50 protein-coding genes (2 of these 50 only partly in view) are annotated in these 57502 nt (G+C 70.8%); 17 read left to right on the forward strand and 33 right to left on the reverse strand.

Annotation, left to right across the window (positions count from 1 at the left end):
• The 3 genes from OG841_RS06145 to OG841_RS06155 all read right to left on the reverse strand — a co-directional run.
• Positions 1-755 carry the beginning of a putative bifunctional diguanylate cyclase/phosphodiesterase gene (locus OG841_RS06145; RefSeq protein ID WP_328642395.1) on the reverse strand. Its footprint begins 1381 nt before the window's first position, so the window shows 755 of its 2136 coding nt (coding positions 1-755); it begins with the start codon at positions 753-755; its stop codon lies off the left edge, out of view.
• Complete coding sequence (locus tag OG841_RS06150; protein ID WP_328642394.1) at positions 752-1573, reverse strand: SAM-dependent methyltransferase; 822 nt, start codon at positions 1571-1573, stop codon at positions 752-754. The genes OG841_RS06145 and OG841_RS06150 overlap by 4 nt, the downstream gene beginning before the upstream one ends.
• A gap of 284 nt (positions 1574-1857) precedes the next feature.
• A complete protein-coding gene (locus OG841_RS06155) occupies positions 1858-2823 on the reverse strand; it encodes an SCO0930 family lipoprotein (protein WP_328642393.1) in 966 nt (321 codons plus the stop codon).
• 777 nt (positions 2824-3600) lie between these two features.
• On the opposite strand from OG841_RS06155, the gene OG841_RS06160 reads away from it, so the two are divergent.
• The 3 genes from OG841_RS06160 (at position 3601) to OG841_RS06170 (ending at position 5258) form a co-directional block, all read left to right on the forward strand.
• Positions 3601-3732, forward strand: coding sequence for a hypothetical protein (locus tag OG841_RS06160; RefSeq protein ID WP_266511426.1), 132 nt, complete (start codon positions 3601-3603; stop codon positions 3730-3732).
• Between the two features lie 21 nt (positions 3733-3753).
• A complete protein-coding gene (locus tag OG841_RS06165) occupies positions 3754-4518 on the forward strand; it encodes a bestrophin-like domain (protein WP_328642392.1) in 765 nt (254 codons plus the stop codon).
• A gap of 206 nt (positions 4519-4724) precedes the next feature.
• Positions 4725-5258, forward strand: a complete 534-nt coding sequence (locus OG841_RS06170; RefSeq protein ID WP_328642391.1) for a hypothetical protein — start codon at positions 4725-4727, stop codon at positions 5256-5258.
• Between the two features lie 103 nt (positions 5259-5361).
• Here OG841_RS06170 and OG841_RS06175 read toward each other — a convergent pair whose 3' ends face one another.
• Entirely contained in the window at positions 5362-5853 is a 492-nt protein-coding gene (locus tag OG841_RS06175; RefSeq protein WP_328642390.1) for a hypothetical protein, read from the reverse strand.
• A 333-nt stretch (positions 5854-6186) separates the two neighbouring features.
• Between OG841_RS06175 and OG841_RS06180 the strand changes: the two genes are divergently transcribed.
• Positions 6187-6864 carry a class F sortase gene (locus OG841_RS06180; RefSeq protein WP_371563925.1) on the forward strand — a complete coding sequence of 226 codons (678 nt, stop codon included), beginning with the start codon at positions 6187-6189 and terminating at the stop codon, positions 6862-6864.
• Between the two features lie 30 nt (positions 6865-6894).
• Here the strand turns inward: OG841_RS06180 and OG841_RS06185 are convergent, their stop codons facing one another.
• On the reverse strand, positions 6895-7761 hold the full coding sequence (locus OG841_RS06185; protein WP_328642388.1) for a polysaccharide deacetylase family protein: 867 nt from the start codon (positions 7759-7761) through the stop codon (positions 6895-6897).
• 318 nt (positions 7762-8079) lie between these two features.
• Between OG841_RS06185 and OG841_RS06190 the strand changes: the two genes are divergently transcribed.
• Positions 8080-8541, forward strand: coding sequence for a universal stress protein (locus OG841_RS06190; protein WP_057617986.1), 462 nt, complete (start codon positions 8080-8082; stop codon positions 8539-8541).
• Positions 8542-8717: 176 nt separating this feature from the next.
• Here OG841_RS06190 and OG841_RS06195 read toward each other — a convergent pair whose 3' ends face one another.
• Positions 8718-9320 (reverse strand): DUF4328 domain-containing protein, encoded by a 603-nt coding sequence (locus OG841_RS06195; RefSeq protein ID WP_371563927.1) that lies wholly within the window; start codon positions 9318-9320, stop codon positions 8718-8720.
• 176 nt (positions 9321-9496) lie between these two features.
• Entirely contained in the window at positions 9497-10312 is an 816-nt protein-coding gene (locus tag OG841_RS06200; protein WP_328642386.1) for an alpha/beta fold hydrolase, read from the reverse strand.
• A 72-nt stretch (positions 10313-10384) separates the two neighbouring features.
• Between OG841_RS06200 and OG841_RS06205 the strand changes: the two genes are divergently transcribed.
• Positions 10385-10858, forward strand: a complete 474-nt coding sequence (locus OG841_RS06205) for a MarR family winged helix-turn-helix transcriptional regulator (protein WP_328642385.1) — start codon at positions 10385-10387, stop codon at positions 10856-10858.
• 1 nt (position 10859) lies between these two features.
• Here the strand turns inward: OG841_RS06205 and OG841_RS06210 are convergent, their stop codons facing one another.
• A complete protein-coding gene (locus OG841_RS06210) occupies positions 10860-12014 on the reverse strand; it encodes a CapA family protein (protein WP_328642384.1) in 1155 nt (384 codons plus the stop codon).
• Positions 12015-12235: 221 nt separating this feature from the next.
• Between OG841_RS06210 and OG841_RS06215 the strand changes: the two genes are divergently transcribed.
• From OG841_RS06215 to OG841_RS06225, 3 genes are all read left to right on the forward strand, one after another.
• Positions 12236-12781, forward strand: coding sequence for a sigma-70 family RNA polymerase sigma factor (locus OG841_RS06215; RefSeq protein WP_328642383.1), 546 nt, complete (start codon positions 12236-12238; stop codon positions 12779-12781).
• Positions 12782-12916: 135 nt separating this feature from the next.
• Positions 12917-13432 (forward strand): hypothetical protein, encoded by a 516-nt coding sequence (locus tag OG841_RS06220; protein ID WP_328642382.1) that lies wholly within the window; start codon positions 12917-12919, stop codon positions 13430-13432.
• 151 nt (positions 13433-13583) lie between these two features.
• Positions 13584-14237: a zf-HC2 domain-containing protein gene (locus tag OG841_RS06225; RefSeq protein WP_328642381.1), complete on the forward strand. Its 654-nt coding sequence runs from the start codon at positions 13584-13586 to the stop codon at positions 14235-14237.
• A gap of 10 nt (positions 14238-14247) precedes the next feature.
• On the opposite strand, the gene OG841_RS06230 is transcribed toward OG841_RS06225, so the two are convergent.
• The 3 genes from OG841_RS06230 to OG841_RS06240 all read right to left on the reverse strand — a co-directional run bounded on the left by OG841_RS06230 (position 14248) and on the right by OG841_RS06240 (position 18442).
• Complete coding sequence (locus OG841_RS06230; RefSeq protein WP_371563931.1) at positions 14248-15111, reverse strand: Fpg/Nei family DNA glycosylase; 864 nt, start codon at positions 15109-15111, stop codon at positions 14248-14250.
• 32 nt (positions 15112-15143) lie between these two features.
• Positions 15144-17231: a SpoIIE family protein phosphatase gene (locus OG841_RS06235; RefSeq protein WP_371563933.1), complete on the reverse strand. Its 2088-nt coding sequence runs from the start codon at positions 17229-17231 to the stop codon at positions 15144-15146.
• Positions 17232-17293: 62 nt separating this feature from the next.
• Positions 17294-18442, reverse strand: a complete 1149-nt coding sequence (locus tag OG841_RS06240; protein ID WP_371563935.1) for a DUF6777 domain-containing protein — start codon at positions 18440-18442, stop codon at positions 17294-17296.
• Between the two features lie 132 nt (positions 18443-18574).
• On the opposite strand from OG841_RS06240, the gene OG841_RS06245 reads away from it, so the two are divergent.
• On the forward strand, positions 18575-19993 hold the full coding sequence (locus OG841_RS06245) for a lipase maturation factor family protein (RefSeq protein ID WP_328642377.1): 1419 nt from the start codon (positions 18575-18577) through the stop codon (positions 19991-19993).
• Between the two features lie 181 nt (positions 19994-20174).
• On the opposite strand, the gene OG841_RS06250 is transcribed toward OG841_RS06245, so the two are convergent.
• From OG841_RS06250 to OG841_RS06285, 8 genes are read right to left on the reverse strand one after another with little or no spacing between them, the layout of a single operon-like run.
• The gene (locus OG841_RS06250) at positions 20175-21017 is read right to left on the reverse strand and encodes an amidohydrolase family protein (protein WP_371563937.1); all 843 of its coding nucleotides are present in this window, start codon (positions 21015-21017) and stop codon (positions 20175-20177) included.
• Complete coding sequence (locus tag OG841_RS06255) at positions 21014-21328, reverse strand: L-rhamnose mutarotase (protein WP_266393069.1); 315 nt, start codon at positions 21326-21328, stop codon at positions 21014-21016. Before OG841_RS06255 ends, OG841_RS06250 begins: the two co-directional genes overlap by 4 nt.
• Entirely contained in the window at positions 21325-22293 is a 969-nt protein-coding gene (locus OG841_RS06260) for an aldo/keto reductase (protein WP_328642375.1), read from the reverse strand. Before OG841_RS06260 ends, OG841_RS06255 begins: the two co-directional genes overlap by 4 nt.
• The gene (locus OG841_RS06265; protein WP_328642374.1) at positions 22290-23045 is read right to left on the reverse strand and encodes an SDR family NAD(P)-dependent oxidoreductase; all 756 of its coding nucleotides are present in this window, start codon (positions 23043-23045) and stop codon (positions 22290-22292) included. The genes OG841_RS06260 and OG841_RS06265 overlap by 4 nt, the downstream gene beginning before the upstream one ends.
• Positions 23042-24391, reverse strand: coding sequence for an L-fuconate dehydratase (locus OG841_RS06270; RefSeq protein ID WP_328642373.1), 1350 nt, complete (start codon positions 24389-24391; stop codon positions 23042-23044). Before OG841_RS06270 ends, OG841_RS06265 begins: the two co-directional genes overlap by 4 nt.
• Before the next feature lie 38 nt (positions 24392-24429).
• Positions 24430-25455: an ABC transporter permease gene (locus OG841_RS06275; protein WP_326661383.1), complete on the reverse strand. Its 1026-nt coding sequence runs from the start codon at positions 25453-25455 to the stop codon at positions 24430-24432.
• Positions 25448-26941: a sugar ABC transporter ATP-binding protein gene (locus tag OG841_RS06280; RefSeq protein ID WP_328642372.1), complete on the reverse strand. Its 1494-nt coding sequence runs from the start codon at positions 26939-26941 to the stop codon at positions 25448-25450. Before OG841_RS06280 ends, OG841_RS06275 begins: the two co-directional genes overlap by 8 nt.
• The gene (locus OG841_RS06285) at positions 26938-28011 is read right to left on the reverse strand and encodes a sugar ABC transporter substrate-binding protein (protein WP_328642371.1); all 1074 of its coding nucleotides are present in this window, start codon (positions 28009-28011) and stop codon (positions 26938-26940) included. The genes OG841_RS06280 and OG841_RS06285 overlap by 4 nt, the downstream gene beginning before the upstream one ends.
• Before the next feature lie 191 nt (positions 28012-28202).
• On the opposite strand from OG841_RS06285, the gene OG841_RS06290 reads away from it, so the two are divergent.
• A complete protein-coding gene (locus OG841_RS06290; protein ID WP_266556508.1) occupies positions 28203-28904 on the forward strand; it encodes a FadR/GntR family transcriptional regulator in 702 nt (233 codons plus the stop codon).
• A 56-nt stretch (positions 28905-28960) separates the two neighbouring features.
• Here OG841_RS06290 and OG841_RS06295 read toward each other — a convergent pair whose 3' ends face one another.
• The 6 genes from OG841_RS06295 to OG841_RS06320 all read right to left on the reverse strand — a co-directional run bounded on the left by OG841_RS06295 (position 28961) and on the right by OG841_RS06320 (position 38652).
• The gene (locus OG841_RS06295; RefSeq protein WP_371563942.1) at positions 28961-31975 is read right to left on the reverse strand and encodes an alpha-mannosidase; all 3015 of its coding nucleotides are present in this window, start codon (positions 31973-31975) and stop codon (positions 28961-28963) included.
• A gap of 27 nt (positions 31976-32002) precedes the next feature.
• Positions 32003-33994 (reverse strand): endo-beta-N-acetylglucosaminidase, encoded by a 1992-nt coding sequence (locus OG841_RS06300; RefSeq protein WP_328642369.1) that lies wholly within the window; start codon positions 33992-33994, stop codon positions 32003-32005.
• A 361-nt stretch (positions 33995-34355) separates the two neighbouring features.
• Entirely contained in the window at positions 34356-35612 is a 1257-nt protein-coding gene (locus OG841_RS06305; RefSeq protein ID WP_328642368.1) for a glycoside hydrolase 5 family protein, read from the reverse strand.
• A gap of 30 nt (positions 35613-35642) precedes the next feature.
• Positions 35643-36473, reverse strand: coding sequence for a carbohydrate ABC transporter permease (locus tag OG841_RS06310; RefSeq protein WP_328642367.1), 831 nt, complete (start codon positions 36471-36473; stop codon positions 35643-35645).
• Complete coding sequence (locus OG841_RS06315; RefSeq protein WP_365118702.1) at positions 36470-37363, reverse strand: carbohydrate ABC transporter permease; 894 nt, start codon at positions 37361-37363, stop codon at positions 36470-36472. Before OG841_RS06315 ends, OG841_RS06310 begins: the two co-directional genes overlap by 4 nt.
• Positions 37364-37365: 2 nt before the next feature.
• Positions 37366-38652, reverse strand: coding sequence for an ABC transporter substrate-binding protein (locus tag OG841_RS06320; RefSeq protein WP_371563946.1), 1287 nt, complete (start codon positions 38650-38652; stop codon positions 37366-37368).
• Positions 38653-38872: 220 nt separating this feature from the next.
• On the opposite strand from OG841_RS06320, the gene OG841_RS06325 reads away from it, so the two are divergent.
• From OG841_RS06325 to OG841_RS06335, 3 genes are read left to right on the forward strand one after another with little or no spacing between them, the layout of a single operon-like run.
• Complete coding sequence (locus OG841_RS06325) at positions 38873-39895, forward strand: LacI family DNA-binding transcriptional regulator (protein WP_371570587.1); 1023 nt, start codon at positions 38873-38875, stop codon at positions 39893-39895.
• On the forward strand, positions 39892-40284 hold the full coding sequence (locus OG841_RS06330) for a CU044_2847 family protein (RefSeq protein WP_328642364.1): 393 nt from the start codon (positions 39892-39894) through the stop codon (positions 40282-40284). The genes OG841_RS06325 and OG841_RS06330 overlap by 4 nt, the downstream gene beginning before the upstream one ends.
• A 2-nt stretch (positions 40285-40286) precedes the next feature.
• Positions 40287-45056, forward strand: coding sequence for a trypsin-like peptidase domain-containing protein (locus OG841_RS06335; protein WP_371563949.1), 4770 nt, complete (start codon positions 40287-40289; stop codon positions 45054-45056).
• Positions 45057-45311: 255 nt separating this feature from the next.
• Here OG841_RS06335 and OG841_RS06340 read toward each other — a convergent pair whose 3' ends face one another.
• Complete coding sequence (locus OG841_RS06340) at positions 45312-46844, reverse strand: alpha-L-fucosidase (RefSeq protein ID WP_328642362.1); 1533 nt, start codon at positions 46842-46844, stop codon at positions 45312-45314.
• A 10-nt stretch (positions 46845-46854) separates the two neighbouring features.
• A complete protein-coding gene (locus tag OG841_RS06345) occupies positions 46855-48675 on the reverse strand; it encodes a family 20 glycosylhydrolase (protein WP_328642361.1) in 1821 nt (606 codons plus the stop codon).
• Positions 48676-48923: 248 nt separating this feature from the next.
• Here OG841_RS06345 and OG841_RS06350 point away from each other — a divergent pair, with 248 nt between their 5' ends.
• Positions 48924-50267: an amidase gene (locus tag OG841_RS06350; protein WP_328642360.1), complete on the forward strand. Its 1344-nt coding sequence runs from the start codon at positions 48924-48926 to the stop codon at positions 50265-50267.
• A gap of 9 nt (positions 50268-50276) precedes the next feature.
• Here the strand turns inward: OG841_RS06350 and OG841_RS06355 are convergent, their stop codons facing one another.
• Together OG841_RS06355 and OG841_RS06360 are read right to left on the reverse strand one after the other, a co-directional pair.
• Positions 50277-50759: a GNAT family N-acetyltransferase gene (locus OG841_RS06355; protein WP_365118706.1), complete on the reverse strand. Its 483-nt coding sequence runs from the start codon at positions 50757-50759 to the stop codon at positions 50277-50279.
• 51 nt (positions 50760-50810) lie between these two features.
• The gene (locus tag OG841_RS06360) at positions 50811-50984 is read right to left on the reverse strand and encodes a hypothetical protein (protein WP_107105044.1); all 174 of its coding nucleotides are present in this window, start codon (positions 50982-50984) and stop codon (positions 50811-50813) included.
• A gap of 479 nt (positions 50985-51463) precedes the next feature.
• Between OG841_RS06360 and OG841_RS06365 the strand changes: the two genes are divergently transcribed.
• Together OG841_RS06365 and OG841_RS06370 are read left to right on the forward strand one after the other, a co-directional pair.
• Complete coding sequence (locus tag OG841_RS06365) at positions 51464-51859, forward strand: hypothetical protein (RefSeq protein ID WP_328642358.1); 396 nt, start codon at positions 51464-51466, stop codon at positions 51857-51859.
• 25 nt (positions 51860-51884) lie between these two features.
• The gene (locus OG841_RS06370; RefSeq protein WP_371563954.1) at positions 51885-52670 is read left to right on the forward strand and encodes an SDR family oxidoreductase; all 786 of its coding nucleotides are present in this window, start codon (positions 51885-51887) and stop codon (positions 52668-52670) included.
• A 5-nt stretch (positions 52671-52675) separates the two neighbouring features.
• On the opposite strand, the gene OG841_RS06375 is transcribed toward OG841_RS06370, so the two are convergent.
• The 4 genes from OG841_RS06375 to OG841_RS06390 all read right to left on the reverse strand — a co-directional run.
• Positions 52676-52906, reverse strand: a complete 231-nt coding sequence (locus OG841_RS06375) for a hypothetical protein (protein ID WP_328642356.1) — start codon at positions 52904-52906, stop codon at positions 52676-52678.
• Positions 52907-53001: 95 nt separating this feature from the next.
• Entirely contained in the window at positions 53002-54519 is a 1518-nt protein-coding gene (locus OG841_RS06380) for an SDR family NAD(P)-dependent oxidoreductase (protein WP_328642355.1), read from the reverse strand.
• Positions 54520-54623: 104 nt separating this feature from the next.
• Positions 54624-55952: a wax ester/triacylglycerol synthase family O-acyltransferase gene (locus tag OG841_RS06385; protein ID WP_328642354.1), complete on the reverse strand. Its 1329-nt coding sequence runs from the start codon at positions 55950-55952 to the stop codon at positions 54624-54626.
• A gap of 147 nt (positions 55953-56099) precedes the next feature.
• Positions 56100-57502, reverse strand: partial view of a PA14 domain-containing protein gene (locus OG841_RS06390; RefSeq protein ID WP_371563957.1) — the 3' portion only. Its footprint extends 1228 nt past the window's final position; only the last 1403 of its 2631 coding nucleotides appear in the window; its start codon lies beyond the right edge, outside the window — the gene reads right to left on this strand; the stop codon is at positions 56100-56102.

Genomic DNA, 57502 nt, shown 5'->3' on the forward strand with positions numbered 1-57502 from the left:
TCGGCGTCGCGCAGCAGGGAGACCGTCAGGTTGGTCCACAGGGCCGTTCCGTCCGGGCGGTAGAAGGCCTTTTCGAGGTGGTAGTGCTCGCGCTCGCCGCGGACGAGTTCGTCGTAGAGCGTCCAGGTCTGGGGGGCGTCCTCGGGGTGGGTCCACTCCTGGACCCGGCGGCCGCGCATCGTCTGGTCGGTGATGCCGAACATGCGCAGCAGCGCGCCGTTGACCTGGAGGACGTTGCCGTCCAGGTCGGCGATGCCGATCCCTATGGCCGCGCCCTCGAACACCGCGCGGAACCGGGCCTCGGTCGCGTGCAGCGCCTGTGCCACCACGCCCTGCGCCTCGAGGGCGGCCTGTGCGATGGCCTCCTGCTCGGCCAGCGTCCGCTCCCGCAGCGCGTGCGCGAACCCGGCGGCCATGGCGTGCTGGAGTCGCGCGGAGCGCGACCGCAGGTCCTCGCGGTCGCCGTCGCCGCCGCAGTAGAGCACCAGATAGGCGTCGACGCAGTCCAGGGAGCGGGTCAGCGCCTCCGGATCCGTGCAGTGCGCGTCGACGAGGGCGGCGCCGACGGCCCGGCCCTCGTCGGTGTCGACGACCCTGGCCGCGAGCGCCTCGCTCAACCGGCGGGCCAGCGGCAGCAGTTGTTCCTCGAACTCCGGCCGGGTCGCGGACGTCGACGTCACCGGGAAGACGGCCCGGCTCCAGATCGTCGCGAACCGGCGCAGTCTGTCCTCCGGCCCGTCCGGCTCGGCGATCACGCCGTACGTCCCACGCCGGCGAACCCGGAGAAGGCCCACGGATCCTCGTCGTCGGGGTTCCAGGTCGCCGACTCGGGCCGCCACCGCGGCGGCGACACCAGTCCCGGTTCCACCATGTCGTACCCCTCGAAGAACCGCGCGATCTCCTCGCGCGAGCGCATGATCAGCGGGTTGCGAATGTCCTTGTACACGTCCACCGCACCCTCGGTCCGCTCCTGCGGAAGCGGCATTCCCTCGTACGACGCGTGCGTGAGCACCAGCAGGCTGCCCGGCGCGAGTGCGTCGCGCAGCTCCGCCACCGCTGCGTAGGGGTCGTCCGTGTCTTCCACGAAGTGCAGTATGGCAACGAGAAGCAGTGCCACCGGCCGGTTCAGGTCGATCAGGCGCTGAACCTCGGGACTGGCGAGGATCTCCCGGGGCTTGCGAAGGTCGGCGGCGACGACTCCCGCGTCCGCGTTGCCCTCCAGAACGGCCTGGCTGTGCGCGACGGCCACCGGGTCGTGGTCGACGTAGACGACACGGGCGCCGGGGCGGGCGCTCTGGGCGACCTCGTGGACATTGCCGAAGGTCGGGATGCCGGAGCCGATGTCCAGGAACTGGGTGATGCCCTCGCCGGCGGCGAACCGCACCGCCCGCCGCAGGAAGGCCCGGTTCGCCTGCATGGTCTTCGGCAGCCCCGGTGCGAACTCCATGACCCTGCGGGCCGCCTCCCGGTCGGCCTCGAAGTTGTGCGAACCGCCCAGGTAGAAGTCGTAGATACGCGAGACACTCGGCACCGAGATGTCGATGCTCCGGGGAGCCCAGGCGGGACGCTCCATGTATCTCTCCAAGGCGTAGACGATCCGGTGTTCGAGCTGAGGCTACTGATCGACCGCCAAGGGAGCGAGTGGAAACGGAAATTGACCGTCCGTTCCCGGTCACTGCCTGCGGCACGTGCCGCTCGGGAACTCCGCGGATCCCCTACGAAAAGTAGGCGCCGCACTCCGGAGAGTTCCGGAGCGGGCGCCGACTCGCGGGGAGTTGGGGGGAATGACGGCTAAACCGGCCCGCCCCCTCCGTGCGGCGCGGAGGGGGCGGGCCGGTGGTTCGGGCGAGACCGCCGTCACTTGTCGGAGACGCCGACCATCTCTCCGTTGGGGCGGACGGCGTACCAGGTGCCGCCGACGCCCTGGCCGTTGGTGTCGCCGGGCGCCTTGTCGGCCGCGAAGGTGTAGATGGGCGAGCAGTTGACCGTCTGCTGCTTGACGCCGTCGGAGCGGGTGAAGCTCATCAGGCCCTTCTTCTGGACGCCCTTGGTGTCGTTCGACGACACGGGCGCCACGGCCGGCCACTTCTCCAGGCACGCACCGGTGCAGTTGGAGACCGGCTTGGGCCAGGCCTTGTCCTTGGCGAAGCGGTAGACCGTCATGCCGTTCTTGTCGACGACGATCTCGCCCAGGTTGGGGTCGTTGCGCGTGGACAGTCCGGGCAGGCTGGCGACCGACGCCTTCTTGCCCGTGGGCGCCAGCGCGTACCACTTGCCGCCCACGCCCTGACCGGTCAGATCGCCGGCCTTGGTGTCCTTCGCATAGCGGTAGGCCGGCCAGCCGGCGATGGTCAGCTGCTTGCTGCCGTCGGCCCGGGTCACCTCACCGAGCAGCGCCTTGTCGATACCGGCGCCGGCCGAGGCGTCGTTCGCGGGTACCGGCGGCCAGGCGGTCGCGCAGTCGCCGTTGCAGTTCGACTTCGGCGGCTCGGCGGTGTCCTCGTCGAAGCGGTAGAGGCTGAGACCGGCGCTGTCGGTCAGCACGTCCCCGAGTTCGGCGTTCGCGGAGACCTCGAGCTTGCCGGCCGAGGCCGACTGGGCTCCCAGGTTCCCCTGGCCACCGCCCACGGTCGAGCTGGGGCTCGGGCTGGTACCGGTTCCGATGCCGGAGCCGACACCGCCGTAGCCGCCCGCCGCCGCCGTGGCGCCGACGTTCTGGCTGCCCACCGACGACGTGCCGCCTTCCTGACCGCACGCCGTCGTCAGCACCAGCACCGCCGCGGCGCTTGCCACGAGTGAGGCGTTCCGCCAGGAGGTCTTCATCGTCAACTCCCCATAATTCAAAAGGGTGTTGCAGCGCCCTGCTGCGCCGCCGCACGACCATGGGTACGCACCGGAGCAGGGGTTGTGTTCAACCGTCCCGCATATTTCTTTTCGGAAGCTGTGACCACACCCGCCCCAGACCGCACAGATGTACCCCCCACCGGACGGGCGAGCGCCCGGAATTCAAACATCGGGCGGTCTTTTGTCCCTCCTTCGGACCAATCTCTTCGCGCCCGCGCGTGAGAGGGCGCGGCAGGCCTCATGATCTCCGTCGTGCATCGACCCGAATCACCCCAATCCGCCTCCGCCATACGGGTGTTGGCCCTGCTGACGTTGACGTGGGCGCTCATCGGTCCCACCGCCGGGGTGGCCGAGGCGGATGCCTGCGCGTACGCCTCTGTCGGCCCCAACGGCGCGGAGGCAGTGGCGGTCGCCGGAAGCCCCAACTGGCCCACGTTCCCGCCGTGCCCGAAGCCCGAGCCTCCACCTCCGCCCACTCCCACTCCCCCACCCCCCGAGCCTCCGTGTACGCCGACACCCACTCCCGACCCCACGCCGACACCGACGCAGAAGCCACCGAAGCCGAAGCCGACGCCCACCCCCGAGCCACCGCCTCCCCCGCCCCCACCGCCCCCACCGCCCGCACCGGCACCGCAACCGGCCGCACCGCGAGCGCGACCCACACCGCCCCCCGCACCCACCCCGACACCGGCTCCCACCCCGGCCCCGACGCGGAAGCCACCGCCCAGGCCGGCCCCGGGCCCCTCCGCGACCCCGGTGACCTACCCGGCCTACCACCACGCGAAGGCGCCCGACCGGCCCACGCACAGCACGACCTCACCCGTGATCTACGTCCTGCTCATCACCGCGCCCGCGGTGGTCGCCGTGGCCGCCCTGCGGCCCCGCTAGTGCCGATCCTGGAGGCATCCCTTGCCGGAATGGCTTGTTCTCATCCTCGCGATGCTGGCCGCATGCGCCGTGGTGGTGGCCATCACGCTCATCCGCCACAAGGCGGCACCCGTGGACGAGGATCCCAGCGAGACCCCGGACGTCATCGAGTACATGACGATGTGGATCGGAGTGGTGTACGCCATCGTCCTGGGTCTGGCCATCGCGGGCGTCTGGGAGGCCCGCAGCTCGGCCCAGGACCACGTCCAGGCGGAGGCCCAGGCGCTGCACGAGATCTCGGAGCGGGTCCAGGTCTATCCGGCCGACACCCGTGACCGCATTCGGGACGATGTCAACGCCTATGTCGGACACGTCGTCACCACCGAGTGGAAGGAGATGGCCGACCACCGCCGCATGACCGGACGCGGCACCGAACTTCTCGACCGGCTGCGCACGGACGTCACCTCCTACCAGCCGAGGTCCGACTTCGAGGCCCAGGCCTACCAGCCGCTCGTCGACCAGGTGGCGGCCGTGGACCAGGCCCGCAACGCCCGCGCGGACTCGGTCGAGCCCACCATGCCCGGGGTGGTCTGGTTCGGTCTGCTGGGCGGCGGCGTCGTCACCATCGGCATGGTCTTCGCGCTGCAGATCCGGCGTACGACACGCGAGCTGATCCTGGCCGGGCTGTTCTCCGCGCTGATCGCCTTCCTGCTCTTCCTGATCTGGGACTTCGACGCCCCCTACAGCCGTGGCATCACGGCGTCGGCGGAGCCGTTCTTCGCCCTCTTCCCGGACATCAAGGGCTGACGGCGTCCCGCCGCGGGCACGGCCGGGGGATGTCCGGCGTCCGACACACCGTCGGCGTCCCCTGACCGGCCCACACGCATGCCCCATTCGGAGCGACAGCGATCGCGCGGACGTACACCTATTCCTAGCGTTTCGGTCATCGAGGTGCATTTTCGACCAAGGCGGAAAAGGTCCGCAGCTGCTCCTCGGGGACCGGAGGAACCACCATGCGCGCGATACGCGTCGCTTCGGCCGCACTGCTGGGCGCGACCGCCCTGACCTTCTCCGCACCGGCCGCCGTGGCGAAGGACACCGACGTCACGCCCTTCGGCTTCAGCGTCCTGCCCTCGACCATCGCCGCGGGCGGACAGGTGGCGCTCCTGCTGGAACGGAACCACGGCGGCTGCAGAGGCTCCGCGACCGTCACATCGGCGGTCCTCGACACCGTCATCATCCCGCCGCACAAGAGCTATGCGACGGCCATCGTCGACTGGGACGCCAGACCCGGTTCGGTGTACCGGGTGACGTTCACCTGCGACGGCGTGAGCGGGTCCACGCGTGTGACCATCGCCGGCGGCCGCCCGGACGGCCCCACGCCGGTGCCGCTCCACCCCGACCGGGGCGTGCGCGCCGGCGAGGGCGGCAGCAGCATCGCCGGGTTCGACCTCAAGGAGCTCGGCATGGGCGCCGCGCTGATCACGGGGTCGATCGGGGCGGCGTACTACTTCTCCCGTCGTCGCAGCGGCGAGGACGACGCGTGACGGCTCCGCCGGGCGCGCAGACCTTCGCCCCGGTGGTTCCTCTCGGAATCCGGGGCGAAGGCCTGTGCCACGTGGGGTCGGAGGTCTCCGAAGGGGGCGGAGATCAGATGTGCTTCTCGGACCGCCGGCGCATCCAGAACACCCCGCCGCCGATGACGGCCAGGGCCACGAGACCGCCGCCGATGGCCATGTCCGTCGGGGTGGCCCCGGCGGAGCTGCTGCCACCGAGGCCGCCGCGGACTCCGCCGATGACGGTGAAGGCCGTCGGGTTGATCACGGTGCCGTTGCCGCAGACGACGCTGATGCTGTGCGATCCCGTGGACGCGTTCCGGTTGACCGTGGCGCGTCCCGTCGCCAGGTTGTTGGCTCCCGTCCTCAGCCTGATCGTCCGGAACGCGTCCGAGCTCGCGGTGGCGTTGCCGGTGCAGTTGTTGACGGTGATGGTCAGTTGTCCGCCCCGGGCGATGACGTTGGGAAGGGCGACGACGTTGCTGGGGCTCAGGTTCATGCCGTCCCGCGCGACGGCCGCCGGGGCGGCGAGTTGGAGCACGGCGACCGCGGCGCCGGCGGCCGCCAGGGCACGAGTAGTACGCATGTGAATCCTCCGCGGGAGACGCCCCGGGAACGGTCCCCGGTGGATCGGCGAGAAAACGCCTCCCAGAAAGACCCTCAGATGCCGTGCGCAAGCCCGCATTTCGGCACTGGTCCGAACTGGTGAGAGGACACGCCGAACGAAAAGCGCACAATCGGATATCTCCGCAGGTCACGGACCGTCAGAAAATTCCTGCTCACGGCAACTCGGATGGCGCACCAACCGCGTCAGGGGGCCACCCGTTCGCCGTCGCCCCGTCGCCGGTTTCGCGCGCGGGACTTAGCGTTCTCGTATGCGCGAATGACGTGGCGACGGCCGCGTCGAGAGGGGAAGTCAATGTCTGCGTCCGAGCTGGCCGGGCTGGCCGAAGAGGAGGAGCAGCGGAAGAAGCGCGCTCCCTGGGGCGTGATAGCGCTTGTTCTGCTGACCGGTCTCGCGCTCATTCGGAACGGTTCGGGGGAGTTCGACGTCGGCCCGCCGCAGCCCGCGTCGGCGGCCGCGGCGGACAGCCGGGTGCACGGCACCGCCTTCGGCAACGCCCCCGCCCCCGCTCCCCTGCCGTACGCCGCGCCCGACCGGGTCTCCATCCCGGCGATCCGGGTCGACGCGCCGATGGTGCCGGTCGGCCTGGACCCGGACGGCTGGGTCGGCGCGCCGCCGCCGGAGGACCCGAATCTGGCCGGCTGGTTCACCGGCGCGGTCTCCCCCGGCGAGAAGGGCACCGCGGTCGTCGTCGGCCATGTCGACAACAAACAGGGCCCCGCCGTGTTCTACGGACTCGGGGCCCTGAAGAAGGGAAATCGCGTCGAGATCAGGCGCAAGGACGGAAAGACGGCCGTCTTCGAGATCTACGGCATCGAGGTCTTCGAGAAGAGCAATTTCCCCGGAGACCGTGTCTACGGCTCCAAGGGAACCCCCGAATTGCGGGTCATCACCTGCGGGGGTGGATTTTCCAAGAACAACGGCTACGACGGAAACGTCGTCGCCTTCGCCCGCCTGGTCGAGGTCCGCTGAGCGTTCCCCGACCAGGCGGGCGCGTTCCGGCTATACGTACTGCCGTCGCGGGACGGTGATGTGATAGCCGGAATCGATGAGCTGCGGCAGATAGTCGCGCAGCGCCCGGACACTCTGGGAGCGGTCGCCCCCGGCGTCGTGCGAGAGCACCACGACGCCGGGGGCGGCGTTGTTCTCCACCGTGCCGACGATGCGGCGGGTGCCCGGGGTGGTCCAGTCGAGGGTGTCGACGGTCCAGGCGAGGGGTTCCATGCCGAGTTCGGCGCCGAGTTGGAAGGCGGCGCGGTTCCAGGCGCCGTAGGGAGCACGGAACCATTCGGGCCGCTCGCCGTAGGCGTCCTCGATGACGTCTGAGGTGCGTTCCATCTCGGAGCGGATGCGGGAGCGGGTGAGCCGGGTGAGCAGGGGGTGGGACCAGGTGTGGTTGCCGACGATGTGTCCCTCGTCGGACATCCGGGCCAGCAGGTCCTGGTTGTCGACCGCCATCTCCCCGCACACGAAGAACATGGCCCGTACGTCGTACTCGGCCAGCGTGTCCAGGATGTGCGGGGTGTAGCGGGGGTCGGGTCCGTCGTCGAAGGTCAGCACCATGGTCCTGCCGCGTCCGGAGACCTTCAGCAACGGCTCGTGGCGCACCAGCGTCTTCCGGCGGGTGGCGTGCGGCGGGCCGTACCCGGTCAGGGGCTGGAGGCGGTAGGCCGAGGACTTGACCGCGCGGTGGGCCGGTGGGCCGGCGGCGGGGAGCGCCGGCCCGACCGGCTTCTCGCCGGTGACCGCCGCGAGCACTCCGGCCGTGCCGGCGGCCCCGACCGCGGCGGCGCCGGCCAGCAGGGCCCGACGCCGGGTGAGCACCGCCGCCGTCGACGACAGCCGTGTGAGCAACTGATCCTTCGTCATGACTCATCAGTCGCCCGGCGGAGCTCCGACGCACCTCAGCAACACCGGTGTGGCGGCACGAATGCACCCACCCGGCCCAGTGAGGACGTGCCCGGGCGGCATGGCGGAGCGTCAGGCCGACGTCGTACAAGGGCAATCGGCTTCGGCCCCGGCCTCGTCCCCTCCGTCGAGGCCGGGTGCCGAGGGCTGCGGCGGGCTTCGGTGGCGGCCCGCTCGCGGCCCGCCCCTCGGGTGCCCCTTTGCGGCAAAACTTGCGCACCCATGTCGACGGGTCCCCGAATGCCGTCCGGACCTGCGGCTTCCGATAGCCTCACAGCCGTGACGGAACAGCATGCGCACCAGTTCGAGCGGGGCACGGACGGGCCCAAGGTCATCGTCGTCGGCGTGGACGGCTCCGACTCCTCGCTCCGCGCCGCGGCATACGCCGGCGGTCTGGCCCGGCGGCAGCACGCACTGCTCGCCGTCGTGTACGTCCAGCCGGTGATCGCCTCGGGTGCCGCGCTCGGCGCGCCGGTCGCCGAGACGACCGACGAGATCGCCGAGGACCTGGTCGCCCAGATCCGGCACGCGACCGAGCAGAACAAGGGGATATTCGATGTGCGCTGGGAGTTCCACACCTTCCGCGGCGACCCCTACAGCGGGCTGACCAAGGCGGCGGACGAGCTCAAGGCCGACGCGGTCGTCGTCGGAGCCTCGGAGCAGGCCGGCCACCGGATCGTCGGTTCCGTCGCGGTGCGGCTGGTCAAGGCCGGGCGCTGGCCGGTGACCGTGGTGCCGTGAACCCGCTCGGGGTCAGGAGAGCGCCACCTCGCGCAGCCGGTTCCGTACTTTCAGCCGGCCTTCCGCCGCCTCACGGGCCGAGGTCACGCGAACTGCATGATGTCGTCGGCTTCGTAGCGGCCGGATACAGAGGCCGCCGGCACCCGGAGACCTCGGTCTCGGAACCAGGCCATGCCTCACGCCTGGGCGACAGGTGCGAACGGAACGGTGGCGCCGAGCGCCGCGCTCTGCAACGCCGTGACGCGCTCGATGACGAGCCCCAGCAGCACGGCCGCCGCGATCATGAGCCCCTCCGCCACGATGAGGAAGGCCGTCGACCCCGGGGCCACCCGGCCCGCCGCTAGCAGCACCAGCGCGTGCGTGATCCAGGCGATCCACCACAGGTTCACCAGTGTCGTGTCTCGCTTCGGCTCCCATGACGCGGAGCTCGCGCGCCCGATGTCGAGGACGAACCGGCGCGGGACGAAGAAGTTGACCACCGGTATGAACCACGCGCCGACCGTCCAGCCCCGACTCGGGAGCGAGGCCTGGGGGGACAGCTCCTGGGCGTTGCGCCGGGACCGGGCGAGCCACACGAGGAACAGCACGGTCGCAGGAGCCGACACATAGAGGAAGATCATCGAGATGAGGCCCGACCTGTGCAGGGACGCATCGGTGGGGTGCAGGTAGTGATCCCGGACTGCCGCCGCGCGGAACACGTCCGCCACGGCGGCCGCCGCTATCGCCACCTGCGCTGAGCGGGCAAGGATCCAGGGAGCCTTACGGGCGGTACTCGTCATCGACTTCGGCCTGTCTCGGAGGCGTGTGCGGCCGCAGCGGACGCTGAGGCGGAGTGATCATAGGGTCTGATCGCCGCACACATGTACGCCTTTCGGGTCCGCAGTCGGAGGAGTGCGGTTTCCCTCACGCCGAACACCTCCGGGCCGCGGACACCCCGGCCGGCGAAAGTGCGAGGTCAGAGCGAGCGCAGGAAGTCCAGCACGATCGCGTTGAACTCCTCGGGCTTCTCCAGGCTGGGGAGATGCGAGGCGCCCTCCACCAGCACCGAGCGGCCGTTCGGGACGGTGCCGGCGAAGCGTTCCGCGTCGGCGATCAGGTCCGGCACGTCGAGCGTGCCGTTGACCATGAGCACCGGGACGTCGATCTTCGGAACCCGGGCCCAGGTGTCGGTCATGGGTACGTGCCAGTCCCGTTCGCCCGGTGTGTGCTTGGTGACGGTGTGGACGGCCATGTCGCGCAGGTGCTCCAGGATGCGCGGGTCGAGCTCGTCGGGCGAGCGGAACGGACCACTCACGGCCCTGAGGAAGATCTTCAGCCAACCCTCGATGTCGCCCGAGTGCAGGGCCCGGTGGGAGTCGGCCACGATCTTCCTGGTTGCCTCGTGGGTGTACTGGAAGTCGCTGACCGAGGCCCCGCTGACGACGATCCCCCGGACCAGTTCCGGATACTCGATCGCCGTGTCACCAGCAATGGCTCCGCCCATCGAGGCACCGACCAGGACCGCGGGGCCCACGTCGAGATGGCGCAGCAGCTCGGCGAGGTCGTCGGCCCAGCGGAAGGACTTGGTGGCGTTGGCGGTCCAGCCGTGTCCGCGGGCGTCCACGGCGATGACGCGGTACTCGGCGGCGAAGGCCGGTATCTGGGCGTCGAAGAGGCGGTGGTCGACGTAGCCGGCGTGCAGCAGGACCACGGGGTCCCCGGTTCCGGTGTCGAGATAGGCGATGTCCCCGTCGGTGGACGCGAAGTAGCTCAGTTCCGAAGCAACTGTCATGACAACCAAGGTGTCATCTTTCCGCGACTTTGACAACTCGGTTGTCATGATGGACCGGTGCATGATGAGCGGGTGAACGACATCGACGAACCACTGCCCCCCGACGATCTCGGCCACCGCGTCTCCGAGGTGTTCGACCTGATCGGCGCCCTGTACCGACGCGGCCTGCGCAAGCTCGAACAGGGTCAGCAGATCGAGGGGGTCTCCGTCGGCGTACGTTCCGTGCTGGTCCTGCTGCGCAGGTACGGCGCCATGACGGTGCCTCAGATGGCCCGGCTCATGGCGCTGACCCGGCAGTTCGTGCAGCGCATGGTCAACGACGCGGTGGGCGCGGGCTGGGCGGAGGTCACACCGAACCCCGCGCACCAGCGCTCCTCACTGATCCGGATCACGGCCGAGGGCGAGGCCGTCATCGACGCGATCCTCGCCCGCGAGCACGCCCTGAACCGGCAGGTCGGCGGCGATCTGACGGACGCCGAACTGCGGGCCTGCGCACGCGTCCTGAAGGAGATGCTGCGGACCTTCGACCATGTGGACGTGGACTGACCTACTCCCCCATCACCAGCCCGTCCTTCGCCGCGCCTCGGCTCAGCACCACCTCCCGGATCCGGTCGCGGACGCCCTCGAGATCGGCGCCCTGCGCGATCGCCTGGTTGAGGTTCACCGCCCGGCCGGCGTCCACGTCGAACATCTGCGGCAGGAACTCCGCCTTCGCGACCCGCCAGCGCCCGCCCGGCCGGGCGGGCGGGGCGAACGTGAAACGGCCGAGGGTCGACTGGTTGCCGCGCGGGTCCTGCGCGCCCTCGTTGTTGAACATCTCGCCCGCGATCTGGTCGCCCATGCCGTAGACGACCCAGGTGCCGTTGACCTTCTCGTACGCCTGCGGGACATGGGCGTGGGTGCCGAGGATCAGGTCGACGTCGGGACGGCCGCCGGTGCGGGCGGCGGTCAGATCGCGCGCCAGGGCCACCTGCTGCTCATCGGGCTCGTCCTGCCATTCGGTGCCCCAGTGCAGCGATACGACGACCACGTCGGCGCCCGCCTTCCGGGCGCCCCGGGCGTCCGCCAGGATCTTCTTCTCGTCCATCAGGTTGACCGCCCAGGGCTGCCCCTGGGGCAGCGGGAAGCCGTTGGTGTCATAGGTGTACGCGAGGTGGGCGACCTTCGCCGACCCGGCACGCAGGACGGTGACCGTGCGTGCCTCGGCCTCGGTACGGGCCGACCCGGCGTGCCGCACACCCGCGCGGTCCAGGGCGTCGAGGGTGCGGCGGATGCCCTCGGAACCGTCGTCGAGGCTGTGGTTGGAGGCGGTGGAGCAGCCGTCGTAGCCGGTGACGGCAAGGCCCTGGGCCACCTCGGGCGGCGACTTGAAGGTCGGGTATCCGGTGTAGTCGCCGTTCGCACCGTAGACGGTCTCCATGTGACACAGCGCCAGATCGGCGCGGGAGACGACGGATCGGATTCCGGCCAGCATCGGACGGAAGTCGTAGCGGCCCCCGCCCGCGTCGAAGCGGGCCCGGTCGATGATCGAACTGTGCGGCAGGACGTCACCGGAGGCGACGAGCGTGAAGCCGCGCGGTGCGGCGGCGGCCGGGGCCGGGGCCGGGCGCCCGGGTGTCTCGTGGTCGTGCGCCTGGCAGGCGGCACCCCCGGCGAGAAGTGCCGTGAGGGCCAGGGCAACCTGCCGTCTGCGTGCAATCATCAGCTCACCCCACTGTGGTCATATTTGCTGACGAATAGGTATGAGCTTGTCCGCGTCCGCAAACGGCCTGGCCGCCTTCTTGACCCGTCCGGGGTGGACGGGACGTGGAAGGGACGCGGAACGGACCGTTCACCGAACCGTTCGTCGACGCGATCGACCGTCCGCCGCAGATCCTTGTGCGTGCCCTGTCCCCCGGCCCCGCGCTGAGGTGCCATACGGCCATGACGGCCGGAACCACCCTCACGAACGGGACGACCGCCGAGCACGAGCTCGCCGCACTGCAGCGGGAGCACGGCCGGCCCCTCTTCGCGCTCCTGCTCCGGCTCAGTGACGGCGACCGGCAACGCGCCGAGGACCTGGTGCAGGAGACCCTCGTGCGCGCCTGGCAGCACCCCGAGGCGCTGCGCGCGGACGCCTTCGAGTCCGTACGGCCATGGCTGCTGACCGTGGGACGCCGGCTCGCGATCGACGCGCGACGGGCCCGGCAGGCACGCCCCGCCGAGGTCGGCGACGCGGTGTTGGAGAACGCCCGGGTGTGCGCCGATCACGCCGAACAGGCGGCCGCCGCCCTCGACGTACGCGAGGCTGTGAAGACACTCACTCCGGAGCACCGTGAAGTCCTGGTGCTGGTGTACTTCCAGGGGGCGAGTGTGGCGGAAGCCGCCGAAATCCTCGGAATTCCGCCCGGTACGGTGAAGTCCCGCGCGTACTACGCGCTGCGGGCCCTGCGCCGGGTGCTTCCGGGATACGCGGCCGACCTGCGGTGAAACCAATGGGAAAGTCAAACCTCCGTAAAGCGCCTTGCTGAGGAGCCGATTGAGTAATCGGCTGTCCTCATCCGTGTTCCGGACTGGGGTCCCGGCGACGGGCGACGCGCACGCACCGGAGGAAGGCAGGAAGGGATGCTGCACAGAGGTCAAGAGAGCACGGACGGCACCGGCGGGGGCGAACTCCTCGTCCCCATGGCCTGGTTGTACGCGGAGTACATCGCCGACGAGCTGCTGCGTTCCGGCGATCTGATGCCGCCGACGTCCTTCGAGTTCCGCGCCGGGCGGGACGCGCTGGCGCTGACCGTCTTCCTCGCCGACACCGAGGGAGAACTCTCCGGCATCCAGGTCGTCTCCCAGCTGGAGAACTGGCTGTCACTGACGGCGTACGACCAGCCGTGGCAGGACTGGGTGTGCGAGCGGATGGCCGCGCTGACCGCCGCGGCGGTGGCCACCGGCGAGCCCGCGCCGGACCTCGAACTCGCGGCGGCGGCCTGGCGCTGGCTGGAGGAGACGGAGCTGCTCGCGCCCGATCTGAACGCCGTGCCGGGCGGCGGGGCGGGCCTCGGTGAGGACGAGGGCCCGAAGGTGTGGACACCGGCGTGGCAACTCGGTCTTCCCCTCGGTCACCTCGCCATCCACCTGTTCTAGATTCCTTTCGATTCGGACCAATCCGCGGGGCCGACCGCTCCGAATCCCTTGGTCACGATTCTGTGCATGCCTTGAGTGATTCGGCGGGCTGGTGCGTACCGGTGGGAGCAACCAGTAACCCCACCCACACTCAACGGCACGAGGTTTCCGCATGAGGTCCTTGGAGAGGCATCGCGACGTCGGCGCGTACGCGCTCGGCGTGCTGGATGAGGCGGAGGCCTTCCGCTTCGAGGATCACCTCATGGAGTGCCCCAAGTGCGCGGCACACGTGACCGAGTTCGGTCCTGTGACCCGTCAGATGATGCTCTACCGCCGGGCGACTCCGCGCGTCGTGCACCCGATGGCCCAGCCCGGCCCCCAGCTCCTCAACCGCCTCCTCGGCGAGGTCGCGACGCGGCACCGGGCGCGCCGCAGGCGGCTGTTGTACGCCGTCGCCGCCTCGGTGGTCCTGGCGGTGGGCGGTTCCAGCCTCGCCCTGACGGCGGGCGGCGACCCGGGCGGCACCACCAGTGTCGAGGCCACCGACGGCCGGTCCGGGGTGTGGGCCCAGGTCACCACCGAGGACGAGGACTGGGGCACCCAGGTGGAGCTCAAGGTCAAGGACGAGTCCGGCCCCCGCGCCTGCCACCTCGTCGCGATCAGCCGCGACGGCAAGGAGGAGACCGTCACCGGCTGGAACGCCACCGGGCACACCACCGACGACAACACCATGATGGGCAGCTCCACCTTCCACGCCGACCAGATCGACCACTACGAGGTCAGGACGTCGGGCGGGGAGCATCTGGTGACGCTGGATCCCGGCTGAGCACGTCCGATCACTTGAGCAGCCTCGACAACCTCCGGTCCGCCAAGGGTTTGCCGCCCGTCTGGCAGGTGGGGCAGTACTGGAGCGAGGAGTCGCTGAAGGAGACCTCCCGGATGGTGTCGCCGCAGACCGGGCAGGGCTGACCGGTGCGGCCGTGGACGCGGAGGCCGGACTTCTTCTCCGACTTCAGGCGGCCCGCCGCCACCCCTCTTGAGCGTTCCACCGCTTCGGTGAGGGTCGTGCGCAGGGCCCGGTAGAGCGCTTCCGTCTCCTCGGGAGTCAGGGAGGCGGCCAGTTTGAAGGGGGACATTCTCGCCGCGTGCAGGATCTCGTCGCTGTAGGCGTTGCCCACACCGGCGATGAGCGTCTGGTCGCGCAGGGCGCCCTTCAGCTGTCGGCGTTCGTCCTTCAGCAGAGCCGCGAAGCTCGCCTCGTCGAAGTCCTCGGCCAGCGGGTCCGGGCCCAGGCGGGCGATGCCGGGGACCTCCTGAGGGTCGGCCACCACGTACACCGCCAGGCGCTTCTGCGTGCCCGCCTCCGTGAGGTCGAAGCCCGCGCCGGTCTCCAGGGCCACGCGCAGGGCGAGGGGACCCTTGCCGGGACGGGGCGGCCCGTCGGGGAGGCGGTCCTTCCAGTGCAGCCAGCCCGCGCGGGCCAGGTGGGTGACGAAGCGCGGGCCACCGTCCGTCTCCAGGTCGAGGAACTTGCCGTGGCGGTGCACGGCGACCACCTCGCGGCCCTCGACGGCGGTGAGCGGAGGGTCGTACGTCTTCAGGACGCTGATGGCCACCGGCAGGACGCGCACGATCTCGTGGCCGACCAGGTTCTCGGTCAGGAAGTCCTTGAGCGCTTCCACCTCGGGGAGTTCGGGCATACGTCCAGAGTGCCACCGGGGGCCGTTGTGGGTCAGGTCCGCTCCCGTACGACGAACTCGCACCACACGCACTTCCCGCCGCCCCGCGCCTCCACGCCCCAGACATCGCTCAGCAGGTCGACCAGGAGCAGGCCTCGGCCCGAGACCCCCGACTCGCCCGCCTCCCGGCGGCGCGGCAGGGCGCTGGAGGAGTCCTCGACCTCGACGCGCATCCGCCGGTCGGAGGCGGTCAGGACCCTCAGGGTGACGATCGCGGCGCCCTCGGTGTGCATCAGGGCGTTGGTGATCAGCTCGTCGGCGACCAGTTCGATCTCGTCGGAGCGCTCCCGCGCGCCCCAGGCGGCGACCGCGGCCCGGATCATGTGCCGGGCCTCGGTGAGGGCCTCGGGGTCCCCGGACGCCACGTGCTGCTGGAGGCGGCCGCCTGACTCCGGGGTGTCCTGGCCGCGGCGGAACAGCAGGAGCAGCGCCACGTCGTCGTCGCCGGCGCGTTCCTCGGCCACGTCGATGAGCAGGTCGGCCAGCTCCCACACGTCGGTGGGGCCGCCCGTGATGAGGGTCGTGAGGGTCTGCATGCCGTCGTCGAGGTCGGCGCCGGGCTCTTCGACCAGCCCGTCCGTGCACAGCAGCAGGGTGTCCCCGGGGTCGAGTTCGAGGGTGCCGACGGGATAGTCGAGCTGCCCGAACTCGGCGGACAGCCCGAGCGGCAGCCCTCCTGCCACGGTCACCCGGCGGCAGCTGCCCCCGGCCTGCCGGACCAGCGGGTCGATGTGACCCGCCCGGACCACCTGGACGACTCCGGTGGACAGATCGGCCTCCGCGTACAGGCAGGTCGCGAAGCGGTCGGTGTCGAGCTCGTGGAGGAACACGGAGGCACGGGCCATCACCGTGGCCGGGGGGTGTCCCTCGGCCGCGTAGGCCCTGAGGACGATTCTCAGCTGGCCCATGACGGCGGCGGCGTGCGTGTCATGGCCCTGGACGTCTCCGATGACGGCGCCGACGCGGCCTCCGGGCAGCGGGATCAGGTCGTACCAGTCGCCGCCGATGTCCCGGGCCAGCGAGCCCTCGGCGCTGGCTGCCCGGTAGCGGACGGCGACATCGACGCCGGGGACGCTCGGAATGGTGCGCGGGAGCATCGCCTGCTGGAGCCCGGTGGCGAGGTCCTTCTCCTGTTCGTACAGCATGGCCCGCTGGAGGCTCTGGGCGATGCTGCTGCAGAGGGCGATCAGGACGTTGCGGTCCTCGGGGGTGAAGCCGTACCGGTCGCTGTACAGCAGACCCATCGCACCGATCGGACGGGCCTCGGCGATCAGCGGGAGGTAGGCGGCGGAGGTGATGTTGAGGCCGGTGATGTGCGGCCACAGGATCGGGTAGCGATCGGCGAACTCCTCCGGCGACTCGATGAAGCGCGGCGTGAGCGTGCGCACGGCCTCGCTCATCGGGTACGGCTCGTCGATCCGGGTGATGTCGGTGCCGGGCACGAAGCTGCCCGCGGGGCCCTCGGCGATCAGCCGGATCCGGCCGGCCTCGACCAGGCCCATGACCAAACTGGTCGCGCCGAGATGGGTGAGGCCCTGGGTGTCCTTGAGAACGTCGATGACGTCCTGGACGGTCCGGGCGTGGGCGAGAGCGGCCGTGGTGAGCTGGACGACGTTGGTCTGCTGGCGCCTGGCCTCGTCCTCGACGGCCTGCTCCCGGCGGTTCTCCAGCTCGCCCATTTCCTGGGTGGCGTCGCGGACGATGCCGATGATCCGGCGCGGGCGTCCCGTCCCGTCCCGTCGGATGTAGCCCTGGGTGTGGGTCCAGCGCAGGCTGCCGTCGCGGCAGCGCAGACGGAAGTAGGTGCCGTAGTTCTCGCTGCCGTCCTTGATGGCCTGGGCGACGAGCGCGTCGAGCCGGTGCGCCTCGGCCCTCGGCACCCGGACGGCGAGGCTCATCGGGCTTCCGTCGTACTCGTCGGGGCGCAGGTCGAAGACCTCGTGGGCCTGGGCGTCCATGTGGAACAGACCGGTGTCCAGGTCCCAGTCGAAGCTGCCCATGCGGTTGAGCGCCAGGATCGGATCCGGGTGGGCGGGCCAGTCGTCCGGGAGTGACAGGGCGCTCGCTCCCCGATCAACCATGGGCCCACCTTGCCAGGATTTGTCCGATTCTTCGACCCGTAGGCGCGTGTGCTCCGGAGCCGTCAGACACCGAGGACGGCGGCGGGGCCGGTGAAGACGGCGTCCGTGCCGGCCGGCTCCGACGGATCGTCGGGGATCAGCCCGCCACCGTCGGGGAGATCGGGGGTGTCCGGGACGGTCTCGGGGCCGATTCCGGTCTCGGGGTCCGGGTCCACGGGGACGGTCGTGCGGGTGCCGTCCGGTGGGAGCGCGGGGAGGCCGGGCCCGGTCGTGGGCGGCGGAGTGGCCGTGGGGCAGTTCTCGTCGTACGACTCCTCGGTCACGACGACGCCAGGTGTGCCGGTGGGGGTGGCGCAGCCGCTCCCGGCGCTCGGCGAGGCCTCCGGGGGCGCCGTCTCGTCCGGACGCTGTCCGAGAGGTGTCGCGGGAGCCGACAAGGGAGTCGGGGACTCCGGCTGCGGCAGTGGTACGACATGGTCGTGGCGGCAGTCGTAGTCGATCAGCCGCTCGATCCAGGTGTGGTCGACGAGGTCGATGATCGTGATGTAGGTGATGAACTGCTCGCTGGGGGCCACCACCACCACCCGGGCGGCCCGGTATCCGGGCCACGGCTGCCCGCCCACGACCGCGCGGCCCCGCATCGCCACCGGCGGCGTCAAGGGGTTGCCGCAGGCGCAGCGGACCCGTGGGACGCCACGGTCATCGACGAGGACGGCGGTGCCCGCCTGGAGGACGGACGGGTAACCGCTCGCCCGGCCCGCGCCGTAGCGGTGGTTGGTGACGAGGGTGTCGGCCCGCAGCACGACCGGGGCGAGCCCGCGCAGGAAGTCCGGCACCGCGTCCGGAGAGACGCCCACGACCTGGGCGAACGCGCGCTCCCTGGACCGGTCCGCGGTCAGGTCGTCGAGCTGCCGCGCCACGTCGCAGCTGCCGACGCGCTCGATGCCGCCGTAGAGACCCGGCATCCCGCCGGAGACGGTCCGCGGGGCGGTCGAGGCCCGCTGGGGCGTTCGGGTGAGGGGAGAGGACACGGTCGCCGAGGTCGCCGTGGAGCGGGTGAAGGGGCTCGGGCCCCGAGCCGCCGCCGACTGAAGAAACACTTCGCCCTTCGCCTCGGCGTTGTTCGCGTCGCCGCCTCCGGCGCATCCGGCGACGAGGAGTGCCGCCGCGAGCGCGCAGGCCGTGACGAGGGCTTGGGTGGGTGTCCGCACCACATTCTCCCGTCCACGCCGACATTTCGTCACTATTGTCTGCTTCGCTCACTTTGGTTACGCAAGCGGAGGGAAGGTACACGGGGAGTCACGCAGGGTTCGGCGGGACAATGGAGGCGGGAGAAGACGGCTGTGGACTGGTTCACCGCACCCGACTACTGGCTGAGCCGGCTGGTCTTCCAGCGGGCTCTGGCCGGGCTGTACTTCGTCGCGTTCCTGGCGGCGGCCCTGCAGTTCCGGGCACTGCTCGGGGAGCGCGGGATGCTGCCCATCCCGCGTTTCGTCGCCCGCGTGCCCTTCCGGAGGGCGCCGAGTCTCTTCCACCTCCACTACTCGGACCGGTTCTTCGCTCTCTGCGCGGGGACGGGCTGCGCGGTGGCGGTCGCGCTGGCGGCGGGTCTCGACTCCCGGCTGCCGCTGTGGGGCGGGATGCTGCTGTGGCTGGTGCCGTGGCTGCTGTATCTGTCGATCGTCAATGTGGGCCAGACCTGGTACGGCTTCGGCTGGGAGTCCCTGCTGCTGGAGGTGGGCTTCCTCGCGGTGTTCCTCGGCAACGACGAAGTGGCCCCGCCGGTCCTGGTGCTGTTCCTCCTGCGCTGGATCCTGTTCCGGGTCGAGTTCGGCGCGGGGCTCATCAAGATGCGCGGCGACGCCTGCTGGCGCAGACTCACCTGCCTCGACCACCACCACGAGACACAGCCGATGCCGGGGCCGCTGAGCTGGTTCTTCCACCATCTGCCCCGGCCGCTGCACCGGGTGGAGGTGGCCGCGAACCACCTCACCCAGCTCGTGGTCCCCTTCCTCCTGTTCACCCCGCAGCCGATCGCCACGGCGGCCGCGTCCCTGATGATCGCGACCCAGCTGTGGCTGGTGCTCTCGGGCAACTTCGCCTGGCTGAACTGGATCACGATCGTGCTGGCGGTGCCGGCGCTGGACCTCTCGGGCGAGGCGCCGGACCTGCCCGCCACTCCGCTCTGGTACGAGATGGTGGTCCTCGCCGTCGCCGCGCTGCTCCTGGGCCTGAGCTACCAGCCGGTCCGCAACATGATCTCCCGGAGCCAGATCATGAACCGCTCCTTCGACCCGCTCCATCTGGTCAACACCTACGGCGCGTTCGGCAGCGTCAGCCGGATCCGCTACGAGGTGGTGGTCGAGGGTACGGCGGACGACGTACCGCGCAGGGACTCCGAGTGGAAGGAGTACGAGTTCAAGGGCAAGCCGGGCGACCCACGGCGCTGGCCGCGCCAGTTCGCGCCCTACCATCTGCGCCTGGACTGGATGATGTGGTTCGCCGCGCTGTCCCCGGCCTACGCCCAGGCGTGGTTCGGCACCATGGTCGAACGGCTCCTGGAGAACGACCCCGCCACGCTGAGGCTGTTGCGCCGCTCACCGTTCCCGCCGCACGAGCCGCCCCGCCATGTCCGCGCCCGCCTCTTCCGGTACCGGTACACGACGTGGCGGGAGCTGCGGGAAACGGGGGCGTGCTGGGAGCGGACGTATGTGCGGGAGTTTCTGCCGCCTACGCGGCTGGCGGAGGTTGCGAGTCACTAGACGGTGCGGCGGGAGTGGATCGTCGCTGAAGACGCCGTCGGGCATGCCACCGGATACCGGCACACGGCGGCGGTGCTGGGCGGCTGCCCTGAAGACCGCGTGCGCGTGGCCACCGCCCGCCCACACGGGCGCCCCGAAGGACAGGGCGCAGAACGGCCGGGACGTCCCGGCATCTCCTTGGTTACGTCCCGGGGGCGTCGAGTCCGTAGACGCGCGTGGCCGTGGCGCCGAAGACCTGGGGGTGGGCGGACGGGGGCGTCAACCGACGTGCCGTGTCGAGCACGTGCCCGTATGTCGCTCCCAGTGTGCACACCGGCCAGTCCGAGCCGAACATGAGACGCTCCGGGCCGAAGGCGTCCAGGACCGTGTCGGCGTACGGGCGCAGGTCGTCGATCGTCCAGGAGTCGAGGTCCGCCTCGGTGACCATGCCGGAGAGTTTGCAGACAGTGTTGGGCAGGGCGGCCAGGGCACGGACGTCGGCCGCCCAGGGTTCCAGGGCGCCGGAGGCGATGGGCGGTTTACCCAAGTGATCGAGGACGAAGGTGAGTTGGGGCAGCGACTCGGCCGCCTTGGCGCAGGCGGGCAGTTGGTGGGGCAGGACGACCAGGTCGTACACCAGGCCCGCTTCGGCCACCGCGGTCAGGCCTCGGCGTACGTCCGGCCGCAGCAGCCACTCGGGGTCCGGCTCGCTCTGGACCTGGTGGCGGATGCCCTTGAGGCAGGTCCCGCCGGGGCATTCGCGCAGACGCGCCAACTCGTCGGCGGCGTCGGGACGGGTCAGGTCGGTCCAGCCGACGACACCCGCGATCACGTCGTGGCGGGCCGCGAGGGCCAGGAACTCCGGGGTCTCCTCGGGCACCGTGATCGTCTGGACGAGGACCGTACGTTCGACGCCCGCCGCGCGGGCCTCGGGGGCGAGGTCCTCGATGGTGAAGTTCCGTCGCAGCGGACTGTCGGAGGTGATCCAGTCCTGGTCCCGCACCGACAGGTCCCACACATGGTGGTGCGCGTCCACCACCGTCACGGCAGCTCCCACACGACGGGCAGGCCTGCGTCGGCGCCCTCGTCGGAGTAGTCGTGCGCCACGTCGAGGAGTTCGGCCATGCGGGCCTGCCAGGTGACGTTCACCGGGAGCTTCTCCAGCTCGGCGAGGAGGCGGCCGTAGTCCTCGCACTCCAGGACGTGGAAGAGGTCGGTACCGCTGCGCCAGATCGTCCAGGAGTGGGCCCCGGCGGCGCGGATCGCGTCGGTGAGTTCGACGGGGACCTCGCGGTGCGCGGCCTCGTACTCGTCGATGCGGTCCGCGCGGACCTTGGTGTGCAGGGCGACTCTCATGACGGCTCCTCGGTGGTCAGGAGACCGGTGTCGCGCAGCTCCTGCCAGAAGGCAGCGGGCACCGGGGTCGCGAACTGGTCGGCGGCATCGTGGACTTCGGCCGCCGATCGGGCGCCCACCAGGACGCTCGCGACGGCCGGGTGGGCGGCGCAGAAGGCGAGGGCGGCGGCACGCAGGCTGATGCCGTGCCGCTCGGCGGCCTCCCGCATGCGCAGGGCCCGGTCCAGCACGTCGCCGGAGGCCTGCGCGTAGTTGTACGTCGCTCCCGGCCGCGGATCGGCCAGCAGCCCGGAGTTGAAGGCGCCGCCGATCACCACGGAGACGCCCCGTGCCACGGCGGCGGGGAGCAGCTCGGTGAGCGCGCTCTGGTCGAGCAGGGTGTAACGGCCGGCGCACAGCACCACGTCGACGTCGGTCTCCCGGACGAAGCGGGTCAGCATCTCGGCCTGGTTCATGCCGGCGCCGATCGCCCCGACGACGCCCTCGGAGCGGAGCTTCTCCAGGGCCGGGTAGCCCTCGCGGAAGGCCTCTTCGGCGTGGTCGTCGGGATCGTGGAGGTAGACGACGTCCACGTGGTCGAGGCCGAGCCGTTCGAGGCTCGACTCGAGGGTGCGTCGTACGCCGTCGGCGCTGAAGTCCCAGACCCGGCGGTGGGTGGCGGGGACCGCGAAGCCGTCGGCGAGGTCGTCGCCGCCGTCCCCGGACGGCTCCAGGCGGCGGCCCGCCTTCGTGGAGAGCGTGTACTCCGCGCGCGGATGCTCGCGCAGTACCTCCCCCAGCCGGCGTTCCGACAGTCCCAGACCGTAGTGCGGGGCGGTGTCGAAGTAGCGGATGCCGCGCTGCCAGGCGACGGTGACCGCCTCGTGCGCCTGTTCGTCGCCGACCTCGGTGAACAGGTTGCCGATGACGGCGGCGCCGAAGCCCAGGCCACTGACCCGCACACCGCTCGCGCCGAGGGTGTTCACTGGCCCACCGGCCTCAGGCGCAGGCCCTGCATGCCCCCGTCGACGGCGAGAGAGGTGCCGGTGGTGGCGCCGGAGAGCGGGCTCGCCAAGTAGGCGATGGCGCCCGCGACCTCGTCCGCCGACACGAGCCGGCCGGTGGGCTGGCGGGCCTCCAGGGCGACCCGTTCGGCGGCCGGGTCGGGGGCCTTGGCGAGCAGCCGCCCGATCCACGGAGTGTCCGCCGTGCCGGGGTTGACGCAGTTCACGCGGATGCCCTCGCGGACGTGGTCGGCGGCCATGGCGAGGGTCAGGGAGTACACCGCCCCCTTGGTCGCGCTGTACAGCGCCCGTTGCGGGAGGCCCGCGGTGGCCGCGATGGAGGAGGTGTTCACGATCGCCGCGTGCGCGGACGTGCGCAGGTGGGGCAGGGCGGCGCGGGCGACGCGGACCATGCCGACGACGTTGACGTCGAGGACGCGGTGCCATTCGTCGTCGTCGTTGTCCGCCACGGTGCCCTGGGCGCCGATGCCCGCGTTGTTGACCACGACGTCGAGTCCGCCGAGGTCGGCCACGGCGGCGGCCACGGCCTCGCGGACGGAGGCGTCGTCGGTGACGTCGGCACGGTAGGCGAGCAGCGGCTTCTCGACCGAGGACGGGTCCAGGTCGAGGACCGCGACCTGGGCGCCGCGCGCGACGAGGAGTTCCGCGGTGGCCCGGCCGATGCCGGAGGCGCCGCCGGTCACCAGGGCCTTGATGCCCTCGAAGTCACTCATGCCGCCTGCCCCTTCTTCCGCGTGTCGTTGGCGAGGTCTTCTGCCCAGAAGGCGCCGCCGGGGAACGTGTACCGCGCGATGGACTCGGGGCGCATGGCGGCCGAGAAGCCCGGCGCGACGGGTGCCGTGTAGTGGCCTTCCCGGATCACCACGGGATCGAGGAAGTGGTCGTGCAGATGGTCGACGTACTCGATGACCCGGTCCTCGGTGGTGCCGGTGACGGCCACGTAGTCGAACATCGACAGGTGCTGGACGAGTTCACACAGGCCGACCCCGCCCGCGTGCGGGCAGACCGGCACGCCGAACTTGGCGGCAAGCAGCAGGATGGCGAGGTTCTCGTTGACGCCGCCGACGCGGGCCGCGTCGATCTGGACGACGTCGAGAGCGCCGGCCTGGAGCAGCTGCTTGAAGACGACCCGGTTCTGGACGTGCTCTCCGGTGGCGACCTTGACCGGGGCGACGGCCCTGCGGATCGCCGCGTGGCCGAGGATGTCGTCGGGGCTGGTGGGCTCCTCGATCCAGTACGGGTCGAACTCGGCGAGCGCCTTGGTCCAGCGGATCGCCTCGTCGACGTTCCAGCGCTGGTTGGCGTCGATCGCCATGCGGATGTCGGCGCCGACGACCTGACGGGCGACACGGCAGCGCCGTACGTCGTCCTCCAGATCCGCGCCGACCTTGAGCTTGATCTGCCGGAAGCCGTCGGCGACGGCCTCGGCCGCGAGCCGGGTGAGCTTCTCGTCGTCGTAGCCGAGCCAGCCGGCGGAGGTGGTGTACGCGGGGTAGCCGGTGGCCAGGAGCCCGGCGACCCGTTCGTCGGCTCCCTCCCGCCCCCGCCGCAGGATCTCCAGGGCCTCCTCCGGGGTGAGCGCGTCCGTGAGGTAGCGGAAGTCGATCTGGCCGACCAGCCACTCGGGGTCGCCCTCGGCCAGCAGCCGCCACAGCGGCTTGTCCGCGCGTTTGGCGGCCAGGTCCCACACGGCGTTGACGACCGCGCCGATCGCCATGTGCATCACGCCCTTCTCGGGTCCGAGCCAGCGCAACTGGCTGTCGCCGATCAGGTCGCGGTTCAACGTCCCCGGGTCCGCGCACAGTTCCTCGACGGACCGTCCCACGACATGCCCGCGCAGCGCCTCGATCGCGGCGACCTGGACCTCGTTGCCCCGCCCGATGGTGAAGGTGAATCCGTGCCCCTCGTGCCCGTCGGCCGCATCCGTGCGCAGCACGACGTAGGCCGCCGAGTAGTCGGGGTCCGGGTTCATCGCGTCGGAACCGTCCAGCTCGCGCGAGGTGGGGAAGCGGATGTCGTAGGTGTCTACCGCGGTGACACGGGCGGGGGTCGAGGACACGGAGTGCCTTTCGGTAGGTGACGGGGACGCGGGCGGGCTCAGTCCTGGGCGCGCCCCGTCGTCACACGGGCGATCATGAGGGCGACCAGGATGATTCCGCCGTAGATGGCCTGGATCCAGAAGGACGGCACCTGGGCGAGTGTCAGCAGATTCTGGACGACACCCAGCAGGAGTACGCCGGTCAGGGCGCCGAACATGGTGCCCTTGCCGCCGTCGAGGCTGATGCCGCCGATCACCGCGGCCGCGAACACCGTGAAGATCATGTTCTGGCCCTGGTTGGCGCTGATCGCGCCGACGTAGCCGGTCTGCATGATGCCGCCGACGGAGGCGAGGACGCCGGCCACGACGAACACGCCGAGCATCACCCGCTCGACGCGGATGCCTGCGGCGCGGGCCGCGTCGGCGTTGCCGCCGATGGCGTACAGGGAGCGGCCGATGCGGTGGTACTTCAGGACGAAGCCGGTGACGGCGAAGGCGGCCGCGGCGAGCCACACGGACATGGGGACGTTCAGGAAGGTCGTGGTGGCCAGGGAGTAGAAGCTGTCCGGCATGCCGAACAGGGTCTTGCCCTTGGTGGCGCCGACGAGCAGTCCGCGCAGCACGATCAGCATCGCGAGCGTCACGATGAACGCGTTGAGCTTGAACTTCACGACCAGGATGCCGTTGAAGGCGCCGACGGCCGCGCCGACGACGAGGACCGCGAGCAGGGCGAGGACGGCCGGGAACTCGGTGCCCCAGCCGGACTGGGCCGCGGGCAGGACGAGGAGCGCGCCCACGGCGGGCGCGATGCCGACGACCGACTCCAGAGAGAGGTCGAACTTGCCGGTGATCAGGACGAGGGACTCGGCGAGCACCACCATGGCGAGGGCGGCCGAGGCGCCGAGGATGGAGATCAGGTTGCGCTCGGTGAGGAACGAGTCGTTCACGAACGCGCCGAGGACCATGAGCAGCAACAGGGCCGGGACGAGGGCGAGTTCGCGGGCGCGGCGCAGCAGGACCGTCCGGGCTGCCCGCGCCTCGGGCACCCGCACGTGCTTCACCGGCGGAGCCTGGGTGTCAGCCATGGTGGTCCACTCCTTCGATGGAGGCGATCAGCTCGTGGTCGCGCCAGCCGGCCGGGTGCTCGGCGACCACGCGGCCGTGGAAGAGGACGAGGACGCGGTCGCAGCGGCGCAGGTCGTCGAGTTCGTCGGAGACGACGAGGACCGCGGTGCCGTCCTCGCGGGCGGTGTCCACGCGGGAGAGCAGGGATTCCTTGGACTTCACGTCGACGCCCGCGGTGGGGTTGATGAGGACGAGCAGGCGCGGGTCGGAAGCCAGGGCGCGGGCCATGACGACCTTCTGCGCGTTGCCGCCGGAGAGGTCGGAGACGGGCTGGTCGGGGCCCTCGGTGTGGATGTCGAGCCGGTCGATCAGTTCGGTGGCGAAGCCGCGCTTACGGTCGGTGCCGACGAAACCGTAGCGGCCGAGTCGGTCCAGGACACTGAGCGTGGCGTTGTCGCCGATGGTCATGCCGAAGACCAGGCCCTGTGCGTGCCGGTCCCGCGGGACGAAGCCGACTCCCGCCCCGAGGCTCGCCTGTACGTCGCCGAACGGCAGCGGCCTGCCGTCGAGTCGGGCCGTTCCGCTCGTCGGGGTGTGCAGTCCGGTGAACGACTCGGCCAGCTCGATCTTGCCGCTGCCGCTGATGCCGGCGAGTCCGACGACCTCACCGCGGCGCACGGTGAGGTCGACGTTGTCGTAGGCGTCGGAGGTGAGGCCGCGGACGTCGAGGAGCACGGGGGCGGTCTCCTCGACCTCCCTGAGCTGTACGGCCTGTTCGGCGATGGTCTCGCCGGCCATGGCCTCGATCAGGGCCGCCCGGGGCATGTCGGCGACCGGGGCCGTGGTGATCCAGCGGGCGTCCCTGAGGACCGTCACCGTCTGGCACACCTCGTACACCTCCTGGAGGTGGTGCGAGATGAACAGGAAGGTGACGCCGGAGTCCTGGAGTGCGCGCATCCGGCCGAAGAGCCGCTCGATCTCCCGCTTGTCGAGCTGTGCGGTCGGCTCGTCGAGGACGATGAAGCGGGCGCCGAAACTCAATGCCCTGGCGATCTCCACCATTTGGCGGTCCTCGACCTTGAGGTCGGCGGTGCGCGCCTCCGGGTCGACGCGCACGTCCCAGGTGTCGAGGAGCTCGGCGGCCCGGGTCCTCAGCCCACGCCAGCTGATGAACCCGCGGTGCAGGGGCTGCCGGTTGATGAAGAGGTTCTCGGCGACCGTCAACTCGGGTACGACGGTGGGCTTCTGGTAGACGCAGGCGACCTTGCTCCGCCAGGCGTCCCGGTCGGCGAGGGGTGGCGCGGGCTCGCCGTCGAAGCGGACGGTGCCCTCGTCGGGGGCCTGGAGACCGGTGAGGATCGTGACGAGGGTGGACTTGCCCGCGCCGTTGCGGCCGACGAGGGCGTGGGACTCGCCGGGCAGGACGGTGAGACGGCCGTCGGCGAGGGCGGTCGTGGGGCCGTACCGTTTGACGACCCCCTGGGCTTCCACGAGTGGGCTGCTCATTTGACCGTGTTGCCCCACAGCTTGGGGTCGTCGACGTTGTCCTTGGTGACCAGGGGCGCGGGCAGCTGGTCCTCCAGGATGCCGCTGGGCAGCTTGACGATCGTGGAGTCGTGGTCGGTCGGGCCGGGCTTGAAGGTCTTCCCCTGCATCGCCGCCTTGATGTAGTACATGCCGTACTTGGCGTACAGGTCGGCGGGCTGGGAGACGGTGGCGTCGATCTCGCCCTTGCGGATGGCGTCGTACTCCTGCGGGATGCCGTCGTTGGAGACGATGGTGATGTGGCCCGCCTGCCCGGCCTTCTTCAGCATCCCCTTGGACTTGAGGGTCTGCAGGGTCGGGGCGAGGTAGACGCCGCCGGCCTGCATGTAGATGCCCTTGATGTCGGGGTTGGCGTTCAGGAGGGTGCCCAGCTGCGAGGCGGCCGCGTCGGACTCCCACTTGGCGGGGATCTCCAGCACCTTCAGCTTCGGGAAGTTCTTCTTCACACAGGCCCGGAAGGCCTCGGAGCGGTCGCGGCCGTTGACCGAGGCGAGGTCGCCCATGATCTGCACGACCTTGCCGGAGGGGATCTGCTCCCCGAGGTACTGGCAGGCCTTCTCGCCGTACGAGACGTTGTTCGCCCGTACGACCATGGCGACCTTGCCCTTGTCGGGGGCCACGTCGACCGCGACGACCGGGACGCCCTTGCGCTCGGCCTGGTCGAGGCCGGCCTCGATGGCGGCGCTGTCGAGCGGGGCGACGACCAGACCCTTCACGCCCTGGTTGAGCTCGTTGTTGATGTCGGTGATCTGCTGGGAGGGGTCGCTGTTGGAGTTGACGGTCTTCAGCGTGTCCACCCCCTCGGACTTGGCCATCTTGGGCACGTAGTCGTTGTACGACTGCCAGAACGGCGAGGTCAGCAGCGGCAGGATCACGCCCACCTTGCCGGACCCGTCGCCTCCTTCGGCGCCGGAGCTGCCGGTGTCCTTGGTGCTGCCGCACGCGGCGAGCACGAGTGAGGCGCTCGCGGCCGCGGCCACCGCGCCGATGATCCGAAACCTGTTCCGCTTCCCCACTGTTCTGCCGGGCATCTGATGGCTCCTCATCGAGCGTGTCGAGCGTGATCGAGCATGAGCGTGATCGAGCAGATGACGGCATACTTATCAGACCACTCACCCCTTGCAATACCCTCTGTCGGCAGATTTTCCCGTCTTCCGGCCATAGTGGTCCGACCACCCTGCCGGTTAGACTGCGGCGCACCCCGGTGATGTGGAGGAATGGCGTGGACGAGACAGCTCCGCAGAAGGGCACCGTGACGCAGCGCGCCATCGAGCAGATCAAGGCGATGATCGGCGAGGGCCGGCTGGAGCCCGGCCAGCGGCTGCCGACCGAGCGTGATCTGGCCGTCCAGCTGGGCCTCTCCCGCAGTTCGATGCGGGAGGCGATCCGGGCGCTGACGGTGATGGGCGTCCTGGAGGCCCGGCACGGCTCGGGCATCTACGTCACCCAGCTGGAGGCGGGTGACCTGCTGGAGACCTTCGGCGTGGTCGCCGACCTGTCCCGGGGCCCGCGTCTGGTGGAGCTGCTCGAGGTGCGCCGCGTCCTCGAATCGACGGCGACCGCGCTGGCCGCCGCCCGCATCACGCCCGACCAGCTGGCCGAGGTCGAGAAACACCTCGCGGCGATGAACGCCACCGACGACCCGGAGGAGATCCTCGCCCACGACCTGGCCTTCCACCGCGAGATCGCGGTGGCGGCCGGCAACGACACGATGGCGGCGATCCTGGAGGGCCTGTCGTCGCGCACCTTCCGGGCGCGGGTGTGGCGCGGCTACCAGGAGGAGGGCGCGTTCGAGCGCACGCGGCGCGAGCACGCCGCGATCCACCGGGCCCTGATCGCCCACGACCCGGAGGCGGCCCGGGCGGCGGCGGCCGCGCATGTGGGCGAGGTGGAGGAGTGGCTGCGGGCACAGCTCGGGGGGTGAGCCGCGGCCAGGATCAGCTCACGAGGTGAAGGGGGCGGGTCTCCCCGCCCCCTTGCTCAGGCCCTGGTGAACCGCAGCGTGACCAGCTCGAACGGCCGCAGTCGCAAGGCCACCTCGTTCCCCTCACGCCGCAGCGAGGGGGCATCGGCCGACGGGCGCTCCAGGAGATCCGTCGCCGTGACCCCGGCGACCTCGAACCCCGCCGTGAGGGTGGCCCGGGCCCGCCCGCCGTGTGCCTCGTGGAAGCGGACCACCACGTCGCCGCTGCCGTCGTCGGCCAGTTTGACCGCGGTGATCACCACCGCCTCCTGGTCGACGGTCACCAGAGGGGCGACCGCCTCGGCACCCTGGACGACCTGCTCCGGCAGATTGATCCGCCACCCCTCCCGTACCGCGTCCCCGATGCCCGCCCCGGGCACCAGCGCGTGCCGGAACCGGTGGACGCCCTGGTCCGTCTCCGGGTCCGGGAAACGCGGGGCCCGCAGCAGCGACACCCGGACCGTGGTGGTCGTGCCATGGTCGCCGTCGGCCCGGACCGTACGGGTCACGTCATGCCCGTACGTCGAGTCGTTGACGATCGCCACGCCCCAGCCCGGTTCCTCCAGGTGCACGAAGCGGTGGTTGCAGGCCTCGAACTTCGCCGCCTCCCATGAGGTGTTGGTGTGCGTGGGCCGGTGGAAGTGCCCGAACTGCGTCTCCGACGCGTACCGTTCGGCGTGCACGTCGAGCGGGAAGGCGAGCTTCAGGAACTTCTCCGTCTCGTGCCAGTCGACCTCCGTGTCCACGAGAAGCCGCCGCTCACCGGGCCCGAGGGACAGCACCTGGGTGACGCGGGAACCGCCGAAGGTCCGCACGATCCGCACCCCGTGCCCCTCGGGGGCTAGCTCGTCCACATCGGTGAGATCCGTGACCGTGTTGCGGTAGAACTCGTCGACGTCCCAGGCGTCCCACATGTTCGGGAAGTCCGGGTGGAGTTGGAGGAGGTTGCCGGCACGGCCCGGTGCGATCGTCTCCCGGTCGGCCTCGATGTCGTACACGGAGACGGCCAGGCCGCGGGCGTCCACCTCGACCCGCAGGATGCCGTTGTCCAGGACGTGCCCGCCGCCGGGCCGCTCGGTCACCGTCGTCCGCCCCTCGACGACCGCGGTTCCGGCGCCGCCCGCGGCGACTCCGTCACGGCCATGGGGTGCGGAATTGAAGAGCAGTTCCCGTGTCCCCTCCCCCGCCAGGGCGCGCTGGGCCGCGTCGATGATGCCGTTCAGCTCCTCCGCGAGCCGCTCGTAGGTGCGCCGCGCCTCCCGGTGCACCCAGGCGATCGACGACCCCGGCAGGATGTCGTGGAACTGGTGGAGCAGCACCGTCTTCCAGATGCGGTCCAACTCCTCGTACGGGTAAGAGAATCCCGTCCGTACGGCCGCCGTCGCCGCCCACAGCTCGGCCTCCCGCAGCAGGTGTTCGCTGCGGCGGTTGCCCTGCTTGGTCCTCGCCTGGCTGGTGAGGGTCGCGCGGTGCAGCTCGAGATACAACTCGCCCACCCAGACGGGCGGTTCGGGGTACTCGGCCTCGGCCTTGGTGAAGAACTCCTTCGGGGTCTCCCAGGCCACGGTCGCCGAGCCTTCGAGGTCGCGGAGGCGGGCCGCCTTGGCGACCATCTCGCGGGTCGTGCCGCCGCCTCCGTCGCCCCAGCCGGTGGGGGCGAGGGAGTGCCGGGCGACTCCCTTGTCCTTGAAGTTCCGTGCCGCGTGGGCGATTTCGCTGCCCTTCATGGAGCAGTTGTAGGTGTCGACGGGCGGGAAGTGCGTGAAGATCCGGGTGCCGTCGATGCCCTCCCACTGGAAGGTGTGGTGGGGGAACTTGTTGGTCTGGGACCAGGAGATCTTCTGGGTCAGCAGCCACTTGGAGCCCGCCGCCCTGATGATCTGGGGCAGTCCGGCCGCGAAGCCGAACGTGTCGGGCAGCCACGCCTCCTCGTTCTCGACGCCGAACTCGTCGAGGAAGAACCGCTTGCCGTGTACGAACTGACGGGCCATCGCCTCCGAGCCCGGCATGTTGGTGTCCGACTCCACCCACATGCCGCCGGCCGGCACGAACCGCCCGTCCGCCACGGCCTTCTTCACCCGCGCCCACACCTCGGGCCGGTGGTCGCGGACCCAGGCCCACTGCTGGGCCTGGGACATGGCGAACACGAACTCCGGCTCGTCGTCGAGGAGCGCGGTCATGTTGGAGGTCGTCCGGGCGACCTTGCGCACGGTCTCCCGCAGCGGCCACAGCCACGCCGAGTCGATGTGGGCGTGTCCCACGGCGCTGATGCGGTGGGCGGAGGGGACGGCGGGCGCCTCGAAGGCACTGTCCAGCCGCGAACGGGCCTGCGCCGCCGTGCCGCCCACGTCCTGGAGGTCCAGCGCGTCCAGTGCCTTCTCCACCGCCCGCAGGATCTCCCAGCGCCGCGCCGACTCCACCGGCAGCTCGGCCATCAGCTCACCGAGCACCTCCAGGTCGATCACCAGCTGCCACACCGTCTCGTCGAGGACGGCGAGGTCCATGCGTGCCAGCCGGTACTGCGGTTCGCCGCCCGCGGTCTCCTTGTCGCCCAACCGCGTGGGCAGGAAGGGGTGGTAGTCGAGGATGACGGGGTTGGAGGCGGCCTCGATGTGCAGGCGCACCTCCTCGCCGCCCTCGACGGGCGCGCCGATCCGCACCCACTGGTTGCGCGGGTTGAGGCCCTTCACCGGGGTGCCGTCGGGCCGGTAGACCAGGCCCTCGCACTGGAAGCCGGGCATGTTCTCGTCGAAGCCGAGGTCGAGGAGCGCCTCGACGGTCTTCCCGGCCCATGCCTCGGGGACGGTCCCGGTGACGCGGAACCAGCTGGTGCCCCAGGGAGCACCCCAGCGGGCGCCCACGGCGATGGGCTCCGGCTCGGCCGCGAGGCCCTCGGCGACGGGCACCGGCTCGTCGGGCGCGTGCCACACCGCCACGTCCAGCGGCACGGACTCGGGGTACACGGCGGGGCGGAGTCGCTCGTCGAGGACGCGCCTGAGGCGGGCTTCGACCAGGCTGCGGTCGTCATGCATGCGGGGTGCTCTCCAAGGGTCCGGGGGTTACCAGGGGTGGGTCACGGTCACGGGGTCCGACGACGTGTACAGCTCCCCCACGGCACGCAGCTCCAACCGCGCCTGCCGCTCGCCCTGTTCGGGCCGGAGGCCGCCGACGAAGTAGGCCCGCTGACAGGTGCCGCCGAGGAAGCGCCGGCTGCCGTCGGGCAGGAGCCGGTGCAGGGTGTAGTGGCGTACGGCGCCGGGAGCGGGGTTCCACGCGAGGCGCAGATCACCGCCGGAGGCCGCGGTGATCCGCAGGCCGGAGGGTGCGGCGGGGGTGCCGGGGGTGTCGTACACCGCGAGAGAGCCGAGCCGCCACGTCAGCGAGCCGCTGCCGGTGAGCCGCACGCCGAGCGCGTGGACGGTCCCGGAGAGGCCGTTGAGCCGTACGGTCGAGGTGTGCCAGCCGTCGCCGGTGGTCACCGGAAGATGGACGTACGGCGGTGTCGCCCCCGGCGCGCCCGGCTCGGCGGTGGCCACGGCGAGCTCGACGCCCACCGCCCCCGCGTCGGTCCGGTGGGTCAGCTCGACCACCGTGCCGTCGCCGATCGGCAGTCGCGCGGCATACAGATCGACGGTGACCGGCTCGTCCACCGAGCCACTCACGAGCACACTGCTTCCGCCTCGCCAGGCGTCCGCGAAGTCGAAGGAGACGGCCGGCCGGGAGCCCTCCGTCCGCACCACCCACTGCCGCGACGGCAACCGGTCCTGCAACCCGAGGTGGTTCCAGGCCGCGTCCGACGTGACGGCGCCCTCCTCGTACCAGCGCAGCCCGTGCCCGGTGTTGAACACGCTCGCGAACGGCACCGAGGTGACCGTCGACCGGTCGGCGACCGACACCGCCGGAGCGCGCCAGCCGTCCGTCCCGTCGGGGCGGGACGGATCGAGCGACCGGCCCGTCCAGAAGCGGTCGTCGGCGGCGTGGAAGTCCTCCGGTGACCGCTGGTCCGCGGGCAGGTGGTTGCGGGTCCACTCCGGCCGGTACAGCCCGATCGAGGTGATGTGCGGTTTGCCGGCCGGCACGATCGCGTCCCAGTTCTCGGACGTGTTCCAGCCGGCCGCCTCCACGTCCACCCCGGCCCACAACTCGTAGCGGCTGCGACCCAGTCGCTGCGCCAGGGGGCCCGAGGACTCCAGACCGGCCGCCGTCCACCGGAAGTCGACGAACATGTCGTCGGCGGCCTCGAAGAACGCCTGGTTGCGGCTGTTCAGCGCACCCTGCCAGCTCACCGTCCCGCTCACGGTCATCGAGTCGTACCACGTCACCCGCTGCCCGTGAGCGGCGGAGAGCGACTTCAACTCCCGGACGAATCCCAGCATGTCCGCCCCGAGAGCCGCGTCTCCTCCCCCGGTCTCGGCGTTGACGAACCACCCGTCGAAGCCGTGGGCGGCGGCGACCGCGACGAGTTGAGCCGCCAGTGGATACCGTCCGGCCGCGTCCTTCTGCACCAGGTCCCGGGTCCACTGCAACTGCCCGCCGTAGGCGACCGGCGGCAGGAAGATGTTGCCGAGGACGGGCACGCCGTGGCGGTGGGCGGCGTCCACGATCGGGGCGTTCGGCGCGAGGATCAGTCCCTCGCCGGACGAGCCGCCCCAGAAGACCAGTTCGTCGACGTGGGCCCAGTGCCCGAAGGCGTAGTAGTCGGACGTCGCCGAGCCCTGCGACGGGTTGCCCGACGTGGGCCCGAAGGAGACCAGCGACTGGATGCGGGCCTGGCCTGCGCGTGCCGTCGTGTTCGCGGGGGTCGGGGTGAAGCGGGCGGCGAGCGGTACGGAGGCCGCGTTGAAGGCGAGGTCGGCGTCGTCGGCCGCCCGCCAGGCCTTGAGGCTGCGCCAGGTGATGCCGGTGCCGGGGCTGCCGGAGGGCAGGGAGTCCGGGTACCAGTAGGTGGCGTACGGCTGGAGGGCGGTCGCCTCCGCTGCCTTCGCCGGCAGGGCGGGCAGCAGCGCCGCCGCGGTCGCGGCGAGCAGAACCGTGCGTCTGGTGGGATTCACGAGCGGGTGCCTCCTAGTGGTCCTTGCGGGGTCGGTGCTGCTCACCAGGGAGTGCAGACAAGGCCGCATGAGCTCGATCGTGTGATCGTCCACTTACGGGCTTGCGGCGCCCTGGGCTGTTTGGGCTAGCGTGGTCGTGCGACCTGGGACACCGGGTACGGCGTCAGCGTGCGGGGCCCCTGCTCCACCTGAGGATGGTTCAGGGCCTCCCCCTCGCCTCTGGCCGTACCCACATGGCCAGGTCGTGAGGGAACTGGCCTCCCGGGCTCGGACCATGCACAGGATGCGTGTCGCCACCCGGGGTCGAGTACGCCGGGGACCAGCTCGCCCAAGACCGTTCGGGGCGCGCGGCTGAACGGACTCACTCCCGCTCAGTCCACAGGAACGGTGGGAGTACCTGATCGGGTGTGACGACCTCGGTGATGCCGCGCGCGGAGAGGTGGTCCCGGTCGCCGGCACGGGTGTCGAGGACGGTGGTGGGGCGGGCGCCGTCGGCGACCAGCCGGAAGTAGGCGTCGAAGACGGGGCCGCCGGGCGCGCAGAGCGAACGGGAGGCGGGGGCGGAGGGAACGACCAGCGCGGTCGTACGACGTTCAGGCGCGTGCGAGCCCGTACGCGCCGCCCGCTCCAGCACCCGGGCCGCCTCCTTCGACTTCCGGTCGTTGGTCAACAGGCCGAGCCCGTACTCCAGTTCCGGGAAGTCGGCCAGTTCCCGGGACACGTCGTGGGAGCACCACCAGGTGATGCCCCACAGGTCGGGGCAGTCCAGGGCGTTCGCCACGGTCGCCTCGGTGAAGGCGGCGGCGTGCTCGGGCGGCACCAGCGGGGCGGGGGCGCCGACCTCCTGGAGCCAGACCGGCCGGTGCGGGTCCTCGGCCCAGGCCTTGCTGAGCTCGACGAGGTAGGCGGCGTGGTGTTCGGCCGGGACGGAGGTGCGGCCGTGCCGCTGGGCAGTGCCGTTGAAGACCCACGAGTGCACGGCGGTGACGGCACCGTGGCGGGCCGCCTGGGCGGGGGTGAAGGGCTGGTCGTCCTGGTACCAGGTGGCGTCGTACTCGGCGTGCAGGTGCAGTCGGCCCGGGGCACCTTCCTCGCAGGCGGCGAGCATGCGGGTGAGCCAGGCGTCGATCTGCTCGGACGTGGCCCGGTCGGGGTCGGGATGCGGGCCCGCGGAGAACTGGTTGACCTCGTTGCCGAGGGTCATGCCGATGAAGTTGGGCCGGTCCGCCAGCGCCGCCGCCAACGTGCGCAGATAGGCGGCCTGGCCCTCGACGACCTCCGGGTCGGTGAAGAGATTGCGCCGGTGCCAGGTCCGGGTCCAGGCCGGCAGGAAGTCGAAGCTGCTCAAGTGGCCTTGCAGGCCGTCGACGTTGACGTCGAGACCGCGTTCGGCGGCGGCGTCGACGAGCCGCACGAGATCCGAGACGGCCCGCTCCCGGATCAGGGTGCGGTTCGGCTGGAAGTAGGGCCACAGCGGGAAGACCCGGATGTGGTCGAGACCCAGGGCGGCGATCGAGTCGAGGTCGGCGCGGACCGGGTCGAGGTCGAAGTCGAGCCAGTGGTGGAACCATCCGACGCTCGGGGTGTAGTTGACGCCGAAGCGCACGGCAGCAGGCATGCGGAGTCCTTGTCAGACGCGAAGCGGGGTTCAGCCCTTCACCGCCCCCTCGCCCACCCCGCGGAAGAAGTACCGCTGGAGGCCGGCGAAGAGGGCGATCAGCGGGGCCACGGCGATGACCGTGCCCGCGGCGACGAGCCGTTCGTCGTTGGCGAAGGTGCCGTGCAGGTAGTTGAGGCCGATGGTGAGCGTGAACTTCGACGGGTCGCTCAGCACGATCAGGGGCCACAGGAAGTCGTCCCAGGCGCCCATGAAGGCGAAGATCGCGACGACGGCCACGGTCCCCTTCACTGCTGGCAGCGCGATCCGCAGGAACCGCTGCCAGACGTTGGCGCCGTCGACGTAGGCCGCCTCCTCTATTTCGTACGGCAGGTTCAGGAAGGCGTTGCGCATCAGCAGGACGTTCATCGCGCCGATGCAGCCCGGCAGGACCACACCGATCAGGGTGTTGTTGAGGCCGAGCTCCCGCATGGTGGTGAACTGGGCGATGATGATGCCCTCCACGGGCACGAGCATCGCCAGGACGAACGCGAGGGTGGCCGCGCGACGGCCGCGGTAGCGCAGCCGGGCCAGGGCGTATCCGGCGAGTGCCGAACCGACGCAGTTGGTCACGACGTTGGCGGTGGCGACCCTCAGCGAGTTGAAGGCGTAGTCCCAGACGGGGATGGTGTCGGCGACCCGCTCGTAGTTGTGAAGGGTCGGATGCCGCGGCAGGAAGGACGGCGGCGAGCTGTAGATGTCCTCCGTGGGGCCCTTGAGCGAGGTCGACAACTGCCAGAGGAAGGGGCCTACGGTCAGGGCGAGGACGGCGAGCAACAGGACGTACCGCAGCACCAGTTCGCCCTTGCGTACCCGAGTCACGTGTCCCCCCTCCGGTCGGCCCGCAGCACCAGCACCATCAGCGCGACGGTGACGACGAAGACGACGACCGAGATCGCGGACGCGTAGCCGACGCGCCCTGTGAGTCCGGTGCCGGTGCGCTGGACGAGCATCACGAGCGTGGTGTCCTCACCGGCCGGTCCTCCGCTCGGGCCGGCCATCAGGTAGACCTCGGAGAACACCTTGAAGGCGGCGACCGAGGACAGTGCCCCGACGAGTGCCATGGTCGAGCGGACGGCGGGCACCGTCACCGTGACGAACCGCCGGATCGCCCCGGCCCCGTCCACCGCCGCGGCCTCGTGCAGCTCACGCGGCACGTTGGCCAGTGCGGCCAGGTAAATGATCATGTAGTAGCCGAGGCCCTTCCACACCGTGACGGCCATGGCGCTCAGCAGGAGCAGCCACTGGTCGCTCAGGAAGCCGATCCGGCCGACCCCGACGGCCTCCAACAGCGAGTTGATCAGGCCGCGTTCGTCGAGGAGCCACACCCAGATGAGTCCGACCACGACGATCGACGCGACGACCGGGGTGTAGAAGGCGGACCGGAAGAAGGTGATGCCGGGGATGTTCTTCTGCACCAGCAGCGCGAGCAGCAGCGGCAGGATCACCAGCGCGGGCACGACTCCGAGGACGTACAGCGAGCTGTTGCGCAAGCCGATCCAGAACATGTCGTCGTGCAGCAGCTCACGGAAGTTCGCCAGGCCCACGAACTCGCCCGGGATCAGGGTGCGCCGGTCGGTGAAGGCGTTGACCAGGGTGGAGACGAACGGGTACAGGATGAACGCGCCGATGATCAGCAGACCGGGTGCGGCGAACAGCCAGGGGCTCGTCGGCAGTTGACGCCGCACCCGGGAGACGGTGGACGACGCCATGGCTATCCCTGCTGCTCGAGCAGCGTGTCACAGGCCTTGACAGCGTTGTCGAGAGCTTCCTCGGGACTCTCCTTGCCCTGCAACGCCTTCGCGACCTCGTTGCGCAGGGCCGTCTTCATCTGCTCGCTGAACAGCACGGGCGTGTAATTGACCGCGTTCTTCAGGGACTTGGCGGCGGCGACCCGCACCCGCGTCTCGTCGGTCCCGTCCTCCTCGGTGAAGTAGGGGTCGTCCAGCGATCCCGCGGTGCTCGGGAAGATGGCGACCTTCTTCGCGAAGGACATCTGGTGCTCGGCGTCGGTGACGTAGTGCGCGAAGGCGACGGAGGCGGCCTTCTTCTTGGTCTGCGCGTTCACCATCACGCCCATCACGTACATGTTGACGTGCCCGGTGCTGGTGATCTGGTCGGTGATGCCGATGTTCTTGTACAGGTTCGGCGCCTGCTTCTTGAAGTTGCCGAGGTCCAGGGCGCTGCCGGGGTTCATGGCGACGGCCCCGGTGAGGAACTTCTTGCCGGAGGACTCGGGCGTGGCGGTCAGTGCCTGCGGATCGAGCGCCTTGGCGTCGTACAGCTCCTTGTACTTCGTGAGCAGTTCGACCCCCTTGGCGTCGTTGAAGGCGAAGGCGGTGCCCTCGGAGTTCATGAGCGGGACGCCGTAGCGGCCGAAGTCCTCGACGGTGGGCACGTTGGCGAGGGTGGCGACCTTGCCGTCGCTCTTCTTCGCCAGCTCCAGGGCGTCGGCGAAGAGGTCGTCGTACGTCTTCGGCGGCTGGTCGGGGTCGAGCCCGGCCTCCTCGAAGAGGGACTTGTTGTAGAAGAGCGGTCCGGTGTTGAGGTACCAGGGGAAGGCGTAGGTGCCGGTCATGCCAGGTATCCGGTGGCTGGCCCAGGCGCCGTCCAGGTACTCCTTCCGGTACCGCCCGGCCGCCTTGTCGAGGTCGAGCGCGAGGCCGGCCTTGGCGAGGGGCGCGACCAGGTCCGGGGACACGTTGACGACGTCGGGCAGGGTGCCGCCGGCGGCATCGGCGCTGATCTTGTCGGCGTAGCCTTCGGCGGGCTGGTCGATCCACTTCACCTCGGTGCCGGGGTACTTCTTCTCGAAGTCGGCGATCAGGCCCTCGAAATAGTCCTTGAAGTTCGCCCTGAGGTTCCAGGTCTGGAAGGTGATGTCACCCTCGATCCTGCCGGAGGCATCACTGGAACCGCCGTCGTCACCGGACCCGCAGCCGCTCAGCGGCAGAAGGGCACAGACAGCGGCGGCAGCGAAGGTTCTGCGGGAAATGGGCACGGCGAACCGGTCTCCTTTGCGGCGGAGTTGGCCAACGACGGAGACCTTGCACGCCCTTCCACGGAAGCGTCAATGCATCACGCACAGCTAATTTCTTTAGTGACTAATGCGTATTAGGTTGACGGAGCTGAACCGCATTAGTGCATACTGTCCCGACGAACTGCCGGGGGAATGGGGAAACAGCGTGTCAGGCAAGCGGTCACCGGTCCGCAGGCCCACGATGAAGGACATCGCCCGGCAGGCCGGCGTCTCCCAGAGCGCGGTCTCCTTCGCACTGAACGGCCGCCCCGGGGTCTCCGAGGACACCCGCGACCGGGTGCGAAGGGTCGCCGAGGAACTCGGCTGGCGCCCGAGCACCGCGGCCCGCGCGCTGTCCGGGGAGGGCGCCGCCACGGTGGGCTTCGTCCTGGCCCGCCCGGCCGAGACGCTCGGCGTCGACTCCTTCTTCCTCCAACTCGTCTCCGGGATACAGGAAGTGCTCGCGGAGCGTCATCTCGGGCTGCTGTTCCAGGTGGTGGAGGACGTCGAGGACGAGTGCGCGGTGTACCGGCGCTGGTGGGCCGAACACCGGGTGGACGGTGTCCTGGTGGTCGACCCGCGCACCGACGACCCGCGCACCGGGGTCCTCGACGAACTGGGCCTGCCCGGCGTGGTGATCGGCGGCGCCCCCGACGAACGCCACCCGGGGCTGTCGACCGTCTGGGCGGACGACGCGGGCGCGATGGCCGCGGTCGTGGACGAGCTGTACGCGCTGGGCCACCGGCGGATCGTGCACATCGCGGGCCTGCCGGGGCTGGCGCACACCGAGCGCCGTATCCGCACCCTGCGGGCGGAGGCCGAACGGCGCGGGCTGACCGGGGTGAAGTCGGTGACCACCGACTACTCGGACGCCGCGGGCGCTGCCGTGACCCGCAGGGTCCTGGAGGCGCCCGCTCCCCCGACCGCGCTGATCTACGACAACGACGTGATGGCCCTCGCCGGAGTCGCCGCCGCGACCGAACTGGGCCACTCGGTGCCCGGGGACGTGTCGGTGGTCGCCTGGGAGGACTCGGCACTGTGCCGCATGGTCAAGCCGTGGCTGTCGGCCCTGTCCCGGGACAGCGTGGAGTTCGGCCGTACGGCGGCCACGGAACTGACCGCGCTGCTGGACGGCGGTCCGGCGCGGACGGTACGGGTGCCGGTGCCCCGGCTGATCGTGCGGGACAGCACGGGCGTTGGTCGTGAGGTGCGACCGCTACGATGAGCAGTCCGTCCGGATCGGACAGAAGGGCACAGCAGTTGGGCGAGGAAGCGGATGTAACGGTTCCGGTCGAGGTGGACGGGCAGAAGATTCTCGTCTCGGTCGGAGCAGCCGGAGCGCACAGCGGATCCGGACTGGCCGAGGAGCAGGAGATCGGCTGGCGGGCGCCGCGTCTGGAGACCGTGCTCGACAGCCTGACCGCCGTGGCCCGGGCCATGGGCACCCGGCTCCAGCAGACCGGCGCTTCGAAGGCGACAGTGGAGTTCGGCTGTGATGTCTCCCTCGACACCGGCCAGTTGCTGGCGGTGGTCGGCAAGGCGTCCTCGAAGTCGGCGTGGAAGGTGACGCTGGAGTGGACCGCTCCGGAAACCGGTGAGTCCCCGGAGCGATAGGCATGGACGGCTGGAGAGATCCGCTGGAGGCCGCCACCGTCGCCCTGGACCTCCTGGACGGAAGCGGCGGCGGTACGGGATTCGTCCTCGCCCCCGGAACCGTGGTCACCTGCGCTCACGTGGTCGCCGGGGCCGCCACGGTGCGCGGCCGCATCGTGGCGACCGGGACCGAACTCACGCTGACACTGTCCGAGGACTCACTCCATCGCGCGGCGAACGGCTTGGACATCGCGTTTCTGCGGTTCGAGGCGGAGGCCCCCGCCCCGACGTACGTGCTCACCGCACCGCACACCGCGTTCGGCGACCGCCTGTGGGTCTACGGCCATCCGCGCGGCGACTACCGCGCGGGCCAGTGGGCCGCCCTCGAGTACCAGGGCGACTCCCGCCTGTCCTTCGACGACCCGCTGCCGCTGCCCCGCGGCTTCGGCACTCCTGTCGGTGAGGGCTTCAGCGGCAGCCCGGTGGTCAACCGGCGCACCGGCGGGGTGTGCGGGATGCTCGCCCGCTCCAACAAGGCGGGCAGCGCACACATGGTGCCGGTCTCCGAGATCCTCTCCCGATGCCCCGCACCGGCACCGCCCGTGCCCTGGCTGGACGCGCTCACCGACGAGCAGTTGCGGGCCGGCGGCTACCGCTATCCCGGCACCCGGCTGCGCGACTACCTCACCGCCGCTCGGGACGCCGCGGACGAGCATCCGTACGCCGCGGTCCTCACCGACGCGCAGGACATTCCACTGTCGACCGTCTACGTCCGCCAGGAGGCGGCGCCCGCCGACGAGACGACGGTGGACGCGGCTTCCCCGGACCGCGACCGCCGCCGGGGCAGGGCACGGCCGAGCGCCGAGAGCGTACTTCCGGACCACCGCCACGTGCTGTTCACCGGCGGTGCCGGAACAGGCAAGTCGAGCCTCCTGCGGCGGCTGGCCTACACCGGAACCTCTGCTTGGCTGGACGACCCGGCACGGGCGCCGTCGTACGTACCCGTACGCGTGGAGGCCTCCGAACTCCTCGACCGCCCCTTCCCGGAGGCGCTGGCCCGGGCGGTCGGCCGTGATCTCCAGGGTCTGCGGCGCTCACTGCTTCCGGAGTCCTTCGAAGCCGCCCCGCTGCCCTCGGTGGACTGGCTGGTGTGCGTCGACGGGCTCGACGAAATCCTCGACCCGGACGGGCGCGGCAAGGTCATCCGGCTGGTCCAGAACTGGGCTCGTGAACCCTACGTGCGCTTCGTGGTCGCCAGCCGCTCGCTGGTCACCGCCGAGATGAACCGGCTCGGCGCGCTGAGCCGCTACTCACTGCAGGAGTTCGGCGACCAGGAGATCACCGGCGTCGCCCAGGCCTGGTTCACGGCGCTGGACGTGCCCGACGCACCCCGGCGGGCCGCGGAGCTGGCGGTCGGCCTGCGCCGCGGCCGCCTCGCGGAGGTCGCACGCAATCCGCTCTACCTGACCATGATCTGCGTGGTCGCCGCCCTGCACGAGCTGCCCCGCAATCCCGCCGAACTGTATGCGCGGTTCATCGGCGTGCTGCGCGAGAAGGGCACGGCACGGCTCCGGCGCAGCGGACGGGCCGGACACGGCATCACCCCGGTCCTCCTGGAGCGGGTGCACGGCGTGTTGTATCCAGCCGCCGAAGCACGGCAGAACGGTGACACGAGACCACTCCTCGACCATGTGCAGGATCTGCTCGCCGAGCGGTTCCCGGAGTCGTCCGCGGACCGCGACACGGTCCTGGACGCCCTCACCTTCACCGGACTGGTCCGACGTCACGGCGAGGACCTGCACTTCCTCCACCACACCATTCAGGAGTACCTGGCCGCGCACTCCCTGGCGGACCGCCTCGGCCCCACGGCCCCGGAGGCCCTGGCCACCGTGCGCGAGGCCATCGCGGCCGAACGTCCCAACCTGGTGCTCTTCATGGCCGCCCGTTGGCAGGCTCAGGGCATGCCGCTGGAGGAGTTCCTGCGCACCGTCGTGGACGGCGGCGGCTGGCGCGACCTGCTGCTGTGCGCGACGATCCTGAGCGACGAACTGGTGACGGACGAGGAGCTGACCGGTCGGTTCACACGCGCGGTGATCAAACTGACCGACCGGTCCGTCACCGTGGGAGACCTCGATGTCCCCACCGTGCTGGACCGGCTGTACGCGGTGCTCGACACAGCGGGCCTGGCCTCAGTCGTCACCGATCCCTCCCTCCCGCACGCGGTGCGTGCCGAGGCGCTGAAGCATCATGTGCGCCGCGGCGCCGACGGTACGGCCGAGCTGGCCGCCGGGCTGGCCGACGATCCGTGCCTCCTGGGCAACGTGCGGGTCGAGGCGGCCTCGTCGCTGGCGCGAGCGGGCGACACCGAGGGCGCGTGCCGTCGTCTGCTCGCTCTGGCGGAAGATCCCGGCCGGGTCCCGGAAACCCGGCTGGCAGCGGCTGTCGCACTCCTCCCGCTCGACCACCTCGCCGCGACCGACGCCCTGTGCGAGCTTCTGCGGACCTCGGAGTTCCCTTATCACCATGTCGACTATTTCCGCGACATCCGCCCCGCCCCTCTCCCCGAGGAGACACTCACCGCCCTGGCCGACGCATTGCAGGACAATCCGGTGCTGACCGATGCCCCCTTCACGACCCGGTATCTGAAGGGCCGGGTCCTGGCCCCGGAGCTGCCGGGACTTCTCGTGGACCTGTGCTCGGATCCTGCCGCGCCCCTGTATCTCCGCCACCGGGCGACATGGGACCTCCCCGCGGACCAAAGGCGCCAGAACTCCGAAACCGTGCGTCTGGTCCGCACTCAGGTCGTCGAAAGCCCCGACTCGCCTGACTACGCGGTGGCCACGGCGATGGGCGGCGTCGCTGACGCGGCCCTCGCCGAACGTGTGGCACGGAACGCGCGGCTGAGCCACTTCCCCCGGCGCGAAGCCATCACACGGCTCATCCAGCTCGGCCGCCTGTCGGTCGCGAGGGAGTGCGTGGACGGTCTTCTTGCCGACGCCGCGGGCGGATGGTCCCTCCGGGACCTCGGCCGGGTCCTGCCCACGCTGGGAGATCCGGCCCGACACGCGCAGCTGGCGGCGGAGGCCTTCCACGATTCCACGCTCTCCGTCGACGAACGCATCGCCGACGCCGAGTCGCTGGCGGACCTCGGTCTCACGGACGAACTGGACGTCACATTGACGCAGATGGCGACCGACCCGGCCATCGGAGCCGCGGACCGGCTCCTGGCCGTGGAAGCGCTGGACGAGCTGGACGCGCCGGACGTCGACGTCCTTCTCACCGCGATCGCGGCGGACGCCACGCTGCCCGGGGACGTCCGCCAGGACGCGGCGACGCAATTGCTGGCCACCGGGGAGCGGGACACCGCCTCGCGGCTGCTGCGCCGGATCGCCGAGGACCCGCAGGCAGGCATGGACGACCGCGTCAAGGCACTCTCCGCCCTGGCGGAGGTCGACGTGCGCGCCGCCTCCGAAACCCTGCACCACCTCCTCGACGAGGCCGGACTGCCCGACGAGCACCTGTGGCGGCTTCTCGATCTCGGGGACGCCCTGAGCCCCGACGCCACGCTCCGAGGACGGCTGGAGACGATGCTGGAGGACGAGTCCGTGCCCACGGACTCGCTGCTGGGGTTCAAGGGCGAGTCCTGGCTGCACCGTTCGGCCGTCGTACCTCACGCCGGCCGGGTTCTGACGCGCATCGCCGCGGACCCCACGGCCGATCCGCACGACCGGGCCCGGGCCGCCTGCGACCTCCTCGGGCTGATCCCCTACGCGCAGTGGAGAACGCTGATGGCCGGCGTCGGCCACGATCCTCTGCACAGCCTGAGCCTCCACCTGACGCTGGGAGCCCTGTCCACCCACACGTCGAATCCGACACTGTGGCAGACCCTGGGCTTCTACCAGGGCGACGAGGGAACGCACGTCCCGGCGACCGCCCTCGCCAGGGCGGATTCCCGTGATCCCGCCGCTCAGTGGGTCGACCTCGTCACGCGGCGGCAACCGGAGGCAGTCACCCGGCTCGGGCACCTGTGGCTCCTGGTGGAGGACGAACGCACCGACGTCCGCGTACGCGCCATGCTTCTCGCCTGGGCACAGGACGACTCGGTCCCCGTCCCGGAGAGATGCGCGACCGTCGAGACCGCCGGCGGAAGCCTCGACGAGCCGTGGTTCGCCCTGGCCGAGGATGACAGCACACCGCCGGAACTCCGTGTTGCGGTCTGCGAGCACCTGCCGGCGAGCGGCGCGCTCAGCCGCATTCCCGTCGCCCGCGCCCTGGCCTCCGACCCAGCCTGCACCGTCGGGGTCCGCGCGCGGGCCGCCGCGCTGCTCGCCGCGGACTTGGGTGAGGAGGGCCGGGCCGTCCTGCGCTCGCTCTCCCGTCCCGGCACGTCCGACGCGGAGGCCCATCTCGCCGTAGCGGCCGCCTGGGCGAAACTCGACGTCGGACGTGAGGCGGAGGCCGCCTGCCGCAGGGTCGTGGACGGCGACGACGCGAACGTGCAGCAGCGTGTTCTGGCGGCGGCCCGGCTCATGAAGTGGCGCTCGGCGCGGGGACGGGCGTCGGAGGTGCTCCGCTCTGCGCTCGCCGACCGACACGCACCCGTCGGCGTACGCGTCGAAGCCGCTGAGACGCTGATCGCTTTCCGTGAAACGGCCGAGGCCCATTTGGGCTTGTTGCGCCTGGCCCTCGAACTCGGCCCCGGTCACCGGGAGCAGGCCCGCGTCCTCGATCTCCTCCCCTGCGATCTGCGAGCGTGCGTGCCGGGCGCCCAGGAGGCGACACGCAGGAGCTGACGTCGAGGGCGACGACGACCGGGCGCGCCCGAGCGGCCCGGCCGCCTCCACATCCCGCGGTGCGAGCCCGACCGCGACGCCCGTGGACCCTGTCGATCCAGGCCCTGATCCGGCACGGCACCGTCCACACGATCTGCCCGAACACATTTACCGCACCTGCGCCGAGCACCTGCCGGCCGGCGCCTGACACGGCAGCGGGAGGGCGCCGACGACCTGGTACGGCTGGAGACCTGGGACGCCTGGCGGCCGGGGCCGTCAGACCCGGGACCGGTACAGCCCGAACTCCGCCATCCGTACGGCACCTCGAGCTTGTGTCACCCGCACCCGCCACCTCCGGGCCCGTACCGGAGTCGACAACAACAGGATGCGGCTGGCGCCGATGGTCCCGGCGCCCGTGGCCTCCGTCCAGGCGCCGTCGCGGAACGCCTCGACGACGAAGCTCTCCACCTGCTGGCCGTGCCGGATGTCCTCGGCGAGGCGGATGCGGTCGATCTCGTGTTCCGTGCCGAGGTCGACGGTGACGCGGCCCGGTGCCGACGTGGTGCGACCGCGCGCGGCCAGGTCGTTCGGGAGCTCCCGCTCGATCCGTTCCCTGAACTCCCGCAGTCGCACGACGTCCGTGCCGTGCAGCCGGCCCTCCGTGTCCGGTGGGACATTCAGCAGCAGCACCGCGTTGCGCCCCACCGAACCGAAGAAGATCTCCGTCAAGTAGTCGACTGATTTGGGCTGTTGGTCGGCGTGGTAGAACCAGCCGTCGCGGATGGAGACGTCGCACTCGGCGGGCCACCACTGGAGGTAGTCCGTCGCGGGCTGCGCCTTCACCAGGGCGGCGCGACTGCCCTCGTCGGGGGTGTCGTAGGACAGGGCCCAGTCGGTGCGGCCGTACTGGTTCTCCTTGACCGGGATGACGCTCCACTCGTCCTCGCGCGCGATGCCGCTCTCGTTGCCGACCCAGCGCAGGTCGGGGCCGGTGACGGCGATCGCCGCGTCCGGGGCGAGGGTCCGCACCAGGGTGTACCAGCTGTCCCAGTCGTAGCTCTCCACCTTCTCGGGCGGGATGTGCCCCTGCGCGCCGTCGAACCACACCTCGTCGACGGGCCCGTACTCGGTGAGCACCTCGTACAGCGTGTTGAGCATGTGGGCGCCGTAGTCGGTGGCGTCCAGGGTGTGGAAACGGTCCGGCGTACGGTCGTCGCCCGCCACGAGGGTCGGGATCGTGCGCGGGGAGCGGGCACTGCCGTTGGCGTACACACCGTGCAGGTACTGGTTCTCGTCGGCGGGTGAGATGTAGACGCCGACCTTGAGGCCGTGGCGGCGCATGGAGTCGGCGAAGGAACGCAGCACATCGCCCCGACCCTCGCGCCAACTGCTCGATGCCACCGAGTGGTCGGTGTAGCGGGAGGGATAGAGAACGAAGCCGTCGTGGTGCTTGACGGTGAGGATGGCGAGCCTGAAGCCGCCGTCCTTCAGGGCCGCCGCCCACTGGTCGGTGTCGAGGCCGGTCGGCTGGAAGACGTCCGGGTCCTCGTCGCCGGTGCCCCACTCCAGGCCGGTGAAGGTGTTCACGCCGAAGTGCAGGAAAGCGGTCCGCTCGAGGCTCTGCCAGGCGACCTGCCGTGCGGTGGGCCTGACCTGGGACGCCTTGCGGACGAGGTCGGCCTCGGTGTCGTCCGGGGAGACGGGGATGCGGTAGGAGCGGTCGTCGGTGGCCGCGGCAGCCATCGTGGGGATGCCGGTCACGGCGAGTGCGGTGGCGGCGGTGACGAAGAGGCGTCTGGAGACGGTCATGGGGGGCTCCTCAGCTCAAGTGCCAGACGGCGGGGGTGCGTTGATCGGCCGGGTACTGCACGATCCGGCCGTCGTCCGTGACGGAGAGCGCCATCTGTGTGATCGCGTTGACGAGCCGGTAGCCGCCCGCCACGGGCTCCAACTCCCAGCGCTGCAAGGTGCCGGACGTGTCGCAGGGGTCCCAGGTCGCCTCGACACCGGGCTGCAGCGGCACGTTGAGCGTGAGCTTGCCGCCGCTGATCGCGAGGCAGCCGGCCGCCGACCGGAGGGTCGCGTAGCCGTCCGCCGTGCGCTGCACGGAGGCCGTGAACGACCGACCGAAGGTGTACGTGCCGTCCGCCACCGGCACCCGGGTCAGGTCCCGCCACCCCGGCGCGTGCCCCACCGCGGCACCGCGCGCCACGAACTCCGCGTAGGTGGCGTCGGGATGAGGGTCCCCCCACGTGGCCTGGGCGACATGCTGTAGCGCGGGCCAGAGCCGGACGGCGACCTCGTTCTCGGTCTCGCCGCGTCCGTTGTCCGGCCACAGGCTGATCTTCGCGCCGGTGACGCCCCGGGAGGAGGCGAGCTTCTCGCCCTCGAAGCTGCGCGGGTCCCACCTCTGGTCGTAGAGCGACTCGGTGTCGCTGTGGAAACCGCCTCGGATGAGGTAGAGCGAATAGGAGGAGTTCATCACCGAGTAGCCCTGCGCGATGAGTTGACTCGGCTTGACCGCCACGTTCAGCCAGTGCTCGACCGTGGTGTCGGCCCTGACCGGCACGGTGTTGGCTCCGGTCAGGCCGTCGTTCCAGATCCGCAGCTTCACGCCCCTGCCCGCCGCGTAGTCGTGGACGCGGTTGACGAAGTCGACGAAGGCGTCCTGCGGGGTGGCGTCCGAACCGTACTTCTGCTGGGCGTACTCGAGGATCTGCGGGTACTTCGCGAAGTCGGAGCCGAGCATGTACTCGTCGGCTCCCATGTGCCAGGACTTCGCCGTGAAGACCTGGGCGTACTCGTCCATCAGGCTCGTGTAGTAGTCGAAGGCCGCCTGCTGGGTGATGTCGAGCCGGGAGGGCTGCTTGTTGCCGTCGGAGTCGGTGAGCTGGAGGTCCGGGCGGTTCTCGATCCACGGGTCGATGTGCCCCGGGGAGTTGATCTCGGGGATGATCTCGACGTGGTACTTGTCGCCGAGCGCGACGAGCTGTCGTATCTCGTCCTTGGTGTAGTAGCCCCAGGTGTTGGCCTCCGGGTGGGCGTCGCTCTTGACCTTCAGCTCCACGAGCAGCTGGTTGAGCTTGTTGTAGGCCATCTCGCGGACGAGGTTCTCCAGCCAGGGCAGCGAGACGTGGATGTAGCAGGCGCACACGCCGACACCCCGCTCCTTGTAGCGCGGCACGTCGACCGTGCGCCCGGCGGGGATCCGGTCGCCCTGAGCGAGGAGCTGGAGGAGGGTCCGGGTGCCGTAGAAGGCGCCGGTCTCGGTCGCCCCGGTGATCGACAGGCTTGTGCCGGCGTGGAGTTCGTAACCCTCGGCGCCGAGGGAGCTTCGGGACGGCGTGACGTCGACAACGATGTCACCGGTCCGGGCTCCGCCGTGTACGACGGGGAGCGAGCCGTGGCCCGCCGCTCGCAGATCAGCGGCGAGCGTGTCGGCCACCCGGCGTTCGGCCGGGTCGTCGGCGACGAGCCGGGCCCCGGGCCGGTAGAGGTAGGCGCCCGACTCCGGAGTCCACCGGGTCAGGGCAGGCACCGTGGCCGGCGGGCCCTGGTCCGAGCGCGCGAGCGCCGGGGCGGGTGCCAGGAGCAGCGTCAGCAGCGCCACGACGGCGGCGAATCTCAGCCGTTTCCTCATGAGCGACTCCCTATTCATCGGATGGCTGATAATTGAGGTCCATAGAAGGGCTGTCAACGGGGCCGAATCGGCCGAGAGTTGATTCAGAGATCGGATGACCTGCTGGTCGGCGCCTCTGTCCGGCGTCCTCCGTTGCGAAAAGTCCAAGAAGACCGGTCCGAATGTCCAAGCGCGAGCGCTCTCGACGCGACGTCCGCCGCCGGGCAGAGTTCTCTCTACGTACTCGCGAGTAGCCCCGAGGAGCGCACGTGACCAGCTGGGTCGGCCGTACCGCCGCCGAGATCGCCGCCGCCGTCCGCGAGAAGCGGGCCACGCCCCGGGAGGTGGTGGCCGAGCACCTCGCCCGGATCGAGAAGCTCGACGAGCGGATCGGGGCCTTCCGGGTGGTGCGCGCCGAAGCCGCGCTGGCGGAGGCCGACGAGGTGGGCGCCCGGGGCGACCTCGGCGAACTGCCGCTGGCCGGGGTGCCCGTGGCCGTCAAGGACAACCTCTCCGTGCGCGGCGAGACCAACCGCGTCGGCTCCGCCGCGACCCCCGACACCCCCGCCGAGGCCGACCATGAAGTCGTGGCCCGGCTGCGGGCCGCGGGCGCGGTGGTCGTGGGGCTGACGAACGTGCCGGAGCTGTGCGTCTTCGGTACCACGGAGGGCGTCCACGGCATCTCCCGCAACCCCTGGGACACCTCGCGTACGGCAGGCGGCTCGTCCGGCGGCAGCGCGGCCGCGGTCGCCGCGGGTCTGGTCCCGATCGCCCTCGGCAACGACGGCATGGGCTCCCTGCGCATCCCGGCGGCCAACTGCGGGCTGGTCACACTGAAGCCGGGGTCGGGGGTGGTCCCGGCCGGCATCAGCGACGGCGACTGGTTCGGCATGTCCGAAAACGGTCCGCTGGCGACCACGGTCGAGGACGCCCGCCTGCTGCTTTCGGTCATCGCCGGCAGCGAGTTCGTACGACGGGACACGCCCGCCGCGCTCGACGTCGCCGTTTCCCTGCGCAGCCCGCTCGCAGGGGTCACGGTCAGCTCGCCGTATACGAAGGCGGTCCGGGAGGCGGCCGGGCTGCTGATCAAGGCGGGGCATCAGGTGCGGCGCGCCGACCCGCCGTACCCGCTCTCGCTGAGTGTCACCTCGCTCGCCACCTGGACGGCGGGCACCTCGGTGGACGCGGCGGGGCTGGATCCGCGGCTGCTGGCCCGGCGCACCCGGGTGCACGCGGCGATCGGCCGGCGCTTCGTCAAGGCCGTACGGAAGGGCACGGCCCGGCAGGAACTGCGCGAGCGCCTGGAGCCGTTCTTCGCCGAGCACGATGTCCTGCTGCTTCCGGCGCTGGCCCGCCGCTCCCCCAAGGCCGAGGCCTGGCACGAGCGGGGCTGGCTGCGCAACGTGCTCGTCAACACCAACTACTCGCCGCTCACTCCGCCGTGGAACCTCACCGGTTGGCCGGCGATGTCGGTCCCGCTCGGCACTCTGCCCTCGGGCGCCCCGACCGCCGTACAACTGGTGGCACGGCCCGGGTCGGAGTCGGTACTGCTGGAGGTCGCGGAGGAGCTGGAGCGGCGGCAGCCGTGGCGGCGGACGGCGCCGCTCGACTGAACACCGGTCCTAGAGGGCCTTGTACATGATGTGCAGTCCGACCCGTCCGTGCCGGGGGTGTTCGAAGGCGTCCGGCACGGTGCCGAGGATCGTGAAGCCGAGCGAGGTCCACAGCCGCACGGCCGGGTTGGTCTCGACGACGGCGTTGAAGACCATCCCTCGGTAGCCGTCGGCCGCTGCGGCGGCCAGGACGTGCTCGGCGAGGGTGCGGCCGATGCCGCGGCCGCCCTGGTCGGGGTCGACCATGAAGCCCGCGTTGGCGATGCGGGCGGCGGGACCGCCGTAGTTGGGGGTGACGTAGGCCGAGGCGACGACGGCGCCGCTCACGTCCTCGACTACGTAGACGCGCTTGGCCGGGTGCATCCACAGGGCGCGCGCTGCTTCTTCGGGAGTGGCGGGGTCCCAGGCGTAGGTCTCGCCCGCGGCCACGATCCGGTGCCAGAAAGGCCAGATCCGCGGCCAGTCGTCGGCCGCGGCTTCTCTGATCAGCATGGGCGTGAGTCTCGCACGCCCATGCCGTCGGCGATCGCGAAGGTCCTGCGGTCAGTCCACGCTGGGCAGGATGTGGGGCTCGGCGAGGTCGTCCTCGTAGCCCGCGAGACGGATGGGGGCGGAGCGCGCCCACACGTCGAGACTGCCGATGTCTGCGGGCCGTCGGCCCGCGCGCTCCGGGCGTTCCTTGGGGCGCTGTTCGCGATCTGTCTTCTCCGGTGTCACCGCGCACTCCTTATGTGTCGGGCTCACCCTCGGGACGTACCTGCGCAACCTACGGTCGGTGCCTGGACGTCCGCTCGGGTCTGGGTCGAGATCGGGTTCGGACGCGGTGGCGCCGGTAACTCAGGTGAGAGCAGGCCGTGGTGACCGGCTTGTCCCGGGACGGACTGTGGGTGTGGGTGGGACCCCGTACTGCCGTCCGTCGGCTACAGATTAACCAGATGAGCGGTGGTCCGCTCGATAGGGGCTGAAAACAAGGCGTAACCATTACGAGTCGTCTAAAGTCTTTCAGCCATATTCTGCGCAGGTTTGTCACCCCATGCGTGATGCCGGAGTCACCCGACCGGCCTACACGACCGGGCACGCCTTCGACGGTCCGGAGCCACGCAGTTCAGGTCCCGTTGGCCGAATCGCAAACCACCCATGATCTGCTGACGTGCGGCAACGGCTTGTCCCGCGGGTGGACTCGGGAGGACTGACGCATGGAGCTGCGCAGTGTCGAGGAGCTGATGGACCTGCTGTACGCCTGTCGGCACCAGCAGGCGTTGCGGACCGCCGCGCTGCTGCGCCGCAGCCGCCCCGCAGACAAGGAACTCCAGGTGGCGGGGCTGGTCCGGGACATCGGGCAGCTGCTCTCCCCCGCCGATGGCAGCGTCCGGGCCGAACGCGCGGCGGCGGCGGTACGCCCCCTGCTCGGCGAGCGCGTCGCCCACCTGGTCCGCCACCGTGGCCCGACCTCCGACGACGACCTGCTGCGCCTGCGTGAGGCGGACGAGGAGAGCCGGGCCGTCGTCTTCGACGCCGGCGTCCTGGAGGACTGGCGCACCCTGCTGGAGCTGGTCGCCGCACGCAACTCCCGTCTAGGGGCTGTTGACTGACGGTCCGTCATGAGACGGTACGGCGATGATGCCTGGACTGCACGGCAGGGCCGCCCTGGTCACCGGGGCCACGCGCGGCATCGGACGGGCCGTCGCCCGACAGCTGGCCGAGGCCGGGGCGCGGGTGTGTGTGACGGCCAGGGACGCGGAAGAGGTCCGGCGGACCGCCGAGCAGCTCGGCGGTATCGGACTGGCGGGGAGCGTAGCGGACCCGGAGCACGCACGGGCGGCCGTGGATCTCGCTCTCGGCGAGTTCGGCCGGATCGACATCCTCGTCAACAACGCGGCGACGAATCAGCCGTACGGCCCCCTCATGGAAGTGGATCCCCAGGCGTGGCGCGAGGCCTTCACCGTCAATGTCGAGGCACCGCTGCGGCTGGTGCAGGCGGCGTGGCGGGGGTGGATGCGGGAGCACGGCGGGTCGGTGGTCAACGTCTGCACGGAGGGCGCCGGACACGTGGGGCCGAACGTCGGCGCGTACGGCACCAGCAAGGCGTCGCTGCTCCATCTCACCCGGCAGCTGGCGGGCGAGCTGGCTCCCCGGGTGCGGGTCAACTCCGTCTCTCCCGGTCTCGTACGGACGGAGATGGCGCGGTTCGTGTGGGAGAAGGGCCCCGTCGACCTGCCGTTGGGGCGGATCGGTGAGCCCGAGGACATCGCGCGGGCCGTGGTGTGGCTGGCGTCCGACGCGGCCGAGTGGATCACCGGGGCGGACCTGCTGGTGGACGGGGGCACACGGGTGCGGGCGGCGCACCCGGGCGGGTACGCCGTCCATGACCGGCTGCGGTCGTATGCCCCGCCGCCCTCATGACGGCGTCACGGGAACAGGGCGATGCCCATGACGACGATCAGGCAGACGAAGACGACGAACGCGATCATGCCCCAGCTCCAGGGATGCTTGATCGGGTCGGCGGCACCACCGCGGGGCCGGTCCTCCGGGAGCTCGTGCTGGACCGGACGGTCGCTCGCGTAGAACTCCTCGTCGGTCGGGTAGTGGTTGCGCGGATCGTTGAAGGCGCGCGGATCGATGCTGTGTGGACGTGCCATGACAACTCCTCGCAGGAAACCTTCCGGGTTCCCGGGTTCCCCGTCGGCGACGGCCCACACGTCAGGGCCGCCGGCCGACCGTCACGGCCGCGGGCTCACCACTTGCCGGGCGCGTAGTCCTTCAGGAAGACCCCGTACACGTCCTCGCCGTCCTCGCCGCGCACGATCGGGTCGTAGACGCGGGCCGCTCCGTCGACCAGGTCGAGGGGGGCGTGGAAGCCCTCCTCGGCGAGGCGGAGCTTGTCGTAGTGGGGGCGCTCATCGGTGATCCAGCCGGTGTCGACCGAGGTCATGAGGATGCCGTCGGTCTGGAACATCTCCTGGGCGCTGGTCCGCGTGACCATGTTCATCGCGGCCTTGGCGGCGTTGGTGTTGGGGTGGCCCGCGCCCTTGTAACCACGGCCGAAGACGCCCTCCATCGCCGAGACGTTCACGACGTAGGCGCGTCCGCTGCCGGCCTTCTTCGCGGCGTCGGCCATGGCCGGGCGCAGCGCGCTGATCAGGATGAACGGTGCCGTGTAGTTGCACAGCTGGGTCTCGAGCAGCTCCACCGGGGAGATCTGCTCGATCGTCTGGACCCAGGTGTTGCTGTCGACGACGTCGGGGACGAGGCCACCCGCGTCGATGGCGGTCCCGTCCAGGTGCCGGGCCACGCTGGCGTTGCCCGCGACGAGGGCGAGGTCGGCGATCTGCTGCGCGTCGAGGCCGGAGATCCCGGCGGGCAGGGAGGCGAGTCCGTCGACCGCGCCGGAGCCGAAGGCACCGATGACGTGGTGGGCGGGGAGCTCACCGGCGGGCAGCGGGGCGCTCTCGCCGTCGACCAGGGCGGCGTAGGCGGAGGGCAGCCGTCGTACGGTCTGCGTCGCGTTGTTGACGAGGATGTCGAGCGGCCCCGCCTCGGAGACCTGCTCGGCGAGGGCCACGGCCTGCGCCGGGTCCCGCAGGTCGATGCCGACGACCTCCAGGCGGTGGATCCAGTCCGCCGAGTCGTCCATGGCCTTGAAACGGCGGATGGCGTCCTTCGGAAAGCGTGTGGTGATCGTGGTGTGCGCGCCGTCGCGCAGCAGCCGCAGGGCGATGTACATGCCGATCTTGGCGCGGCCGCCGGTGAGCAGGGCGCGCTTGCCGGTGAGGTCGGCGCGGACGTCGCGCTTGGCGCGGTTCAGGGCGGCGCAGTCCGGACAGAGCTGGTGGTAGAAGTAGTCGACCTCGACGTACCGGCTCTTGCAGGTGTAGCAGGAGCGCGGGCGCTGGAGTATCCCCGCGATCCGGCCCTCCTCGGTGACCGACGACGGCAGGATGCCCTCGGTCTCGTCGTCGATGCGCTGGGCGGAGCCGGTCGCCGTGGCCTCCGTGACCGCCTTGTCGTGGGCGGTCTTGGCGGCCCGGCGCTCCTGCCGGCGGCGCTGCTTCACGGTGCGGTAGACCCCGGCGGTGGCCCGGCGCACGGCGATCGCGTCGGGGTGGTCGACCTCCAGCTTGTCGAGCTCGTCGAGCACGCTGAGGCAGACGGCCAGCCGCTCCGGGTCGATGCCGGGGCCGTGCACGACCTCGTCACCGGGCTCGCGCACGACCTCGTCCATGGTCGCCGAGCCGTCCTCTGTCACCGTCATCGCGCTGCCGTTTCCCTGGTCACCCGAGCGGCGCGTCGGCCGCGTCCGCTTGTCGAACGCGGAATTTTACTTCAGCGCCGGGCCTGACCCGCAATCCGGAACGATCAAGAACCGCAGGCAGCCAGCAGTTCCTTCACCTCCGCGGACAGCGCCCGGGCGAGGACGTCCAGGTCAGGCACTGCTTCGGCGTCCGCCACGAGGCCGTAGTGGACCTGTCCCCGGTACGTCGAGATCGCGACCGCGAGGGACTGGCCGCGGGCGAGCGGGGCGAAGGGGTAGACCTCGGTGACCAGGTTGCCGCCGAGCTTCAGGCCGATGCCGGGCAGCGGGACGCTGGTGACGAGGATGTCGAACCAGAGCCGGGCGCCCTGGCCGGCCAGGGGGCCGCCGAGGCGGTGGCCGAGGGCCGGGACGTGGTCGGCGAGCAGGGCGACGGCGCCCGCGCCGCGGTTGGAGCCGGCGTCCTTGTTGCGGTCCATGGCCGTGCGGACCGTGTCCAGGCGGCCCAGCGGGTCGGGGTCGCCGACCGGAAGCCGCATCAGGTACCCGGACAGCCGGTTGCCCTGCGGGTGCGCGGTGCGCGGACGGCGCTTGGAGACGGGGATCAGGGCGCGGGGCGCCACGCCCGCACTGCCGTCCCCCCGCTCGTCCAGCCAGCGGCGCAGCGCGCCCGCGACGACGGCGATCAGGACGTCGTTGACGGTGCCGCCCCGGGCCTTGCGGACGTGGTGCACGTCGTCGAGGTCGACGACGACTCCGGCGGTGCGGCGGGTGCCGCTCGGCTCGGAGACGAGGGCGGCCGAGGAGCTCACGCCCACGCAGGACAGGGCGACGGATGCGCCGATGTCGAGGGCACGGCCCAGGTCGGAGACGGCGGACCGGACGCGCCCGGGCAGTTTGCGCACGTCCGGGAGCAGGGGCTTCGCGGGTTCCGCGGGGCGCGGCTTGCGCACGGGCAGGTCCATCGGGTCCAGGACGGCGGCGGCGAGCGTCAGGGCCCGCAGTCCGTCGGCCAGGGCGTGGTGGAACTTGAAGAGCACGGCGAAGGAGACTCCGTCCTCCCCCGGCAGCACGTGCGCCTCCCATGGCGGCCGTTCGCGGTCGAGCGGCCGCTGCATGAGCCGGCCGGCCTCGGTGTGGAAGTCGGCGGTCGGGGCGTGCAGCAGGACGTGGCGCAGCGGGTCGAAGTCCGGGTCGGGTACGCGGGCGGCTCCCCCGAAGGCGTACGGGAAGCCGAGCGGCCACACGTCCCGGATCCGCATCCTGAGGCCGGGCACGGCGGCGGCCCGGCCCGCGAGCAGGTCGGCCGCGTGCGCGCCGGCGGTGGGCGAGTGCGCCGCGAAGACGCCGAGCGCTCCCAGGTGCATCGGGTGCTCGGCGGATTCCATGTTCCAGAACGCCAGGTCGAGAGGGGCGAGCAGGTCAGAAGTCAATGGCTTGCCTCGCGTCCGACAACGGGTGGGCCAGCAGTCAATCGCCCTCCGGCGATTACGGTCAAGTACGATCAAGCTACGCACAGTTAACAACAGATTAAGTCCCGCCCCCAGTCGAAAGGGGCGGGACACATGGTGCGAATGCAATCATCCGTCGGTTGACACACACCCTGCCGGAATCGCCCGGGGCGCGTCCCGGATCAGGGCACGGTGCGCGGCCCTGACCCGCTCGACGTCCGGTTTGAGGACCTTGCGGTCGTAGGTGAGCAGCCCGTTCAGCTCACCCTCGACGTCCGAGATCTGGGTGTAGACGGCCCCGTTGCCGCCTCGGCAGGCCAGGGCCCGCACCTCGTCGAGCTTGGCCAGATAGTCGTCGGTGTAGGTCGCCGGATCCACGTCGACGTACGACTGCTGGACGGACCAGGCGTGCCCGGGGACCGCGAGACCCAGACCGCCGTACTCACCGCTGACCAGGGCGCGTCTGCCGTCCGGGTGAGGCGGCAGGGCGGGACTGGGATACCCGTGCTCGTCCATGATGTCGCCGGCGTTGCCGTCGGCGCCGAGGTTGAGACCCGACTGGTTGTCGACCAGGCGGGTCGGGTCCCAGGCCTTGGCCTGTTCGGCGATCCGTCCGATGTCGTACTGCCCCCAGCCCTCGTTGAAGGTCACCCACATGACGACCGACGGACTGCTGATGTGATCGTCGATCATCTGCTTCATCTCGCGCTCGTACTCGGCGCGGGCGGCGGGACCCGGATTCACCCCCGCGGTCATCGCGGGCATGTCCTGCCACACCATCAGGCCCAACCGGTCGGCCCAGTAGAACCAGCGGTCGGGCTCGACCTTGATGTGCTTGCGGACAGCGTTGAAGCCGAGCTTCTTGTGCACCCTCAGGTCGTATGCCAGGGCTTCGTCGGTGGGCGCGGTGTGCAGGCCGTCGGGCCAGAAGCCCTGGTCGAGGGTGGCCATCATGAAGACGGGCTCGCCGTTGAGGACCGTGCGCGGGGTGCCGTTGACGTTCTCGACGGCTATGGAGCGCATCCCGAAGTAGCTGCCGACGCGGTCGGCGCCGACGGTCACCTTCAGGCCGTAGAGGAACGGATCATCCGGCGACCACAGGCGCGGGTTCTCGATGGTCAGGGTGAGCGGTCCGCCGGTGCGCCCGCGGGCCGTCGCGACCTTCCGCTTTCCGTCGTACGCCGTCGCCGTGATCGCTACGCCGTCCCGGACACCCTGTGCCTCCACCGTCAGCCGGTCGGCGGAGACGTCGGGGGTCAGCTTGAGGGAGCCGACGTGGTCAAGGGCGACCGGCTCCATCCAGACGGTCTGCCAGATCCCGGAGGACGGGGTGTACCAGATGCCGCTCGGGTCGAGACGCTGCTTGCCGAGGGGCGGGTTCTCGCCGTCGGTCGCGTCGGTGGGGTCGTACACGCCGACGATCAGTTCCTGGGTACGGCCGGGCTTCAGCGCGTCCGTGATGTCGGCGCCGAACTTGTCGTAGCCGCCGGTGTGTTCGGCGACCTTGGTCCCGTTGACGTACACCTCGGACC

The sequence above is a fragment of the Streptomyces canus genome, assembly GCF_041435015.1.
Classification (GTDB): Bacteria; Actinomycetota; Actinomycetes; order Streptomycetales; family Streptomycetaceae; genus Streptomyces; species Streptomyces canus_G.

Coding starts and splice junctions, on each gene's coding strand:
- OG841_RS06150 (WP_328642394.1), bottom strand. CDS start 1,573: ATGGAGCGTCCCGCCTGGGCTCCCCGGAGCATCGACATCTCGGTGCCG.
- OG841_RS06155 (WP_328642393.1), bottom strand. CDS start 2,823: ATGAAGACCTCCTGGCGGAACGCCTCACTCGTGGCAAGCGCCGCGGCG.
- OG841_RS06170 (WP_328642391.1), top strand. CDS start 4,725: ATGCGCGCGATACGCGTCGCTTCGGCCGCACTGCTGGGCGCGACCGCC.
- OG841_RS06175 (WP_328642390.1), bottom strand. CDS start 5,853: ATGCGTACTACTCGTGCCCTGGCGGCCGCCGGCGCCGCGGTCGCCGTG.
- OG841_RS06180 (WP_371563925.1), top strand. CDS start 6,187: ATGTCTGCGTCCGAGCTGGCCGGGCTGGCCGAAGAGGAGGAGCAGCGG.
- OG841_RS06185 (WP_328642388.1), bottom strand. CDS start 7,761: ATGACGAAGGATCAGTTGCTCACACGGCTGTCGTCGACGGCGGCGGTG.
- OG841_RS06195 (WP_371563927.1), bottom strand. CDS start 9,320: ATGACGAGTACCGCCCGTAAGGCTCCCTGGATCCTTGCCCGCTCAGCG.
- OG841_RS06200 (WP_328642386.1), bottom strand. CDS start 10,312: ATGACAGTTGCTTCGGAACTGAGCTACTTCGCGTCCACCGACGGGGAC.
- OG841_RS06210 (WP_328642384.1), bottom strand. CDS start 12,014: ATGATTGCACGCAGACGGCAGGTTGCCCTGGCCCTCACGGCACTTCTC.
- OG841_RS06215 (WP_328642383.1), top strand. CDS start 12,236: ATGACGGCCGGAACCACCCTCACGAACGGGACGACCGCCGAGCACGAG.
- OG841_RS06220 (WP_328642382.1), top strand. CDS start 12,917: ATGCTGCACAGAGGTCAAGAGAGCACGGACGGCACCGGCGGGGGCGAA.
- OG841_RS06225 (WP_328642381.1), top strand. CDS start 13,584: ATGAGGTCCTTGGAGAGGCATCGCGACGTCGGCGCGTACGCGCTCGGC.
- OG841_RS06230 (WP_371563931.1), bottom strand. CDS start 15,111: ATGCCCGAACTCCCCGAGGTGGAAGCGCTCAAGGACTTCCTGACCGAG.
- OG841_RS06235 (WP_371563933.1), bottom strand. CDS start 17,231: ATGGTTGATCGGGGAGCGAGCGCCCTGTCACTCCCGGACGACTGGCCC.
- OG841_RS06255 (WP_266393069.1), bottom strand. CDS start 21,328: ATGAGAGTCGCCCTGCACACCAAGGTCCGCGCGGACCGCATCGACGAG.
- OG841_RS06265 (WP_328642374.1), bottom strand. CDS start 23,045: ATGAGTGACTTCGAGGGCATCAAGGCCCTGGTGACCGGCGGCGCCTCC.
- OG841_RS06275 (WP_326661383.1), bottom strand. CDS start 25,455: ATGGCTGACACCCAGGCTCCGCCGGTGAAGCACGTGCGGGTGCCCGAG.
- OG841_RS06280 (WP_328642372.1), bottom strand. CDS start 26,941: ATGAGCAGCCCACTCGTGGAAGCCCAGGGGGTCGTCAAACGGTACGGC.
- OG841_RS06285 (WP_328642371.1), bottom strand. CDS start 28,011: ATGCCCGGCAGAACAGTGGGGAAGCGGAACAGGTTTCGGATCATCGGC.
- OG841_RS06295 (WP_371563942.1), bottom strand. CDS start 31,975: ATGCATGACGACCGCAGCCTGGTCGAAGCCCGCCTCAGGCGCGTCCTC.
- OG841_RS06305 (WP_328642368.1), bottom strand. CDS start 35,612: ATGCCTGCTGCCGTGCGCTTCGGCGTCAACTACACCCCGAGCGTCGGA.
- OG841_RS06315 (WP_365118702.1), bottom strand. CDS start 37,363: ATGGCGTCGTCCACCGTCTCCCGGGTGCGGCGTCAACTGCCGACGAGC.
- OG841_RS06325 (WP_371570587.1), top strand. CDS start 38,873: ATGAAGGACATCGCCCGGCAGGCCGGCGTCTCCCAGAGCGCGGTCTCC.
- OG841_RS06330 (WP_328642364.1), top strand. CDS start 39,892: ATGAGCAGTCCGTCCGGATCGGACAGAAGGGCACAGCAGTTGGGCGAG.
- OG841_RS06335 (WP_371563949.1), top strand. CDS start 40,287: ATGGACGGCTGGAGAGATCCGCTGGAGGCCGCCACCGTCGCCCTGGAC.
- OG841_RS06340 (WP_328642362.1), bottom strand. CDS start 46,844: ATGACCGTCTCCAGACGCCTCTTCGTCACCGCCGCCACCGCACTCGCC.
- OG841_RS06345 (WP_328642361.1), bottom strand. CDS start 48,675: ATGAGGAAACGGCTGAGATTCGCCGCCGTCGTGGCGCTGCTGACGCTG.
- OG841_RS06355 (WP_365118706.1), bottom strand. CDS start 50,759: ATGCTGATCAGAGAAGCCGCGGCCGACGACTGGCCGCGGATCTGGCCT.
- OG841_RS06365 (WP_328642358.1), top strand. CDS start 51,464: ATGGAGCTGCGCAGTGTCGAGGAGCTGATGGACCTGCTGTACGCCTGT.
- OG841_RS06370 (WP_371563954.1), top strand. CDS start 51,885: ATGATGCCTGGACTGCACGGCAGGGCCGCCCTGGTCACCGGGGCCACG.
- OG841_RS06375 (WP_328642356.1), bottom strand. CDS start 52,906: ATGGCACGTCCACACAGCATCGATCCGCGCGCCTTCAACGATCCGCGC.
- OG841_RS06380 (WP_328642355.1), bottom strand. CDS start 54,519: ATGACGGTGACAGAGGACGGCTCGGCGACCATGGACGAGGTCGTGCGC.